The organism is Micromonospora sp. CPCC 206060, assembly GCF_036906895.1.
Lineage (GTDB): Bacteria > Actinomycetota > Actinomycetes > Mycobacteriales > Micromonosporaceae > Micromonospora.
Map to the genome: position 1 here is coordinate 1 of NZ_JBAKHU010000024.1, position 57,671 is coordinate 57,671.

The following is a 57,671-nucleotide window of genomic DNA, read 5'->3' on the forward strand; positions in this document are numbered from 1 at the left end:
ACCAGCACCGACGCCGTCACCCGGTACACCTCCACCAGCAGCGGGCGACCCGACACCGGATCGTCGGCATGGGCACGCTGCGCGGCGGCCAGCAGACCGGGCAGGAACGTGACCAACTGCGGGTAACGGGCATGCTGGAAAGTGATCCAGGCATGCTGAACGCTGTTGCTCAACTGGTCGACGGGCAGCGCTTGCATGCGGAGAGGCCGACCCAGGGCGATGTCGTACGCCGACAACGCCGCCCCGACCATGTCCACACCCTCGATCCGGCCGGTCACCTCGGCAGGTGGGGTGTCCCGACCCAGCAACACCGCCGCGTCGATCCGCAGCACCGCCGCGATTTCCTCGATCGTGGACACCCGATCCAACGACCGCACACCCCGCTCGACCTTGTCCACCCAGCTCTTCGACTTCCCCAACCGGTCGGCGAGCACCTGCTGCGACAACCTCCGCCGACCACGCCAGTACGCCACCCGCCGACCAATCGGCAACAGATCAGCGTCCACGACGCCACCGCCGCTCCGGCACCGCTCGGGTCGTCTCCTCCACCGGTACCCGATCCGCCTCGGCCTGATCGAGCAGCCGCCGCTTCGCCGCCTCCCGCTCCGCCTGCTCGACCTGCTCACCCTGGCGCACTGCCGGTTCGTCGCCATGACCCTGCATCCCCACCTCCGTAGACAGGGGCGCGACACCGTACCTGTGGAAGATCGAGAGTCACCGCGCCCGACACCAGTGGCCTGCCACAAAAGGAAACAGCAGGTCACCGTACCGATACAGATTGGTGTTACCGGGGGTGTGATTCCAGGTGCGGGCAGTGCGACAGACGCATCCGACCGGAGCCAGTCGGACCGCATGTACCAGTCAGCGCGAACAGCCCATCAGATCAGCCAGCTTTGCCAGCTCGTCCGTCATCGCTCGGCGGCGCCCTGCCGCGATCCGGTCCACGATGTCCCGCGCGTACCGCTGCTGCCGCAGCCAGGTAGGCGCCATGTCCCGCAACTGCGTCAGCACCACCGTCGCCTTCCCGTACCGCCGGAGGTCCGCATACGCCCATGCCACGTCCAGACGGTGCCGTCGCCATGCCGACCTGCTTGTAGTGGGGGCAGGCGGCACCAGCTCCGACAGCTTTAGCACGCGGCCGGCGTCGCCGGCCACAGCCGCCGCCTCCACCCGCTGCATCTGCACCTTGGCGGTGTCGAACCCTCCAACCAGCATCAGGCGATCGGAATCAGGCACGCGTTCACCGATCCGGACCGCAGCGGAGGCCGCAGCGTCAACCAGGTCGCCTACCGCGTCTGGCCGGTTGTCCCTGGCGTACGAGGCGGCGGCGCCCAGTAGCAGCCAGCCCCATGCGGCGAGTTCAGAGGCCGTTGCCCGGGAAAACCGTGGCTCGACCTCGTCAGCGGTGGTCACTGCCAACTCGGCCGCTTCGGAAATCCGGCCCTGGCGCATCAGCAGCCAGCACATCGTCTGGACGACCGTCGCCGCCACCACCTTGTCGTCGGACCGCTGTGCGGCGTCCAGAGCCCCGGACAGCGCCGTCTGCGCCAGGTCATCGGCCCGCAACTGGATCAGCAGCCCTCCGGTCAGGCGCTGGGTGCGGGCGAACAGGTCGTACGCCTCCGCCCGTCTCTCATCGCTGGCGAGACTGACGGCAGCGCGCGCATTCAGCAGCAACGGAGGTAAATCCCTCAATGAGGCCGCGTAGTCCCCGGCGTTGTAGACCCGGTCAGCGGCGTACAGGTTGGCACGCAACGTATCGAGACTGGGAGGTTCGTCAGGCGGAGCGAGCATCGGAACGTTATTGAGCCCCCGTACCGGGACAACCGCCCGGCGGATCTCGGCCAATGACAGCGATTGGTGGTCCGGCTCCACCCGAGCAGCGGCCTGCGACGCATCACCAAGCAGTGCAGTGGTCTGTACGCGGAGGGCGCGAGCGAGTGCGTGCAAGGTGTCGAGACGGGCAGTACCCCGGCTGCCCTGCTCCAGCTTGCGGATGACCTCGACGCTGACCCCGGATCGCTCGGCGAGTTGCTCCTGCGTCAGCCTGGATTCACGACGGATCGCCGCAAGGCGATCACCGACGGTGGACTTCGTCATGCCGTCTCCCGTTGAGGACTGGGCCGCGACCCGCCGACCTCCACCTCGGCGAGCTGCCACTACGGACGGTACACCCGTGCCCTGCTCTCAGCAGGTGTAGTGACGCGCCCAAGCAGTAACGCGGCCGGAAGCCGGAGAGCCGAGCACCGCAGGCGGGGATGGGGTGCGATCGACAGCATGTCGTGACCCCGGAGGACGGGAGTGAACCGGTGACGCTGGTACCGGAAGAGACCGACACCTTCGTCGCGGCCACGTCGCGACTGAGCGCCGATGCACTGGACACGGTACGACGTGCGGTCGCGGCAGCGACGGCCGCCGGCAGGCGCGGTGCCGGCGCTGCGAAACTGCCGGCTGCCCACTTCAGAGCACCGGCTCCCGGTCAGCCACCGAGTCCGGCGTCACGGGCCCGCGCGATGGCCTGGCTGCGGCTGCTCACCTGCAACTTGACCAGGATGTTCGACAGGTTGTTGCGTACCGTCTTCGGGCTGAGCCCGAGCCGGTGGGCGATCGCCGCGTTCTCCAGCCCCCGGGCCACCAGCGTCAGGACCTCCCGTTCCCGGTCGGTCAACTGGGGGAACGGGTGGGTCGGAGCGGTACGCGCACCGGACAGCAGGGCGGTGGCCTGCGCGGCGACGGCGGAGCCGAGGATCATCTCGCCGTTGGCGATGGACCGGATGCTGCGTTCCACCTCCGCCGGACTGGCCCCCTTGAGCAGGTACCCCCGGGCGCCGGCCCGCAGCGCGGCGAACAGCGACTCGTCGTCGTCGAGCATGGTGATGACGAGCACCCCGACCTGCGGGGTACGCCGGGCGATGATCGCGGTGGCCTCGATCCCGGAGCGCTCCGCGAAGTGCAGGTCCATCAGCACCACGTCGGGCAGTTCCGCCTCGACGACGGCCAGCGCGGTGTCCACGTCCGCGGCTTCGCCGACGCACCGCACCCCGTCCAGGGTGGACAGCAGCGCGGTCATGCCGAGCCGGAACACCGGGTGGTCGTCGACCACCACGACCCGGATGGATTCGGTCATTCGTGTCGTCTCCGGGTCGGAATGGTGAGGGTGACCGTCGTACCGCGCGGTGGTCCGACGGTGGAGGCCGGACCGATGGTCAGCGTGCCGCCGACCCCGGTCGCACGTTCCCGCATCGACTGCAGTCCCACCCCGCCACCAGCGGCGGTGGGTGGTCCGCCGCCGTGGTCGGCGATGGTGATCTGGATGCGGTCCGGCTGGTTACTGACCGCCACCGTGCAACTGTCCACCCCGGCGTGCCGGTGGACGTTGCGTACCGCCTCGGTGACCACGCCGTAGACGGCGGTCGCCACGTTGTCCGGCAGGGCGTCGAGCTGGCCGGGCGTCTGCACCCGGACGTCCAGTCCGGCAACGGCGTACCGGTCGCGCAGGGTGTGCAGGGCCGGGATCAGTTCCCCGTCGGACAGGACCGGCGGCAGCAGGTCGCGGGCCAGGTCACGTACCTCGTCGGCGCGCTGGGTCAGCTCCACGATGAGCCGGTCGAGCAGCTCCCCGGCGGCCGCCGCGTCGCGGTGCAGCAGATTGCGGGTGGCGGCCAGGCCCAGCCCGATACCGCTGAGCGCCGGTCCCAGACCGTCGTGCAGGTCCCGGCGCAACGCGCGGCGTTCCTCGTCGCGGGCCTCGGCGAGGCGGGCCCGGGAGCGGCTGAGCGCCTCGTTGGTGGCGGCCAGGTCGACCACTGCGGCGACCACGGGGGACAGGTCGGCCAGGGCCGAGACCGCCCGGATGTCGAGCCGTTCCCCGGGACGCGGCCAGGCGATCAGCTGACCCACCCGGCGCTGCCCGCTGACCAGGTCGATGGTGGTGAAGGCCGGGCTGGTCGGGCCGGGCTCCCGGTCCCAGTCCCGGTGGCGGTGGGCCCCGTCCCCGTGGGGCCGGTCGTCGCCGGTGTCGGGAGCGTGCCCCCCGACGTGGGCGGTACTGGTGAAGACCGTCGGTGGTCGGGCCTGGTCGGACGGGTCGGGGGTGTCGACGATGATGCCCACCCGGGCCAGCCGAAGTGAGGTGGCGATCGCGGTGGCCACTGTCTCGATCATCCGTTCCCCCTTTTCGGCGGTGCGCAGCCGGTGCGCCAGGTGCCGCATCGACGGCTCGGTGCCGTCACCGTGGATGAGCCGGTCGATCCGTCGTTGCACCCACTCGCGTACCGGTTGGAAGGCGGCGGCCAGCAGCGCCGTCACCACGATCTTCGGGGCGAACGAACCGGCCGGCAGCATCCGGTCGAGCAGAGTCACCGCGCCGATGTAGGTGGCGATCACCCCGGCGGTCATCAGCAGCCAGACCAGGGTGCGTCGGACCGCGAGGTCGATGCCCCAGAGCTGCTGCCGCAGCACCACGGCCAGTACGGCGGCCGGGAAGAACGCCTGCGAGGCCAGCATCAGCAGCGGTGCGGCCCGATCCGGCAGGAAGGCGGCCCAGTCCGGCGGCGAGATCATCACGAACGCCACGCAGAGCAGGACGCTACCGACGGTCAGCCAGCCCATCCCGTGCCGCTGCCGGACCGGCCCGGTGCGCCACCGCCAGGCCGCTCCGGCGGCGGCGACCAGCCCGAACGGCACCAGCAGCGGCCCGACCACCGGGAACAGTGCGCGGTGCAGTGCCCGCAGGGCGGGATCGTCCAACGGGAAGAGTCCGTACGGCGCCGGGAAGGTCAGCACCAGCCACTGGTTGACGACCAGGTAGGCGGTGCCGACGGCCAGCGCGGTACGGCTGAACCAGCCCAGCGGCCGGTCCGGTAGCAGCCACGGCAGCAGCACCATCAACGCGTAGAGGCCGGGTACCCAGACCCAGCGGTGGGCCCCGGTGAGCACGGTCGGTGCCCACAGCGGCGGGTGCTGCGCGGCCAGCAGCTCCCACTGGCGGGAGAACGCGGCCAGCGACCCACCGACGGCGACCGCCGCGGCGATCCAGCCGGCCGGGTGTGCCCGCCGGCTCAGGACGACCCAGGCGACGCCGCCGTAGATGATCCCGTCCATCAGGTCGACCAGCGAGTAGAGCTGGTCGGTGGTCATCGGTGGCAGGACCAGGAACCAGCAGGTCATGGCGGCGGCGGACAGGACGCCGCTGACCACGGGTACGGCCCAGGCGACGACCCGACGCGCCGGGCCGGACCTCGGCCGGGACACGGCGATGCGGGCCGTCGGGACCGGCGCCGACCGGCTGGTGCCGATGCGGTACGGGAAGGACACACGGGGATTCTTCCCCCGCCGGTCCAACGACCGGAAGGGCCGCCGTCCCAACGGGTCACCGGTGTCGGCCGTCCGGTCAGCGACGCTGTCCCGTCCACCCGGGACCGCCGTCCCTGGTGCCCGGGTTCCGGTCCCGCCCAGACTGCCCGGCGTGCGGCCCGCAGTGGCGCACGACGCGGGAAGGAACCCATCACCATGGACAGTGCAACCACGGCGCCGCACGTTCTCTGCGGTCCGATGGTGCGCCGGGTCGACCCGGGCAGCGTGACGGTCTTCGTCGCGGTCCGCTCCACCGGCACGGTCACCCTGACCGTGTTCGAGGCGGGCGCGGCACCGACGTACGACCGGGGTGTGCAGGTGGCGACCGGCAGCCGGACCACCGTGACGCTCGGCCGTAACCTGCACGTGGTCGCGGTGACCGCGACCGGGGCCGGTCTGCTGCCCGGCCGGCTCTACGGCTACGACCTGGCCTTCGACGGCGGGGCAGACGCGTGGCCGAGCCTCTTCTCCGACGGTGCGGTGGCCGTCGACGGCGCCACCGCCCAGGGCCTGCTGACCTACGCAGGTGACCCCCGCTCGGTCGGCGGGGCGCCGGCCTACCCGACCTTCGCCACGCCCCCGGCCGACCCGGGCCGGCTGCGTCTCTTCCACGGGTCCTGCCGCCGGCCACACGGTCTCGGCCGGGACGCGCTGGTCACCCTGGACCCGGTCATCGCAGCCGTGGCCGGGGACCCGGACCGCCGCCCGCACCAGTTGGTGCTCACCGGTGACCAGATCTACGCCGACAACGTCGCCGACCCGCTGCTGTCCATGGTGCTCGGTCACGACCGGGTACCCGCCCGCGAGGGCGAGCCGGAGATTCCCGCCCGCGCCGGTATCGCCGACGACCTCGGCATGTCGCCGGAGCCGCTGCCCGACGGTTCGACCACGACGCCACCACTGGACCGGCAGTTCCGGCCCGGCACCCGGGCGGTCACCCTGTCCCGGACTGCGAAGTTCACCTCCGGCGAGGCGGACAGCCACCTGATGTCGCTGCGCGAGTGGGTTTGCATGTACCTGCTGGCCTGGTCGGACCAGCTCTGGCCGGTGACCTTCCCCCGGTTCGAGGAGGTCTTCCCGGCCGAGACCCGGATCATGAAGGAGGAGCGGGGCCCGGACGGCAGCGTCTACGACCGGATGCGCGCCGGCCGCCACTACGTCCTCACCGCGCAGCAGAAGCCGATCGTGGACCGCTACCTGCGCTGGCAGCAGCAGGCGATCCAGCTCAAGGCGTTCCAGGCCGGCCTGGTCGCGGTACGCCGGGCACTGGCCAACGTGCCCAGTTACCTCATCGCCGACGACCACGAGGTCACCGACGACTGGAACATGACCCGGGAGTTCGTCACCGGCGCGGTGATCGGCTCGGAACTGGGCCGGCGGATCGTCCGCAACGGGATGGCCGCGTACGCGATCTTCCAGGTCTGGGGCAACGACCCGCAGCGTTTCGCCGCGCAGGGCGCCGCCGGCGAGCCCGGTCGGGAGCTGCTCGCCGGCACCGCCGCCTGGCTGGCCGCGCCGTCAACCGCCGACGACGAACGGATGCGCACCCGGCTGGGCCTGCCCACCGAGATCGACCGGTACGGTGTCCCGGTCCGCCCGGCCGGGGCGTTGACCTACCACTTCTCCGTCACCTGGCCCCGCTACCAGCTTCTCGCCCTGGACACCCGCACCTGGCGGCAGTACCCGGCCGGGGACGGACACCCCGGCGGGCTGCTGCTGGCCGACGCGCCGCTGGACGAGATGGTCCGCGGCGGCGGGGTGCTCGGCGACGACGCGGTCACCGTGGTGGCGCAGCCGATCGCGCTGTTCGGCATGCCGGCGGTGGAGCAGCTGGTCCAGCCGGTACTCGCCGCCTTCGCCCGGTACGACGCCGACTACCAGGACACCTGGGCGCACAGTGACGCGGCCACCCACAAGCTCCTCGGGCGGCTGTTCTCCGCCGCCCCACCCGCCCCGGACGGGGTACGCCGCCGCCGGATCGTGATGCTCGGCGGGGACATCCACTTCGGCTTCGCCGAACGGATCCGCTACTCGGCGACGCTGCCGTACGCCTGCGGCCCGGATCCGGCCCACCCGTTCCAGGGGGTCAACCGTACCGAGGGGGTGATCGCCGGGTTCGTCTCCAGCGCGTTGCGCAACGAGTCCGACGAGACCCACTGGCTGCACGACCTCGGGTACGTGCCGCTGCTGGACCTGATGCCCGGCCTGGACCTGGTCGGCTGGGCCAACGAGGCGGTCGCCCCGGCCGGACAGCGGTTCCAGGCCGGGAAGCAGGTCAGCGTCGCCGCCGACGCGGTCTCCGGCTGGTGGGTGTCCGGCCGGCCGGCGGTCAGCGACTACGACGGTCTGAAGCTGCTGTCCCGATCCCCGGAGTGGCACGTCCAGGTGCGCTACGTCCACCACGACGAGGCCGACCCGCAGGTCGACCGGGGCGGCACCGCGCAGCCGGTGCTCGATCCGACCGGACTGCCCCGCGAGCAGGCCCTGGCGCAGTACCTGGCCGCCGCCCGCAACCTCGACGGCTACCTCGGGAAATGGGGCAACGGTAAGGAGATCGTCGGCTACAACAACCTCGGCGAGATCACCTTCGACTGGCCGGCGGGGGAGGGCAAGTCGGCCACCCAGCGGCTCTGGTGGCACCTGCCCGGCGAGGAACGGGCGGCCCCGCTGACCGCGTACCGGGTGGACCTGTCGTTCGGCTGCTCGTTGACCCTGACCCCGCCCTACGGCGGTTACCTGCTGCGCTACGACGATCACGACGCCACCGCAGGTGGGAAGGCCCGCTACGACGGGGCGGAACGACCGGCCGCGGTGGTCACCGACACCTGGGTGGCCCGGTTGCAGGCCGACCTGGCCACCCTCGGCTTCGGTCCGGCGAAGACCCCGGGCCGCTACGACGCGGCAACCTGGTGGGCCGTCCGGGAGTTCCAGACCTACGCCCGCCGGGAGCGGGTCGCCCACGAGCCGGCCGACGCCACCGCCACCCGGTACTCCGACCGGCTGGTACCCGTCGACGTGCCGGAGGCCGAGCGCTACCTGGGCCCGGTCAGCGGGGTGGCCGACCTGGCCACCCAGGTGGCCATCCGGCACTGGCGGGACCGGCGCTGGCGCTGCCCGGTGGTGGTGGAGGCGTGGCAGGTCGCCGGTTCCGCCCCGCAACGGCTGGTCGCGCCGAACGTGTGGCGCGCCGACGAGGCGGTCCCCGCCGACCAGCGGCTCTACTCCCGGGTGGTGACCGGGCGTCCGGCCGGGGCCGGCCCGGCCCCGGCCGGGCACCCCGACCTGATCCCGCTGGGCGGCTGGACCGCCGTCCCGGACCTGCCCCAGTGGGCCGGCCCGCTGGTCGAACCGACCGCCGAACTGCTTCCCGAGGCACTGCTGCCGCCGGCGGCCGGGCAGAGTACCGGCCCGTCGCTCGCCGGTCTGGTCACCGCCACCGGCAGCGCCGACGCCGAGGTCGCCGAACGGGCCCGCCGTCAACTGTCCACCTTCAAGGTGCTCCGGGCGGTCGCCGAGAACAGCCGGCCCGGCTCCGCCGGTGCCTGGTTCGACGTGCTGGTCGGCGCTGACGAGGCGATCCTGCGACTCGGTCCGTTCGCCTGGCCCGCGCACGGACCGGCCACCGCCCTGGTTAACCTGCCGCTCCCGGTCGACATGCGGGCCGAACCCGGTGTGCTCTGGGCCTGGCTGGCGGCGCTGCGCGCCACTGACCGGGACGCGTACGAGGCGCTGGGCGGGTCGGCCGGGCTGACTGCCGTCCCCGGGTTCGGCCGGGACGGCGCCGGCCTGCTCTTCCCCGAGCTGCGCCTCAGCCGGGCCCGGGCAGCGATGAGCGACTCCACCGGTGGTGCCGGCGAGCCGGTCGTGAACCTTCTCGAACTGCGGGAGCTGCGCGGCTGGCACTGGGTGCACCGGTTCGTGCTCGCCCTGCGCGGCCACCCAGGGGTGCGGCGCAGCATCTGGTTGTTCGCCCGGCAGGGGCTGCACGACCTGCTCCGCACTCCCTGGGACCCGCCCGCCGGCACGCCCAGCGTGCCGGACGTGCCCGGCGCGGACGGCAATCCCCGTCGGGTCCGCATCGGTGACCTGTTCACCTCCGAACGCGCGGTGGCCCTGCTCGCCTGTTGGCAGGCGTACCGGGCGCACCAGCTGGTCGGTTTCGGGGTGCCGAACACCGGCGAGCCCGACGCGGAGCGGCTCCAGCCCCGGGCCGCTGCCGAACTGCGCGACGTGCTGACCCGCGCCCGCGCCGCCGGGCCGGATTTCACCGGGCCGCCGACCGGGTGGACCGACGCCCACGAGACCGCGCTGCTCACCGCGATCGACCAGGTGACCGGTACCGACCCCGGCCTGTCCGCCGCACTCGGTGCGGTGGCCGCCTGGCCGACCTGGCCCGGTGGGACGGCGTACCAACTGCCCGTGCCGGTTCTACCGGCGGACGAGCGGACCCTGTCGCCGGCCCGGGGCTCGCTGCGCCTGGACCTCAGCGACCTGCCCCGGGTGACCCCGTGAACCCCGGCCGCCCGGACCACACCGCCCCGGACCACACCGCCCCGGGCCGGCCCGGCCCGCAGCGGAGCGAAGGAGAACCGCAGCCGTGAGCGACGCACAACCGTCCCGCAACCTGCTGGCCGTGGCCTGGGGTGAGGTCCTGACCCTGGTCGAGCCGGTCCTCGCCAGCGCCGACCCGTGGCGCCGTGCCCGGCTGATGCGGGCGCTCGGCTGGGACCTGGAGGCGATCAGCGGCGTCGACGCGCACACCTTCGAGGAGTGGGTCGACACGATCCGCCCGGCGCTGGAGGCGCTGGGCCGCGCCCTCGACGAGTCGAAGTGGGACTCCCTGGGCGCCATCTCGGACACCGGTTCGGCGGTGGGCAAGGCCATCGGCCGGGTCGGCGCCCTGCCACCCGCGCTGAACGACGGCAACCTGCCCGACGTACCCGGCCTGCCGGCAGCCCTGGCCGACGACCTGATCGACCATCTCGTCCTCACCTACCTGCAACGTCGGGTGGCCTGGGCGGTACCCCTGCTGGTCCTGCTCGGGCTGGTCACCCCCACCGCGGAGGCCGCGCCCAGCCCGCCGATGCCGGCCGGTGACGCGCCGGTCCGGCTACCCCGACGGCGGGCCGCCCTGCACCTGGACCGGCTCGTCGACGTGGTCGCCGACCCCGGCGGCTACCTGCGCGGCCTGTACGCCCCGGACGGGCTGGACACCCCGGAGAAGGTCGACGCGATGAGCGCCCGGCTGCTGCCCCGGCTGGCCGCGCTGTTGCAGGCGTTCGGGGTGGACGCCGCGCACGGCGTGCGGCCCGGGATCGGCCCGGATCTCGGCGAGGCCGGGCTGCGGCTGGCCGACAACCTGCTGCGGGTGCGGTTCGGCCGGCCCGACGGATCGACCCCCGACGGTTCGGCTCCCGCCCTCACCGGCGACCCGGCCCCGGCATCCGCCCCGGCAGTGGCGGCGGACCTGCCGTACCGGCTCGGCCTGACGCTCGCCCTCACCAGCTGGGACGGCCGCCTCACCGCCATTGTGGCGCCCACCGGCGAGACCCGGCTGGCCGGCTCCTTCGGCAACTGGAACGTCACCACCGCCCTGACCGGGGCCGGTGCGGCGGTCGCGGTCAACTCGGCCGGGGTGACGGTGACCGACGGCGGACCGGAGGTACGGTTCGACGCCGAGATCGCCCGGATCGCCCCGGCGGACGAGGCAGGGTGGCTGATCGGCGCGCCCAGCGGCACCCACCTGGCCATCGGACAACTGGTGCTGCGGGGGCGGGGCGCCCTGGGCACCGGGCGCGACGACATCGACCTCACCGTGCACGCCGGACGGGCCGAGCTGGTGATCGCACCCGGCGACGGCGATGGACTGCTGGCCCGGCTGCTGCCCGCCGGTGGCCTGCGGATCGGGTTCGACCTCGGCCTCGGCTGGTCGTCACGGACCGGTGTGCACCTGGCGGGTGCTGCCGCGCTCAGTGCCGACTACCCGCTGCACCTGCCGTTGCCCGGCGGCAGCCTGGAAGGGCTGCGGCTGGCCCTGACCGCCGACACCTCGACCCGTACGGTCAGCCTGACCGCCGCCACCACCCTCAACCTCGCCATCGGTCCGCTGCGGGCGGTGGTCACCAACACCGGGGTACGCCTCGACCTGTCCTTCCCGGCCCCCGCGCCGCCCGGCACCGCAGAGCCGACCGCCGGCAACCTGGGCGGCGCGGACCTGGTACCCCGGTTCAAGTCGCCGGACGGGGTGGGCCTGTCGGTCAGCAACGGCATCGTCAGCGGAGGCGGCTACCTCTTCGTCGACGAGACCCGGGGCCGGTACGCGGGTGTCCTGGCGCTCAGCCTGTCCACCAAGGACGGCCTGGCCCCGGCCCGTGGCATCGCGCTCCAGGCCACCGCGATCCTGGACACCCGCCAGCCGGACGGCAGCCGGTTCACCGACACCGACGGCAACTCCACCTTCTCGCTGCTGATGGTCGGCACCTTCCAGTGGTACCCCGGACTGCCGCTGTTCTGGGGCATCACGATGACCGGCCTCGGCCTGGTGGTCGGCCACAACCGGCGCAGCAACCCCGAGGAGATCGGCAACGCCGCCCGCGCGGGCACCCTGGACAGCCTGCTCTTCCCGACCGACGTGGTCGGCCGGGCACCGGCGATCGTCGCGGCACTGAGCCGGATCTTCCCGGCTGACCCCACCGGCACCGTCATCGGGGCGATGGTGCGGCTGGAGATGCTGTCCGGGCAGATCGTCGCGGACCTGGCGGTCGTGGTCGAGTTCCCCGACCCGGTGCGGATCTCCGTACTCGGCCGGCTGGTGATCGACTTCAAGGTCGCCGGGCGGCTCCGGCTCGACGCGGCCGGTGTGGTCGACCTCAGCCGCAAACAGGTCGATCTGCACGCGGGTCTGGTCGACTCCCGGCTGTTCGGGCGCCCGGCCTCCGGCCAGATGCTGGTGCACGCCAGTTGGGGTGGGCAGAAGTCGTTCGTGGCCACCATCGGCGGCTACCACCCCCGCTACATTCCACCGGTGAACCTGCCGGTGCCCAGCCGGTTCACCATCCAACTGCTCAAGAGCACCCAGGGCATCACCCTCAAGGCGTACCTGGCCGTCACCAGCAACAGCGCTCAGTTCGGTGGCGAGGTGCTGGTGAAGTTCGCCGGCGGCGGCTTCGTCATCGACGGGCGGGCCACCCTCGACGCCCTGTTCCAGTTCAAGCCGTTCTGGTTCGACGTGGCGCTCACCGCCCGGGTGTCGCTCACCTTCAAGGGCACCGATCTGCTGGTGATCGACCTGGCCATCGCGCTCAGCGGCCCGGGGCTGTGGCACGGCCGGGGGCACGCCAAGATCAAATTCCTGTGGTGGGAGACGTCGGCGAGTTTCGACTGGCGGCACGGTGACAAGCCGGTCGAGCGGGACCCGAGCAACGTCAACGTGGCCGGGCTGCTGGGGGAGGCACTGTCCGCAGCGTCGGCGTGGGAAGCCGGACCGGGCCTGCCCGGGCCGGAGGCGGTCACCCTGCGCAGCGTCACCGACGCCGGGGACGCGCTGCTGCTCGCCCCCGGCGCCACCCTCGCGGTACGGCAGAACCTCATCCCGCTCGACGTCGAGCTGACCCGGTTCGGCACCTCCCGGATCACCGGACCCAACCGGTTCACCATCAGCGAGGTCCGGGCCGGCACCGGCGACGGCGTTGTCAGCGGCACCCTGGGCCAGACGATCATGGACGACTTCGCACCCGGTCAGTTCCAGGACCTCAGCCCGGAACAGCAGTGGATGATGCCGGGCTTCGAGCGGCAGGCCGCCGGCCGGCACGTGGCCCTACCCGACCGCACGGCGCTGCCGGATGGCCCGCTCACCGTCTTCGTCGGGCTGGACGGCGACGACGCGTACGACCGGGCGATCATCGACGATCCGGCGGCGGCCGGTCGGGAGATGCCGGCGACGGTGACCGCGCCGACCGCCCGGTGGGTCGACCCGGCCACGGCGGACGGGGCCCTGCTGGCCGCCCCGGCCCCGCCCACCGGAAACCTGCTGGCCCGGTTCGCGGCCAACGGCCCGGCCGCCCGTGCCCGTACGGCCGGCGCCGCCCGGTTCGGCGGGGCCGGTCTCGACCTGGTCGACCGTGGCCCCGCCTGGCTTCCCGTGCGGAACCGGTCCGGTAACCGCCGACCGGTCGGCACCGGCACCGTGGCCGGCCGGTCGGCCGTTACCGGCACGGCTGCCGCCCCGGTGGCGACCGCGACCCGGGCCGCCGAACTCGCCTCCGGCGGTGACCGCTCCCGGCTGATCCGGCGGGCCAGCGTCACCGTCGGCACGCCGACCATCGCCCCCGTCCACCACGAGAAGGTGTCCTGACCATGGGTGGTCTCCGTTTCCTGCCCTGGGTACGCGACGGCGTCGCCCGCCTGATCGCCGCACCCGACCCGCTCTCCGGGGCGCTGCCGCACCACCGTCCCGAGGTGTCCCTCTCGGTGACCGCCCGGGGCACCGGGCCCGACCAGGACCAGCCGGTGGACGTCGTCGGTACCGCCACCGCCCTGCTGCACGGACCCGGCGACGTGACCGGCCTGGCCGGGCAGCAGGTGATCCGCAGCCACCCGGCCCCCGGCACGGACAACGCCGACAGCACGCTCTTCGCCGCCGTCGAGTTCGACCGGCCCGACCTGCCCTGGCTGCACACCCCGGCCGGCCCGGACGACCAGGGCCGCCTGCGGCCCTGGCTGGTGCTGGTGGTCGTGCCGGCCGGTCCCCGGGGTCGGCTGGAGCAGGTACCCGGTGAACCGCTGCCCCGGCTGCACACCGTGGTCGGTGAACTACCCGACCTCGCCGAGTCGTGGGCCTGGGCGCACGCCCAGGTGCTGGTCACCGAGGAGACCGAGGACGTCGCCGAGGTGATCGCCCACGCGCCGGAACGCACCCTGTCCCGCCTCATCTGTCCCCGGCGGCTGGCCCCGACGCCCGATCACCCGGCCACCGATTTCCTGGCCGCCGTCGTGCCGGCCTTCGACGCGGGCGTCCGGACCGGGCTCGGCCTGCCGGTCGACGCCGGCCCGCTGGTACCCGCGTGGGGCCCCGGATCACCCGCAGTCGATCCGCAGACGCCGCTGGTCCTGCCCGTCTACCACCACTGGACGTTCCGTACCGGCCCGGACAGCGACTTCGAGTCGCTGGCCCGCCGGCTGCGGGCCCGTCCGCTGCCGGCGGACGTGGGCCGGCGCCCGGTGGACATCGGTGCCGCCGGCGGTGGTCTGCCCGCCATCGAGCCACCCGGCGTCGAGGGCCGCTCGGTACTCGGCTTCGAAGGGGCGCTCGCGTCACCGGCGATGACCCCGACCGTCTGGCAGCCGACCGTCGCCGGGCCGTGGCAGGCGCGGATGGCCGAGCTGCTGGAACACGTCGGGGACCGGCTCACCCCGCCGCTGTACGGGGAGATCCACACCCAGGAGGGGCACGTGCCGCCGGACGGTGCGGAGCCCCGCTGGCTGGCCGGGCTGAACCTCGACCCGCGCTACCGGGCGGCGGCCGCGCTGGGTACCCAGGTGATCCAGAAACACCAGGAGGACCTGGCCGCCGCCGCGTGGGCCCGGGCGGCCGAACTGCGTGCGGTCAACGAGCGGCTGCGCCGGGGACAGGCCAGCCGGGACAGCGCGGAGGCGCTGTTCACCCGGCGGATCGACCCCGACGCACCCGGACGGGCCCTCGCCGACCACGAACTGGTCGCGTTGACCCGCCCGGTGCACGACCTGGCGCAGACCCCACCGCCCGCCGCGCTGACCGGTACCGCCACCGCAACGACCGGTACCGCCACCGGGACGCTGGACGGACTGCTGGACGGCAACGAGGGGGCACGGGCCGCCACGACCGCACCGTTCCGCCGGCTGGCCCGGCCACGCGGTCCACTGGCCCGCCGGCTGCGGACCGCATCGGCACCGTCGGCCGCGCTGCGGCGACTGGCCGACGGGACGAGCCCGGTACCGCCCGCCCGGATCCCGGCCGGTGGCACGGTCTTCAACGCGCTGGTACCGACCGGACAGGGCATCGGCCAGCTGACCCGGACCGTGATCGAGGCAGCCGAACCGTGGTGGCGCACCACCACCCCGATGGCACCCGTCGCCCTGGCCGCCCTGGCGGCAGCGGCCGACGATCCGGTGACCACCATGGCCAGCAACGGCGGTGACCTGCTCGGCGCCGACCGGTTCTTCGTGGCCGCCGGTGACGGGCGGCTCTTCGAACGCCGCCGGCTCGACGGCGGGTGGGTCTGGCGGGACCACGGTGCCCCGCCCGGCACCACGGTGGCCACCTCCGGGGCCGCCGTCGCCCCCGACCGGGTGTACGTACGCACCCACGACAGTCGGCTGTACGAACGCCGCTGGGACGGTGACCGCTGGGTGTGGCGGGACTGCGGCGGCCCATCCGGCGGTACGGCCAGCCGGCCCACCGCCCGGGGCACCGACATCTTCGTGCTCGGCGCCTCCGGTGACCTGTACCGGTACGACACCGGCACCGCGGCGTGGTCGTCGCTGGGCCGCCCCGGGCTGGAGGCGGGGGAGCGGCTGTGGGGCTCACCCCGACCGACCGGAGACGGCGTCTTCGTGGCCACCTCCACCGGCCGGCTCTTCGTGCACACCGGCCAGTGGGCACCGGCCAACCCGGCCGGTGCGCCGCCGGTCTGGGGTTCCCCAGCCGCTCTGCCGCACCCGTCCGCCTCGGGGTACGGCGGCTTCTCGTACCTGACGCCGACCGGTGCGCTGGTCAACCGGTTCACCGGCACCATGGGGGTCTCGGTCCGGGACCACGGCCGGGTCAGCATCACCGGTGGGGCCCAGAACCTGTCGATCGTCTCGCTGGGCCAGCAGGTGGCCCCCTTCGGACTCGACGAGTCAGCGGTGATCCTCGTCCTCGCCCGACCCGACGCTGATCCGGCGGACCTGCGGCTGTACGGGCGGTACCAGTGGCACAACGACGGAACCGGTGTCATCGACCGGTGGTGGGGCGAGATCGGCCGGCCGGACGGCGGCCTCGCCCCCAACCGGCCCGGTCCGGTGGTCGGCGACGAACGCGACGGCGAGGTCTTCCTGCGGACCACCGACGGACGGCTGGTCTCCCACGGCTGGGGCAACCGGGGCCCGGGGTGGGTCGACCACGGGCACCCGGCCGACCGGCGGGGTGCCGGACCGGACAGCGCCCCCGCCCCGGCGGACCTGCGCTTCGCACCCCGGATCGGGCTGCTCTCGTCGCTGCTGGTCAGCCACACCGTCGACGAGGGGACCGGCAGCCGGTTCCGCTTCCAGGCCGTCCACCACCTCGATGAGGAGGGCCGGCTGCGGGAGACCACCCCCACCGCACCGGTGGCCGGCCCGCTCACCGGCGTACCGGCCATCGCCACCACCGTCACCGCCCGGATGTCCACCAGTGGGCAACCGTCCCACCTGTTCGCGGTGGCGCTGCTGCCCGGAGACACCCCGGGTACCCGGCGGCTGGCCTACTGGGTGGGCACCGGGATCGCGGCCGACGGCACCGCCGCCGGCGGCTGGACCGGCCCCCATCCGCTACCCGACCCGGTCAGCGGCAACGCGGTCGCGCTCGCCGCCACCGTCGCCGACCTCGACGGCGACGGGCTGCCCGAGCTGATCGTCGGGTATACCCGTACCGAACCGGGGACGACGGCCCGCCAGGTCTGCTACCGCATCGGCTGGGAGCTGGACACCACCGGCCGGGTCACCCGGGGCTGGACCGACTCGCGGCCCGTCCCGGGGAGCTTCGGTACGGTCGGCTCACTCAGCCTCGACGTGGTCGACATGACCGGTGACCTCACCCCGGACCTGCTGGTCTTCGTCGCCGGCACCGACCCCGCCGGGACCCCGGTGGCTCGCTACCGCACCGGCCGGGGCATCAACCGGCGCGGCCGGATCCCGGACACCGGGTGGACCGCCCCCCGGCCGGTCCCCGACGAGGCGGCGGTGGCTGCCGGCACCGGTGCCGCGGTGGCGGTCGCCGACATCACCGGCACCCGCCGGCCGGACCTGGTGGTGGCCCACCGGTCCCGGCAGGGCACCCTCACCAGCCGGGTCGGCTTCGACCTGGACCCCGAGGGCCGGCCGGTGATCTGGAGCCCGGCGCAGGTCATCTCCGGCATGGCCGACGCCGCCGCCGGACGCGGCTGCGCGCTGCTCATCGCCGACCTGCGTGCCGACCTGGTGGCCGACCGGGCACTGATGGGGGACACCTTCCTCGACGCCGCCGCCAACCACCAGGACCGCCTGGCACCGGCCCAGGCGCTCGCCACCGACCCGCGTCCAACCCGGGTACCACTGGCCGTGGCGGCCGCCGCGGTCCGGCAGACCGTCCGGCCGGAGACCGCCGTACCCGGCGAGGTGCTGGCCGGGCTGACGGTCGGCGACACGCCGCTGGCGGCGGCCCTGCCGGACACCGGTGACCCGCTGCGGCGGCTGCTCGCCGGGCTCACCTTCGACGTGCCCGCCTACGAGCTGCTGCGCGACCTGTCGCAGGAGCACATCGTGCCGAACCTGCCCGCCGTGGCCCCGGAGACGATGACCGCCCTCGCCGTGAACCCCCGGTTCATCGAGGCGTACCTGGTCGGACTGAACCACGAGATGAGCCGGGAGATGCTCTGGCGGGGCTTCCCGACCGACCCCCGGCACACCTGGTTCCGCCGGTTCTGGGACGTACGCGGGGCCGGCGGCACACCGTCGGCCGACATCCCGCCGCTGACCGACCCGGCCTGGCGCCGCGGGCCGCTCGGCAGTCACCTGACCGGCGTCGACAACCCCGACGAGGAGAATCTGGTCCTGGTGATGCGGGGCGAGGTGCTGCGCCGGTTCCCGTCCACCGTGGTCACCATGCGACGGGCCCGCTGGATCGGCCCGACCCTGCGGGAACCCACCGGCGGGGACATCCTGCCGACCTTCCACGCCGAACTCTCCCCGGACCTGCTGCTGTTCGGGTTCCCGTTCACCGCCGACAAGGCCCGGGGCGCAGCGGACCACAGCGGCGACCCCGGCTGGTTCTTCATCATGCGGGAACAGCCCACCGCACCCCGGTTCGGCCTGGACGCCGAGCCGGACGGCTGGACCCCACCGCCGACCCCGCCGCCCTGGACCGGCCCGCACTGGGACGACCTGCACTGGGGGCTGCTGCCCGCCGGGGCGACCCGGCTGTCCCCGTACGCCCCGAACCTGGTCGACGTCACCCTCGACGGCGCCCGGTTCGGCCGCAACGCCGCCGACATGGCCCGGGTGGCGCTCCAGCGGCCCGTCATGCTCGCCCGCCACGCCAGTGACCTGCTGCCCCCGCCGGAGACCCCAAAATGACCCCGCCAGCACCCCTGTCCACCGCGCTGACCGACCAACCGTGGAGCCTGTCCACCGGATACCCGGTGGCGCTGCTGCCGGTCCGCCTGGAGACCCGGTTCGCCGGTACCACGCTGCACATCCGGGTGTACCCCGACCAGATCCACATCGACAGCCACGAACCCGAGCTGACCGAAGCGGAGCGGGCCGCCGGCCACGCCTACTGGTGCGGACCGACCGGTACCACCCCCCGGACGCTGCCGGCCGAGACGGACTGGAACGCCCTGGTCCGGCAGTTCGGCGAGGCCCGGGCCGGCTGGATCGCCCGGGTGATGGAACCCGACCCGGCCACCGGGACCGTCCCCGACCCGCTGGAACGACCGGCGCCCTGGTGCCGGCCGGCCCGGGTCCGGCTGCTGCCGACCCGCTGGTACGCGGTCGGGCGCACCGCCGACGGCACCCTGTTCACCGGCACGTCCACGCCGGTCACCCGGGACCTGGCCGCCGGACCCGACCCGTCCGCCACCGGGGCCGCCGCACCACCGACCGGTGACCCCGAGGCGATCCCGGTCGACGCGGGAATGCGCTGGATGGTGGACCACCCGACCGCCACCACCGCCGGGATGGCCTTCACCGTGCCGGTACCCGCCGACGCCGACGGGCGTCCCCGGCCGGTGCAGCGGTTGCTGGTCTTCGGCGTCGACGCCGACCGGGCACCCGAGGTCGCGGCGGCGGACCTGGCCCGGCTGCTGGAGGCGCACGCCGCCACCGACGGGCTGGCCTTCCTGCCCCCGGGTACCCCGACCAACAACACCGAGACCGTCACCGTCGCCACCCGGGCCCCGGTCGCCCCGGTCACCGGCGTCGACGTCGTACCCGGCGGCACCGGGCCGACCGTGACCACCGCCGCCGCGCTGACCAGCCGAGCGCTCGGCGTACCCCTGGTCGCGGCGGCCGGCGACCTGTTGGCCACCACCCGGCGGCGCCCGGTCCGCACCGACACCCCGACCGCGCTGGCCCGCGCCGCCGACGCCGACCGGGACGAACGCCGGCTGACCCGGCTGGTCCGCCGGGCGCTCTGGCCGGCCGGACCGGGCAGCATGCTGCGGCACCTGCTGCCGGTGGCCACTCCGGCCGAGCAGCGGCACCTGCGTGACCACTTCGTGGACCACGTGCACCCCGAGGGACCACTGCCGACCCTGCGCATCGGCGCCCAGCCCTACGGCCTGCTACCGGTCGCCGCGCTGCGCGACTGGCAGCCCACCGGCCCCGGCGAACAACGCGCGGTCACCGTCCTGCGCAACCTGTGGCAGCAGGTCTGGCTCGCCGCCCCGGCCCCGCGCATCAGCCCCGGCCTGGCCGACCCGGAACGGACCATGCTGGAGATTCTGGCCACCGACGCCCGGGTACTGGAGGTCCGGGCCCGCAGCATGCTCGGCAACGAGTACGTCAGCTGGCTGTGGCGGTTCGCCCGGCTCGACCTCGGCCCCGCCTGGCGCCAGCAGGTCGTCGAACCGGGCCGGGCCCTGCTGGCCGCGCTCGGCCTGGGCGGTCCGGTCGATCCCCGGCTGTCCCTGGCGGTCTTCGCCCGGGAGGCGTTCGCCCTGGCCACCCCGCTGCTGGCCGAAGCCGGCCCGGCGCAGGCCACCCGGATCCGCGCCTACCTCGACGCGCTGGCCGCCGTCGGCCTGCGCGGCGACCGGATACCGGACCGGCCGGAACCGGACGGCCCGGTACCGCTGTTCCACCGGCTGCTGCGGGCGGCCCTGCTCGCCGAGCACTCCGCCGCCGCCGACCTGCTCGCCGGGACCGTCGGGTTGCCGGCCGCCGCCGAGATCCCCGAGCCCGAACTGATCGACGTCCGCCCGCACGAGGTGAGCACCACGCTGCGCCGCCGACTGGCGGCCACCGTGCCCGGTGCCGGCCGCACCGTCGCCGACTACCTTGCCGGTGATCCCGGCACCGACCCGGTACGCCAGCAGGTCACCGCCGACCTGCGGGAGTTCCGGGCCGCGTTGACCGACCTGTCCACCGCGCTCGCCGGCACGGACCGGCTCGACCCGGCCGACCTGGATCGGTACGTCCGTGGCACGCTCGGGCTGACCGCCCACCGGCTGGACGCCTGGATCACCTCGCTGGCCACGAAGCGGCTGGAACAGCTCACCGCCGCCCGGCCCGCCGACGTACCCGACGGCGTGCACGTGGGCGCCTACGGCTGGGTCACCGACCTGCGTCCGGCACCACCGCCGACCCTGGTCGACCGGCCCGCGCACGTACCGTCCACCGTGGCCCCGGCGCAGGTGGTCGCGGCGCCCGCCGACGCCGGGCACGTGCACGCCCCGTCCCCGGCCCAGGCGGTCACCGCCGCCGTGCTGCGCAGCGCCTGGCGGTCCCACGGCGGCGGCGACGACAACCCGGCAGCGGTGGACCTGTCGTCGCGGCGGGTCCGGCTCGCCGGGCAGCTCCTCGCCGGCATGCGCAACGGCCAGGCCCTCGGTGAGCTGCTCGGCTACCGCTTCGAACGGGGCCTGCACGACCACCCGCAGGGGCCGCTGGACCATTACGTACCGGCGTTCCGGACCGTCGCCCCGGTCCGCGCCCACCGGGTCGACCCGGCCGCCGACGGCACGGTGACCATCGCGCCCGTCGAGGAGTCCACCGCGGTGACCGACGGGCTGGAGCTGCACCGGCTGTACCGGGCCGGCGCGCTCGCCGACCTGCTCGACACCCTGCCCGGTGCGGACCGGCCCGCCCTGGAGCAGGTACTCGCCGACCTGGCCGACCTGGTCGACGCGGTCGCCGACGTGCTGCTCGCCGAGGGTGTCCACCAGTTGGCCGCCGGGGACACCAACCGGGCCGCCGCCGCGATGGACGTCCTCTCCGGCGCGGCAGGCAGCCCACCCGAGCTGCACGTCACCCGCACCCCGGCGGGTGGTATCACGGTCACCCACCGGGTCGCCCTGCTGTTCAACATGGACAGCCGGTTCACTTCCCGCCGCACCGACTGGCCGGTGGCGCGGGAACAGCAGCCCCGGATCATCCCGGCGGCGGTCGACGCGCTGACCGCCGCACTGCTGCCGTCGGCGGGGCGGGTGTGGTGGCGGGCACGTTGGCACGCGCCGGACGGCACCGGCAGCACCGGCTGGGTGGCCGGCAGCCTGGACCGGCTCCAGGCGGCGGCCGTGGACCACGTCGCCGCCCCGCCGCACCCGGGACGGCCCGACCAGGCCGACCTGGACCGGCGGATCGGGGAGGCCAGCTGGACCGCGCTGGCCCCGGCCGCGGTGACCGCCGACTGGCGGCTGGAACTGGACTACGACCGGGACCCGGGCTGGCCGGCCGACCGGATCAGCCTCGGCGAGTTCCTCGCCGCCGTCGCCGCGCTGCGTGACCTGTTCGGCCGGGGACGGGAACTGCTCGCCGCCGACCTCGGCGTCGACCCGGAGGCGCCGGTGCAGGTCGACACCACCACCCGGGAGCAGGCCACCGAGCTGTGGCAGCTCGCCCGGACCGCCGCCACCGGACTCGACGCGACCGACCCGGAGGCTCCCGGCGGGGGCGGGGACACGGTACGGAACCTGCTGCGCACCGCCGCCGGGTTCGGCGTGATCGGGGTGTACCCGCCGCCGGGACCGGATGCCGGGACGACGCTGGCCGAGGCCGTCGGCTACGCCGCCGGGGAGCTGCACCGCCGGATCGCCGCGCACTGCCGGCTGGTGGCCGAACTGCACGGCCGCACGCCCTGCGCCGAGGGCGCCTGCACCTGCGTACCGGCCAGCGACTTCGACGATCCGGCCGCGTCGCCGGAGCGCCGCCGGGAGCTGCACACCGCCCGGGTCCGGGCGCTGCTCGGGCCGGACCTGCCGGTGCTGTCGCAGACCCGGGCCCCGGACCCGGCCGCCCTGGCCACCGCCGTGGCCGCCAGCGACAGCCTCCAGGGTGGCTCACCGCATCCGGTACGCCGCTGGCTGGCCCGGTACGGCCGGGTCCGCCCGGCGGTCGGCCGCCTGCAGGAGGTGCTCACCTTCGCCGACGCCCTCGGCGCCGGTGGCGCGGTGCAGGTCCCGCCCCGGATCCGGGTCGCCCAACTGCCGTACCGACCGGACGACCGGTGGGTGGGGGAGGCGGCGCCGGCCGCCGACACCCAGCCGGTCTCCCTGGCCCTGGTCGGTCTCGGCGACGTCGACCCGCACCAGCCGGTGCACGGCCTGCTCGTCGACGAGTGGACCGAGGTGGTCCCCGACGGCCGGGTACGCACCGGACTGACCTTCGAGTACGACGCTCCGGCCGCCGCCGCCCCGCAGGCGGTGCTGCTCGGGGTCAGCGCCGACGGGGCCGCCACCTGGCAGCCGGCCGGACTGGCCCAGGTGCTCGAGGAGGCCCTGGACCTGGCCGTGGCCCGGGTCACCGACCTGGACTCGCTCGGTGCCGGCGGCCAGTTCCTGCCGGCGCTCTACCTGCCCACCAACGTCGCCGAGCCGGAGACCACCACCGACTTCGTACCCGACGCGGCACCCGCCCCGTCCGCCTTCGAGGAGACCCGATGAGCCAGACCGTCGACGTCAGCACGGCTGCGACCGTCGACGTCCCCCCGTCCTCGGCGGTGACCGGACCGGACACCGTGCCGTCGGTGACCACCTGGACCCGGTTGGAACCCCGGACCCGCCGGGCCGACCTGAGCCCGGCCCTGGAGGCCCGGACCGCCGATCCACTGTGGCTGCTGGCCCGGCAGTGGCAGCTCGGCGAGTTCACCGGGGAGGACGCCGGGTCACCGGTGCTGGCCCGGGTGCAGGCGGAGGTGGCCCCGCTGACCCGCTACCGTCCGGGAACGGCCTTCGCCAGCGCGGTCGACCTGCCGCCCGCGACGCCGCTGGAGGCACTGGTCGAGCGGGAGGGCATCGACACCACCGACGACCTGCGCTTCTCCGCCGAGACCGGGCAGCAGTTCCTGCGCCTGCTCACCGAGACCGGGGCCGGGGACCTGGGCCCGGCGGTCACCGCCCGGTACCCGATCCCGGCGGTCCCGGCGGACACCCCCTCGGCCGCCGATCCCGCCACCGTCGGCTACCTGCGGATCGTCGCCGGCCGGGTACCGCACGGCGACCGGCTGCTGCGGGCCTGCGCCGCCGGCACCCTGGAGGGTGACCTGTCGGTGCCGGCCGATCGGCTCACCGCACTGCGTGCCGCCGTGGCCGCCTGGCTCACCTGGCTGGGCGTGCCAACCCGCCCGGTCGGCCCGCCCGACGGTTATCTGCTCCAACTGCCCGCAGTGATCTCCCCCGGGGTGGACCCCCGGCCGGCAACCCCGCCCTGGCCGCCGGCGGACTTCCATCCGCTGGCCAGCACCGCCGGACTGACCGGCAGCGCCTGGCAGCGGGAACGGATGGAGTACGACTTCGCGGTGGCCGCCGCCGGGGTCGACGGCGAGACCGTGCTCACCGCCCACGAGTACGACGGCGACCGGCTCGACTGGTACCACTTCGACCACGATCCGGGCGCGACGTTGCAGGCCAAGCGGGCCAGTAGCGACCTGGTCCGGGTCACCCTGCCCACCCCGGTCAGCTACGCCGGCATGCCGTCCACCCGGTTCTGGGAGATGGAGGACTCCCGGGTCAACCTTGCTCAGGTCGGGGCGGGCGCCACCGACCTGGCGCGGATGTTCCTGCTGGAATACGGACTGGTCTATGCCAACGACCACTTCCTGGTCCCGCTGGACCTGCCGGTCGGCTCGGTCACCCGGATCCGGTCGCTGATCGTCACCGACACGTTCGGGGTGCGGACCCTGGTGCCGGCTGCGTCGGGCGGGCGGGGCTGGGCCCTGTTCCGGCCGTCCACCCCGGCCGGGGAACCCAGCGAGGTGCTGGTACTGCCGGCCACCGCCGCGGACACCGTCGACTCCGAGCCGGTGGAGGCGGTCCGCTTCGGCCGGGACGAGATGGCGAACCTGGCCTGGGCCATCGAGGAAACGGTCACCGGTGCCACCGGGCGGGGCATCGACCGCACCGCGCAGGTCGACCGGGCGGCGGTGCCGGCCCGTCCACCGGTGCCCGACCCGCCGCCGGTCGACCCGGCGACCGGGCTGCCGGTGACCGTGCCCGAGCTGTCCTACGCCTTCGCCACCACGGTGCCGGAGAACTGGGTGCCGCTGATCCCCACGGCCGTGCCGGAGCGCCCCGGCGCGGTACGACTGCGCCGGGTCCCTCTCCAGCAGCCGAACCGGGACGGCCCGCCGGTCGCGGTGACCGGCCACAGCCGGCTGCTCGACTGGCGGACCCGGCCGGACGGCACCGGCCCGGTCGACCTGGCCGTACCCGAGGAGGAGATCAGCCGCGCCGGGATGCGGGTGCTGCGGCACTGGCAGGCGGCCCGCTGGGTGGACGGGTCGGTGCACCTGTGGCTGGGCCGTACCCGCCGCCCCGTCGGCGGTGACCTGGCCAGCGGCCTGCGCTACGACGTCGTGGAGCCACGCTGACCGGCCGCCCCGCACCCACCCGTACCCACCGACAGCCGAGCGGCCCGCCCGCCGTACCACGAGGAATCCGATGACGATCACCTGGAAGAACAACCAGCCGCTGCCGATGGCGCGGCCCCGCTACTACGACCACCAGTACCTGCGTGCCAGCGACCTGTCCCAGGCGGTGGACTACCTGCTGTCCCGCCAGCACCTGTTCGCCCGGCTGCACCATCCGGTCGGGGTGGTCAGCGGTCTGGAGATCACTCCCACCGGCAGCGACATCACGGTCGCCGAGGGCACGGCCGTCGACGCCGACGGGACACTCGTCGTCCTGCCGGCGGCCCGCCGGGTCACCCTCCCCGGCGACGGCACCTTCCACGTCACCCTGCGCCACGTGGAGACCCTGACCGACCGGCGCGACGAGGGTGGGGTGGCCGCCGAGACCCGCTGGACCGAGGAGGGGCGGGTGGAGGTCAGCGCCACCGCGCCGGCTGACCCTGGCCGGTCGGTTCCGCTCGGCCGGGTGGTCCGCAGCCAGGGTGTGGTGACCGTACACACCGATAACCGGTTGGTCGCCGGACTCCGGCTGCCGGTCGGGGCGATCGTGCCCGCCGTCGGCAACACCCGGCAGTCCGGCATCCAGTTCCCCGCCGACCCGGCCGGTGGGATCGGCGACGAGGCGTTCATCCGGTACTTCCCGACCGTCGGCGAGAACATGATGCTGCGGTTCGGCATCAACAACGACCCGGACGACGTGATCGCGTTCCACCAGGGCGGCGCGGACCGGTTGCGGATCGGTCAGGGCATGCTGCACCTGGGCAGCCTCGACGGTGTACCGGTGACCGCCGGCCAGGTGGTCGCCGCGCTCGGCTTCTGGGGGCACGGTGTCCAGCACGGCCAGCTCTCCTTCCGCCCCGGTCGGGGCTTCGAGATGGTGGACCGCAGTGCCGACACCCCGGCCCTGACCTACCCGCCGGCCGGTCCGACGTACGCCGACCTGGAGGTGGCGGAGCTGCGGGCGGCCCGGGTACGCGGCCGGGGTGGCCTGAGCGTGGTCAGCGACGGTGGGGTCGCGGTCCGCGCCGCCACCGGGTTGACCGTGGTCAAGGAGACCGGCGCCAGCGGCGACCTGACCGTGCAGGGCCGGGTCAACCTGGCCGCCGGTGCGACCGTGGCCGGTGCCGGCCGGCTGCACCTCGACGGTACGGAACGGCTGTACCTGCTCAACACGAAGGGCGTGTACGTCGGGTACGGCGGCAACACCGACCCGGAGGCGGGTTCCCTCTGGGTGGAGAAACGTGGCCACGTCGGTGGCAACATGCAGGTCAACGGCAACCTCGGGGTCAAGGTGAGCCCCACCTCGCTGCCCGACTGGAGCGGCGGCGGCATCGGCACCTTCGACCTGTTCGTCTCCGGAGCGGTGTATGCCGGACCGCCGGGCGGCCCGTACCAGATCTCGCTGGAGGCGTCCACCGGCCGGATCTCGGGCACCACGAAGCAGTTCGTCATCCCGCACCCGTTGGACGATCCGGAGACCCCGGACCGGCGGCTGCTGGTACACGCCGCGCTGGAGGGGCCGGAGAACGGCGTCTACTACCGGGGTGAGGGGCGGCTGGTCGACGGTACGGCCACGGTGACCCTGCCCGACTACTTCGAGGCGCTGACCCTGCCGGAGGGGCGGACGGTCCAGCTCACCCCGCTGTTCGACGACGACGAGCCGGTATGCGCGCTCGCCGCGTCCCGGGTCCGCGACGGGGCGTTCCGGGTCCGCACGGCGGACGGGTCACCGGCCGGGCACGCGTTCTGCTGGCAGGTGTCCGCCGTCCGGGCCGACGTGGAGCCCCTGGTGACCGAGATACCCGCCACCGCCGCAGCCGGCCGGGCCGCCCCGCCGACGGCGGACGTCGACCCGTCGGCAGAGACCACCGCGCCGGAGCAACACATCGGCGAGCCGGTCGACTACGACCTGCACGCCGACGAGGAGGAGCCGACCGGGGACACCACGGTCGGCCTGGCCGGCTACCACCTGGCCCCGGTACTCCGGGTACTGCGGGACGAGATCGACCGGCGCTGGCCGCACCGGGACCGTGCCTCGGACGGCTGGATCGGCGACGCCGCCCACCAGGCCCGGCCCTCCGACCACAACCCGGACGCGGACAACCGCTCGGTCAACGCGCTCGACATCGACGCCGACGGCATCGACCCCATGCTGGTGGTCCGTCGCTGCATCGCGCACCCGTCGACGCAGTACGTCATCTTCGACCGGACGATCTGGAGCCGGTCACGCGGGTTCGCCCCGGCCCGCTACACCGGCAGCAACCCGCACGAGGGGCACCTGCACGTCAGCGTCAGCCACACCCCGGCACTGGAACGCAGCCAACGCGGCTGGGGCATCGCCGCAGCGCCGGTACCGAAGCTCGGTGACCGGGTGCTGCGGGTCGGCAGCGAGGGCAGCGACGTACGGGAGTTGCAGACCATCGCCAACCGGCTCGGTGGCAGGCTCACCGTCGACGGTGACTTCGGCCCGAAGACCGAGGCGTGGGTACGGAGTTTCCAGCAGGCCCGGAAGCTGACAGTCGACGGGATCGTCGGCCTGCGTACCGTCGCGGCCCTGCACGAGGCGCTCCGGCCGACGCCGCAGCCACCCCGGACCGCCGCCGGCTCCCGTACCCTGCGGGCGGGCATGACCGGCGACGACGTGGCGTTCGTCCAACGGTTCATCGGTGAGCGGTACTGCGGCCCGGCGACCGGCACGTTCGACGACCGCACCGGGGCGGGGGTGCGCTGGTACCAGGAGATGCGCAAGATCACAGTGGATGGTGTGGTGGGCCGCCAGACCTGGCGCCAGATGGGCGTGACCGTCACGTACTGACCCCCGCGACCCCGTTCCACCTGCGGATGTGGGCCGGACGGGACGGTAGCTGCGCCCCACGCGCTGCCGCCCCGTCCGGGCCCGGCGGGTCCCGGTCGGGGTGCGCCGTCAGGGCACCATGGGGAACGATGATGGTGACTAGCCGGGGGCCGACGTCCGTGTCTGATGATCGATGCTGAAGCTCACCTACGGGCTGCGTTCCTTGTTCGGTACCGCCCGCGGTCTCCGACTGCTCGCCACGAACGTGCTGGCGGCCTTCGGTCTGATCTCCGCAGTGGTGCAACTCGGCGCGCAACTGGTCCCCACCGTCATGCCGGACACCACCGTGGTGATCATCGCGGCGGTGTCGTCGTGCCTGGTGTGGGGCATGGTGCGGGCCTACCCCCGACGCCGGCTGCAGTACGAGTTCACCCACCCCGCGATGAGCATCACCGTCGAGGTCGGTGACCTGTTCGACCAGGAGGTGGACCTGGTCGTCGGCTTTTCCGACACGTTCGACACCGCCACTGACGACCGCGAGCTGATCAGCAGCGACAGCGTGCAGGGGCAGCTGGTGCAGCGGCTCTACGGCGGTGACGCGAAGCGGCTGGACCGTGACCTGCGCGCCGCGCTCGCCGGGGTCAGCCCGACCGGCCGGGAGACCCGCCGGGCCAAACCCAAGGGCAACCTGCTGCGGTACCCGCTGGGCACGGTCGCGGTGCTGCACCGCTCCGGCCGGCGGATCTTCGCGGTCGCCTACAGCCGGATGGGCACCGACTACGTCGCCCGTTCCAGCGTGGACAACCTGTGGCTGAGTCTCAACGGGCTCTGGGACGCGGTCTACCGGCACGGCCAGCGGGGGCAGTTGGCCATCCCGTTGCTGGGTTCGGGGCTGGCCCGCATCGACGCTCTCGACCGGGAGAGCCTGCTCAAGATGATCCTGCTGTCGTTCGTCGCCCGGTCCCGGGAGGCGCAACTCTGTCGCGAGTTCCGGGTCCTCATCCACCCCGACGACGTCGACCGGATCAACCTGCTGGAGGTGGCGGCCTTCATCCGTACCCTCTGACGGCGGTCCCGGCGCCACCACGGCTGACCGGAGCCGGAAGCGGCACGACCGATACGATCGCGGAGGAGAGCGCGCTGATCACCGCCAGGTACCGGCGCTGCGGTGACGGCGGCGGAGGTGGACGGCGGTTGTCCGGCGAGGCGAGCATCCCGGCGGTACCCCGGTCGGTGCCGCTGCGACGTCTGCTGGAGGTCAGCGCGCAGGCGGTCGCCGACAACGATCTCATCGCCTCCCGGGGCGGCAGCTCCGACGTACGGCTCAGTCGCGGCGCCTACGTTCCCCGCACCGTCGAGACGACCCTGCTCGAACGGCTGACCTCGCCGTCGGTCACCGCGCTGATCGGTGAGGCCGGGCACGGCAAGACCGTCCTGCTGTGGCGGCTGCACCAACGGCTGACCGCCATCGGCCGCTTCCCGCTGGTGGTCCCGGCGTCCGCGCTGGTCGACGAGGCCGGCACGCCGGCAACGGTCACGGTCGACGCGATCGACGAGGCGTTGACCGACTGCCAGGCGGCCGGTCTGCCGGTCGTGCTGCTGGTCGACACGTTGGATCTGCTCCTCCAGCACCGGCAGACCCGGGGCCGGGTGAACGCCCTGCTCTCCGCCGCCGCCACCCGGCGGGTACCCACCCTGGTGACCAGCCGGCCCGTCGAGGCACGCCAGCTCGACATCGACTACGCCGGTGAGGGAGACCGGCCGGGTACCGGTGGCTCCCTCACCGGGATCCGCCTCGGGCCGTACGACCGCGACGAGCAGTCGGCGGCGATCGCGGCGTACGCCCGGGTGTTCTACGCCGCCGACCGGGCGCCGAACGTGATCCGGTCGGTCCACGACGCGTCGCTGCGCGGGTTGCCGCTGCGCGAGGTGTGCCGGATCCCACTGGCCATGCGGCTGCTGTTCGAGCTGTACGCCCCGGACGAGGATCCACCCACCGATGTCGACACCATCGGGCTCTACGAACGGTTCTGGTGGCGCCGGATCGAGGAGGACCACCGGGGCCCGGCGGATCCGCAGCGCGGACCGGACCTGACCCGGGAGGCCGAGGCCGTCGGCCTGGCGCTGCTGACCGCCGGCCTGGTCGAGTCGGACACGACCTGGCTGGTGGAGCGGGCCCGCCAGCTCGCGCGGCTGTCCGGCGCGCAGGCCGGGGCGGCGATCGGGAAACTACACGAACGCGGCGTGCTGGTGCTGCCGGCCGACAGCCAACGCCTGCGCTTCTTCCACCAGACCTTCTTCGAGCACGCCGCCGCGCGCGGCGTGGCCGCCGCCGGGCCCCGGGTTCTGGCCGGGCTGGCCGCCCAGGTCGCCGCCGACCCCCTCGACCTGTTCTACGGGGAGGTCGCCGCGCAGACCCTGCTACTGGCGGGGCGGGACCACCGGGTGTCGTCCGGGCAGAGCGAGGAGATCCTCGCCGGCTGGCTGACCGGCGACGCGAACCTGGTCACACTGGCGATGCGGACCTACGCCCGGATGACCGACCCGGGCCCCACGCTGCGGGAGCCGGCCCGCACCGCGCTGCGCACCGGCCACCTCGACGCGGTGCGGGACTACCTGCGCCTGCTGCCGTCGGTCCGGCACACCGACTTCGAACGGGTCGCCGACGAACTGGCGATCTGCTGGGAACGGGCCCGGGGGCCCGGCGGGACCCTGGCCTTCGAGGTGCTGGCCGCCGTCGCCCGGTTCTGTGCCAGCCATCCGGAGCGGGCCCGCCGGTTCCTGCTCGACCACGACTGCCTGGAGTGGTTGCTGCGCCAGCGCCCGGACGAGTGGCGCCGACGTTTCGACATCCACCTCCAACTGTTCGAACCGCTGTCCGCCCACGAACCAGGCTGGTGTGCGCGGGAACTCGCCCGGTTCTTCGACGGCTTCGCCGCGACCCGCAACATCGACGGGATGGCGGACATCCTCGCCCTGCTGCGCCGGATCACCGTCGACGTCCCACTGCCGGCCGAGGTGCTGACCGTGGTCGAGGAGCAGGTCCGCTGCGTGCACAGCACACACAGCACGGAGCGGTTGGAGCGGGAGTACGCCGTACTGCGGGCCGAACGCCTCGCCGTGCTGTCCGGGGTGGAGCTGCTGGTGCACATCTGCGCGGTGCTCGGCCCGCCCGCGCGGCGCGACGCCGGTGGCCGGCGTGACGCCTGGGGCGACCAACGGGATGCCCGGGGCGGCAACCGGGCCGACCGGCAATCCGGACAGCCGGCGGCGGGGTCGACGTGGAGCAGGGCGGGCCGCCGGGCCGAGCTGCGGGCCTGCGCCGGGGCGGCCGCCACCCTCGGTCCGCAGGAGGCGGAGGCCTTGCTGGACGTGCTGCTGCGGGAACCGGACGTGTCCCGGCAGGACGGGGTGTGCACCCTGCTGGGCGAGGCGCTCGCCGACCCGGACCCCGTGGTCACCCCGCTGACCGGGTACGCGCGGCGGCGGTGCCGTACGGAACTGACCCGGTTGCCGGCCGGCCGGGACCGTGGCGGGGGACGCCCGGTGCCGATGCTGTTCGGGTTCGCGTTGCACAACACCGACGTGGCCGACGACCACCTGCTCGCGGCACTGCCCACGGACGTGCCGGCCGACCACTGGTACGACCGGGACGCGCTGCTGCCGCTGCTGGTCCCGGCCGCGTTGGCCGGCCGGGCGGACGCGGCCGACGCGCTCCGCTCGATCCTCTCCGGTACCGGCCGGCAGGTGCCGCAGGAGGTCCGGGGGAGTCTGGTCCTGGCCCGCCTCCAGTACGCCGCCAGGGCCGGCTCGCGGGCCGCCTTCGAGTACCTCGTCGAGGCCGGCGCCTCGGTCGCCGTGGGTCACCTGTTCGCCGTACTGCGGGGAATGGACATGGTGACCGCGCAGCTGCTCACCGAATACCACGGCGAGTTGCGGTCGCTGCGGTCGCGCCTGGTGGAATCGGACGACCATGAGGACCGCCGCCAGGGATACATCCTGTGGCGGTTGCTGCTGGAGCGTGGTGTCGAGCGGGCCCCCGGGCCGGATGAGCTGGCACCGCTGCTGGGCGGGCAGGCGGGGCCCGGTCTGACGATCAACGTTCTCGAGCTGGTCCTGGCGGCCCTGCGGTCACCGGACTGGGTCGCGGTCGATCCCAACCCGCTGCTGGAACCGTTACGGGCCGTCGTCGCCGAGGGCGTACCGGCCCGAAGACAGCTGGCCGACCCGGGCGGACCGCGTGACCGGAGCGCCGAACAGTTACGGACCCGGGAGATGCTGGCCCGCCAGGCACTCGTCGCCACCCATGCCCGACTCGTCCCGCTGCCGACGACCCCGGTCCGGCTGCGGTCGTTCACCCGGGCTGTCTTCGCGCTGGTCCGCGACGCCGGCTACCGGCTGACGGTGACCGCCGAACGGACCGCGTTCACCGCCTGCTTCACCGAGTTGGGTTACCTGGTCAAGCGGGTCGGCGGCCCGATGGCGCTCGACCTGATCACCGAGGCGGCCCGACTGCTGCACGCCATCGCGCCGGAGGCCACCCGGTGGCGGGAGAACCTGTCGTACTCCTGGTCGGGCGCCATCACGGCGGCGGTCCGGGTGGCGTCGGCAGCGGAATGCCAGCGGTTCGTGACCGTCCTGCTCGACCACGACGTGGACCTGGCCGGGATGGCGGTGCGGGCGTGCGCCGACACCATGCGCCCGATCCCCGACTGGCTACGCGACCTGGAGCCACGGATGGCGCCGGAGGTCCGCGAGCACTTCCAGGCGGCGCTGCGCCGGCAGGCCCGGGAGGGCAGCACCCGGGCGGCACCGGACCTCTTCGCGTCGGCCCTCGGCCACGAACCGGTCGACGGATCGGCGCCCGCCCCAGCCACCGGCGGTGCCGGGCGGACCGCCCGCAGCCCCGACCCACGGGACGTGTTCGTCATCCACGGTCGGGACGAGCAGGCACGGAAGGTGTGGTGGGGCTTCCTGCAGGCGTTGGACCTGCACCCGGTCGACCGGGAGGAGAGCATCCGGCGTACGGGCAGTGCCAGCCCGTACCGCGGGGAGGTCATCGCCGGTGCGTTCCCGCACGTCCAGGCGACCGTCGTACTGCTCACCCCGGACGACGTGGTGCGCCTGCACCCGCACCTCGGGGACAGCGACGACCCGGAGTACGAGGCCCGGCCCACCGGTCAGGCGCGCCCGGACGTGCTGTTCGAGGCGGGTATGGCGTTCGCCCTGCACCCGGACCGCACTGTCGTCATCGGGATCGGTCACCTGCGGCCCTTCCCCGACATCGAGGGCCGCGACGTGATCCGCTTCGACGGCAGTGCCCGGACGCTCAAGCGGATCGCCGAGCGGCTCCGGACGGCCGGTTGCGCGGTGCGCGACGACGGGGACGACTGGCTGGACACCGGGCGGTTCGCCGGGCTGGGCGCCCGTACTCGTCGTCCCTGACGCCGCTGCCGACCCCCCTCGATCCACTCCGTTTTCAGGAAAACGGGCTGTCGGATCGGGGCTGACACCGCGACTACCAGGAAATCGAGTGGATCACAGAGCGGTGGTCGACACCGGTCAGGCCCGCAGTGGGTGGCCGGTGTCAGGTCGGCGGGACAGTCGGCCCTGGTGTGCTGGCGCAGACGGTGCAGCTCGACAGGCGGCGAGTCGGAGGTCTGCTGCGGCTGTCGACCAGGGACGTCCCCTCGGGGCAGGAACGGTGCACCGCCCTGCCCCGAGGGATCGTCAGGCCGCCCGGATCAGCGTGAACACCCCGGCGGCGACCAGTACGCCCGCCCAGAGCCGGTCGACGTTGAACCAGGCGGTACGCAGCACGCCGACCCCGACCACCTCGTACACCAGAACCGCGATGACGAGCGCGGTGCCGAACATGGCCAGGGTGTGCACGCCGGCCGCGGTCAACCCGAGCAGCGCGCCGACCGGCGCCGCTTCCAGGTGGCCGGCGTGCCCGCCGGCCGCCCCGGTCGGCGCGGCGACCAGCACCGGCAGCAGCATCAGGCCGGCCCCATGGGCGGAGGACATCAGGAACGACCAGCCGGCGAGCTGGGCCGCCGACAGGCGCATACCCGCCCAGCGGAAGTGGCGTTCGGAGAGCAGCCGCCACAGCCCGAACCCGACCAGCAGCACCCCGCCGACGACGGCCAGCGCGGTGCTGGCGGTGACCGACCGGGTCGCGGTGACCAGGGCGGCCACGATGCCGACCGAGGCGAGGTGACCGAGCGCGATCGGTGGCAGGGCGCGCAGCATCGCCCCCCGGTCGCGTTCCTGTAGGCCACGGGCGACGGCAAAGAGCCAGCCCATCGCCGGGTTCAGGCCGTGGAACGCGCCGAGGGTGAGCAGCGCCACCCAGGTCGCACCGGTCACGGGAAGCAGTAGGAGTCGGAGGAAGCGTCCCCGCCCTGCAACCGGACCTGGTGCACCCGCAGGCCCCGGAACTCCTCGCCGCGCGGGAAGAACCGCTGGTCCGGGGTGAGTCCGCCGCTGCCGTCGACGTCCACGTCGAGCTTGGCCAGCCAGGCCCCGACCCCGTCGGGGTAGAACTGGTCGTCCCAGGCGCCGTAGAGGGAGTTGCTGACGTACACCCGACGGCCGTCCCGGCTGACCTCCACCATCTGCGGTCCGCCAGCCAGCGGCTCGTCCGGGGCGGCCGGGTGCGCGGTGCGCCGGACGATTCCGCCGAGCCGTACCGAGCCGGTCTGCACCGGGTGGAACGGGTCGCTCACGTCGTACTGGCGCAGCTCGCCGGTGCCCCAGCAGGAGACGTAGAGGAACCGGTCGTCGACTGACAGGTCGATGTCGGTGACCAGGGGCGGTACCGCGCCGAACGGTTTGAGCAGATCCGGCAGGTCGGCCGGGTCCGCCGGCTCGGCCGGCTCGGCCGGGATGTCGATCACCTTGGTGACCGCCCAGGTGTCGCCGTCGCGGTGCCACAGCCAGACCGAGGCGGAGAGGTCCTCGACGCTGATCACGACGCCGACGAAGCCGTACGTCTTCGTCGGATCGTGGGCCGGGCGCAGCTCCAGCGGCATCTGGTACTGGTCGCCCAGGTCGACCCGCTGCACGTGCCGGCGTTTGGCCAGGTCCCAGAAGTGCAGGGCGTGCCCGTACTTGCGGCCGAGCAGGAGTTCACCGACGATCCCGTCCTCGATCATCGACGGGGTGCCCCACTCGCTGGTCACCAGGACGTCGTGGTTGATGTGCCACCAGAAGTCGTAGGCGAGGTACTGCGGTCCCCGGTCGGCCTCCCACGCCCCGCGTACCTCGAAGGTGGTGTGGTCGAGGATGGCGATACCGCCCGGCCCTTCCTCGCCGTCGGCGCCGCCCAACGCCGAGAGGTAGAGGCCGTCGGGCCCGCAGTGCACGGTGTGCGGGCGGGAGTAGCCGGCGCGCTTGGCCAGCTCCTCCGGCCCGATCACCTTGACCACGGTGGGCTGGCGCGGATCCGGTTGGGTGTCGATGACGTGGATCCGCGAGGAGCGCAGGCCCGGCACGATCAGGTAGCGCCGCTCGACGTGCGGGTGCGGCGCGGTGGGGCAGAGGGCGCTGCTGCATGCGTTCCACCCGAAGTGGTGCAGCTCGTCGCCGACGTACGGCAGGTCGGTCCAGCCGACCACCTTCCCGTAGTCGGGGGAGTCCGGGTCGGTGTCCAGGACGGCGATCGCGTCGGGGCGGCTGGCGCTGCGGTCGAAGGCGGCGACGTACGCCAGCTTCTCCGCCGGGGCGTTCGCCGCCTCGCGCGGCGAGGGGTAGAAGGTCGGATCGGGGGTCCAGCGGCTCATCGCTTCTCCGGTCGTTGTCGGTGGTGGGGAACGCCGAGTCGGTCAGCAGGCGGTGGTGCGGGGGCTGGAGTTCGGATCACCCGTTCAATCGATTTATGTCCACGTCGGGGATCAGATTACTCATCCGATGGGCCGGCGGGGTAGGCCGTGAACGGCGACGGGTACCGTCCACGGCCACCTTCCGTCCGCTGTGGACAGGCCCTTCAGGAGTGTCCCGCCCCGGCCGGACCGGACCGCACACCCAGGGCGGGCAGTACCGTCTCGGCCACCCGGTACGCCTCCTCCAGCAGCGGGTTGCCGGAGAGGATGAAGGTGTCCACCCCGAGGGCCTGGAATTCCTGGAGCCGGTCGATCACCTGCCGGGTACTGCCCACCACCGCCGTACCCGGGCCGGGGCGGAACAGCCCCATCCCGGGCCACAGGTTGGGGTAGGTCTCCAGTTCCCGGGCGCGGGCCGGTACCCGTCCGCCGTGCTGGCGGAACTGCCGCTGCCAGCCCACCCCGTCGTCGGCGCCGTGCGCGGCCAACTGCCGGGCGTAGGTCTCCCGGCTGGTGACGTCGAGCAGGTGGTCGGCGGCGGCCCACGCCTCGTCCTCGGTGTCCCGCACGATCAGGTGCAGCCGCAGGCCCAGCCGCAGGGTACGGCCGTACGCCTTGGCCCGCTCGCGTACCCGGTCCAGCTTCTCGGCCAGCAGGTCCGGCGGTTCACCCCAGGTGAGGTAGACGTCGACGTGCTCGGCGGCCATCTCGATGCCGGCCGCCGACGAGCCACCGAACCACAGCGGAATGCCCCCTTCCTGCACCGGGGGCAGGTCCCGCAGGTCCGCCCCGGCATCGCGCAGGTCGTAGTAGGTCCCCTGGTGGTCGAAGACCTCACCGGAGGTGAGTCGCCGCACGATCTGCCAGTACTCGGCGCTGAGCCGGTAGCGCTCCTCGGGTTCCAGGTGCAGCCCGTAGCGGCGCAGCGTGTCGGTCGACCCGTTGACCACGTTGAACCGCAGCCGGGGCCCGAACAGGTGGTCGAAGGTGAGCGCGGACTTGGCCAGCAGGGTCGGCGAGATCAGGCCCGGGTGCACCGCGAGCAGCGGCTTGAACCGGGGGCTGGTCGCCGCCGCCAGGGCGCTGCCCAGCGGCCACACGTCGTACCGGTCGGTGGCGAGCAGCGCACCGGTGTAGCCGAGCCGGTCCACCGCGCCGGCCAGGTGTTGCAGGTAGCCCAGGTCGACCGGGCGGCGGCCGGCCGGTTCCCAGGGGTACCGGCCCTCGCGCGGGATGATGTACCACAGCACCTCGGTGCCCATGTCAGTTCACCGTCCCCGTCCGGCCGGGACCGGTGTCACTGTGGCGAGCGCGGCGTCGACCAGTGGGGCCAGCGCGGTGACCTCGGCGTCGGCGACGGTGATCGGGTGGTCCAGGTAGCCGGCCCGGGCGAGGATGTCCGCCGCCTCCTGCTGTTCGGCGATGAAGCCGGCGGGTACGCTCTGCAACCGCCAGGGCAGTCCACCCAGCGCGGTGTGCCAGTCGGACTCGTTCCCGCCGATGTCGGCGGCGGCCCGGGCAGCGGCCTCGGTGAGGTGGTCGGCGACCCAGTTGTCCGCCTGCTGGAGCGTGCCGACCAGAGTGGCCACCACGTCCGGGCGCTGCTCGGCCACGTCGCGGCGGGTGAAGAAGACCGACCGGTCGGAGATGACCGAGCCGGTGTCGACCAGGGTACGGACGCCGCCGCGCCGCCGTGCCGCGGCGAGTTCCGCCTCCTGGGCGACCCAGCCGGCGATCTCCCCGGCGAGCAGCCGGGCCAGCGGCGGGACCGGTGACTCGGTGGGGCGTTGCGCGACGATGTCCTGGTACGACAGTCCCGCGTCGTGCAGCGCCTTGGCCAGCAGGTGGGTCTGCCAGGAACCGACGCCGAAGACCACCGTGCCGCCCGTGAGGTCGGCCACCGTCCGCACCGGACCGTTCTCGGCGACCAGCAGCGCGCCGTGGTCCGGCCGGGGTGCGGAGACGGCGACGTAGACGATGTCGTACCCCTGTGCCTGGCCGGTCAGCGGTGGCGTGGACCCGGTGCCGCCGAAGTCGATGACACCCTCGACGAGCAGCCGTGCGGTGGCGGTGCCGTCGGCGTACTCGTGCCACGCCACCGTCTCCCCGAACGGCGCCAGTGCCTGCTCGGCCAGGCCGAGGCGGGCCAAATGGTAGAGCGACGGGTTGCTGCGGTGCACACCGATGGTGATGGTCATGGGGTTCTCCTCAGGGATGGTTCGGCCGGGGTGGCGTCGGCGGTGACGGGTTCCGGTTCGGGACGGCGGACGCCGAGGTCGACGAGCAGCCGGTCGCGCAGGGCACGGAAGGCGGATGTGGTGGCGTCGCGGGGGCGTGCTGCGGTGACGCGTTCGTCGCGGACCAGCACCCCGTCGCGGAGTACGGCGACCCGGTCGGCGAGCCGGATCGCCTCGTCGACGTCGTGGGTGACCAGCAGGACCGCCGGGCGGTGCCGGGCGCACAGTTCCCCGACCAGGTCCTGCATGCGCAGCCGGGTCAGCGCGTCGAGTGCGGCGAAGGGTTCGTCGAGCAGCAGCAGTTCCGGCTCGCGGACCAGCGCGCGGGCCAGCGCCACCCGCTGTGCCTCGCCGCCGGACAGGGTGGCCGGCCAGGCGTCGGCGTGGCTGTCCAGGCCGACCTCGGCCAGGGCGCGTAGCCCGGTCTGGCGGGTGGCCCGGTCGCGGGGCATCGCGATGGTGACGTTGCCCAGGACGCGTTTGTTCGGTACCAGCCGGGGTTCCTGGAACACGATGGTCCGGCGGCGCGGCACGAGCACGGTGCCGGCGTCGGGGCGGTCCAGCGCGCCGAGGATGCGCAGCAGGGTGGTCTTGCCGGTGCCGCTGGCGCCGAGCAGGGCGAGGAACTCGCCCCTCGGCACGTCCAGGTCCAGCCCGTCGAGCACGGCGCGTTCGCCGAACACCCGGCGTAGGCCACGGACGTGGATCGCCGGTGGGGCGTGCACCGTGGCGGTGCCCTCCGCGCCGCTCACCGGCGTCTCCCGGTCCGGCGCCACGGCATCAGCGACCATTCCAGGGCGCGTACCAGCGCGTCGGCGATGAGCCCCAGCAGGCCGTAGATGATGATGCAGAGGGCGAGGATGTCGGTACGCGCGTAGTTCTGTGCCTGGGTCATCAGGTGGCCGATGCCGGCGGTCGCGTTGATCTCCTCGGCGGCGATCAGGGCGATCACGCTGAGGGTCATCGACAGCCGGAGCCCGACCAGCAGCGCGGGCAGCGCGCCGGGCAGGACGACCTCCCGGATGAGCCGCCACCGGCCCATCCCGAACGACTGCATCGCCTCGATCGTCTTCGGGTCGACGGTGCGGACCCCGCTGGCCGCGTTGACGTACATGGGGAACGTGGTGGCCACCGCGATCAGGATGATCTTGGCGCTCTCGGTGATGCCGAACCAGACCATGAACAGCGGTACCAGGGCGAGGAACGGCACCGTGCGCAGTACCTGCATGGTCGAGTCGACCAGCTCGTCGCCGAGCCGGCTCAGGCCGGTGGTCACGCCGAGCACCAGCCCGGCCGTGAGACCGCAGGCCAGCCCGAGCGCCGAGCGGGTCAGCGAGGTGGTCAGCGCGTCGGGGAGCTGACCGTTGCCCCACAGTTCGCCGACCGCGCCGACCACCTGACCGGGTGAGGCGAGCAGCGCCGGCCGCAGCAGGCCGGTCGCCGAGCTGACGTACCAGAGCAGCAGCAGGGTGACCGGGCCGAGGGTGCGCAGGGCTGTGGTGACCCAGCGGGGACGGCCCGGCCGGTACCGGACCGGCGGTGCGATCAGACCGGCGGCCCGCGCCGCCCGGGTGGCGTCCGGGTGGGCCGGCGCGGGCGGTTCCGACCGCGACGGCTGCACGGGTGCGGTGGCCACGCTCACGGTCGGCTCCCCGGCAGGGTCGCCACGTCGAGGACGTGCGCCCCGACGTCCACCTTCTGCTTCGTCACCCCGGCGTCGACGAAGAACTGGGCCACCGCGTCGAACCGGCGCAGCAGGTCGGGGCCGATCGGCTCCACCGGGGAGCCCTGGCGGGCGAAGTCGAGGGTGATCTCCTTCGCCCGGCCGTTGACCGACTGCGGTCCGGCGTCGGTGAAGACGTTGACGTACGGTTCCGGGTTCTGCCGGTACGCCACGCTGCTGTCGTGCAGGTAGGTGTAGAGCGCCCGGACCACCTCGGGGTGTTCCCTGGCGAAGGCGGACCGTACCGCCCAGACGGTGGCGTTGTCCGAGCCGAGGGTACGGCCGTCGACCAGCATCCGGGCGCCGCCGGCGAGCGCCGAGACCACGTAGGTGCTCCAGCTCGCCCAGGCGTCGACCTGGCCGGAGTCGAAGGCCGGTGCCGACTGGTCCGGGCGCAGGTAGACCCGCTGTACCCGGTCGGCGGGTACCCCGGCGGTGGCGAGCGCCCGCAGCAGCAGGTACTCCCCGGTGCCGCCCTGGTTGACCGCCACCTTTCGGCCGGCCAGGTCAGCGACGCCGCGGATCGGGGAGTCGGCCCTGACCAGGATGCCCTCGCCGACCGGGTCGGGTTGGGCGGCGGCGAAGAGGGTGAAGCCGGGGCTGGTGGCGAGGGCGCCGACGGCGGAGGTGATCGAGCCGAGCGCCACGTCCAGCTGGTTGGCGTTGATCGCCTGGGCGGCGGGCGCGAAGGGCCCGGCGCTACCGGTCCACGCCACCCGGGCGCCCACGGTGGACAGTGCCGTGTCGAGGCTGCCGTCCTTCTTGCCCCGGGCCAGCACACCCTCGTTGCCGGGGTCGGGGATGCGGAGCGTGACGGTCCCACCGTCCCGGCCGTCGGTCGACGCTTGCGACGATCCGCAGCCGGCCGTCCCGGCCAGTACGGCGATCAGCGCGGCGGCGCCGACCAGGGCGCGTAGTGGACGACGGGTACCGCGGAATGTCTGGTCTGAGCTGCTCATATCAATCTCCTGTGCGGTCCCCCGGCGTCGCCGGAGGAGGTACCGGCGTCGCCGGTGTCTGCCGCCGACGGGTGACCAACTCGTGGGCACGCCGCAGCGGTTCGGGATCGGCCCAGCCGCGTACGTCCACGGACGCGGCGAGGAAGCCGTGGTCACGCAGGAAGCGCTCCTGCTCGGCGAGGAGCGTGCGGCGCTCCGGCGAGAGATCGGGGTGCAGGGTGCGGTGCTGGCCGGCGCGGTAGGCCCCGGCCACGCCGGTGGTACCGGCGCCGGTCTCGGCGGACAGGATCCGGGCGACCTCGGTCGGGTGCCCGGCGGCCCAGTCCGCCGCCTCGATCAGCACGGCGAGGAACCGGTCGACCAGGTCGGGTCGCTCGTCGAGCAGCCACCCGGCCACGGTGATCGGCCGGGGCGTGCCGTTGTTGATCCGGCTGCGCGGATCCGGCAGGTCGTCGAGTTCGATGCCGACCGCGACACCGTGGCGGCGCGCGGATTCGACGGCGAGGGCGCCCTTGACGTAGACGGCGTCGACCTTGCCCCGGGCGAGTGCGGCCAGTTCCGTCTCCCACTGCCCGCGGTGCCGCCCGTCGGCCGGTACGTCCACCGGGTGGGCGTCGGTCAGGTCCAGACCGGCGGCGGCGAGGGCTCCGGCGAACCCCTTGAGGGCCATCGCCCGCCAGAAGTCGATCGGGACCGGGTGCCGGGGTATGGCGAGGCGTTGCCCGCGTAGCTGTTCGGGGGTGGTCGGACCGTCGCCGGCGCGGACCAGGATGGCCTGGCGTTCCTCGATCCAGGTCAGGCCGATCAGACGGGTGTCCGCTCCTGTCGACCGGGCCCAGAGCGCCGGAACGTTGCCGCCTTCCCGGATCAGCGTCCGGTGCGCGTGGGTGAAGTGTTCCTCGCGGTAGCCGTTCGCCGGCCGGTCCTGGAAGGAGCGGACCTGGATCCCGTCGCCGGAGAATTCCGCGTCGAAGGCGCCCCGGTCGGCGGCGATGCCGGTCGCGGTGGGCACCGGGCACCGGGTGAACCACAGTTCGTGCAGTGGGACGAGGGTCGGCGGGTGGGGCATGTCTGGTCTCCGGTTCTGCGATGGGGTGCTGCCGGTGGGCGCGGGATGTCCGCCCGGATGGGCTGCTACCGCGACGGCGGATGTCCGGTGCGTGGGCTGGGACGCGTGCCCGGTACGGCGAGGTGACCACGGGTCCACCGGGTACGTCAGGTACGGGGTGCGGCCGACCCGGTTCCGTCCGGGTCCGTCCGGTGGGCTAGCGGCAGCGACAGCGACAACTGCTGAACCGGCCGTGGTCGAGGTACCGACGGGCGGTCAGGGCCGGACCGGAGAAGGCGGTGGCGGAGGCGATCACCGCCGGGAAGCTGGTCATCATGGGCGCACCTCCTCCAGGTTCCTACTAAACCTACTTGTCCGATAGGAATTACCGACAGGGAGCCTGGCATGTGTCGGCCTGGAAGGCAAGTGGCATCCAGGATGCGGAAGGGCCCCGATCCACCCGGCGCTGCCGTCGTGGGGGGTAGAGTCAAGAATTCTTGACATGATGTCGGCTCTGATTTACCTTGACCCTGTCAAGAATTCTTTACATGAGGAGGTGGGTATGGCCTTCGAGGAGAAACGCGCCTGGACGATGGCGCTGGTCACGATCGGCGCCTACCTGACGTACGTCGTCCTGGTTCTCGACCGCGCCGCCGGCATCCCGCTGGTCGAGGCGCCCTACCGGGCCGCGCTGCTGGGCACCGTCGTCGGCTCCATCGTGGTCTCGATCGTGCTGCACATCGCCATCTCGGTCGTCGCACCCGAGGGCGCCAACCAGAAGGACCAGCGGGACCGCGAGATCAACCGGCTCGGTGAGTACATCGGCCAGTCGTTCGTCATCGTCGGCGGTGTCGCGGCGCTCGGCATGGCGCTGGTCGAGTGGGACCACTTCTGGATCGCCAACGTGCTCTACCTGTGCTTCGTGCTCTCCGCCGTGGTCGGGTCGGTCGCGAAGATCGTCGCCTACCGCCGGGGCTTCCAGTCATGGTGAAGCCGACCCGGATCACCAACACCATCCGCGCCCTGCGATTCGCCCACGGCGAGATGACCCAGGCGGAACTGGCCCGCCGTATCGGTGTGACCCGGCAGACCGTCATCGCCATCGAGCAGGGCCGCTACTCGCCGTCGCTGGAGATGGCGTTCCAGATCGCCGAGGTCTTCGGTGTCCCCCTCACCGAGGTCTTCCAGTACCCGACCGACCAGGAGGAGCCGCAGTGAAAGCGATCGTGCAGGACAGGTACGGACCGCCCGACGTACTGGAAGTGGCCGACACCGACGTACCCGCCCCCGGCGCCGGGGAAGTGCTCGTCCAGGTGCGGGCCGCCGCCGTCGACCCCGGCGTCTGGCACCTGACGGCGGGCCTGCCGTACCTGGTGCGCCTCGCCTCCGGGTTGCGCCGGCCCCGTAACCGGGTGCCAGGGCTGGACCTGGCCGGGGTCGTCGCGGCGGTCGGGCCGGACGTCACCGCGTTCGCGCCCGGTGACGAGGTCTTCGGTGCCGGTCGGGGCAGCTTCGCCGAGTACGCGGTGGCCCCGGTGGGCAAGATCGCACGCAGACCCGGCAACCTCACCTTCGAGCAGGCCGCCGCCGTGCCGGTCTCCGGCCAGACCGCACTCAAGGCGGTACGCGGGGCAGGGCAGGTGCAGGCGGGACAGCAGGTACTGGTCATCGGCGCGGGCGGCGGGGTGGGTTCGTTCGCCGTGCAGCTCGCCCGGCACGCCGGTGCCCGGGTGACCGGCGTGTGCAGCACGTCGAAGGTCGACCTGGTCCGCTCGCTGGGTGCGCACGACGTCATCGACTACACCCGGGCCGACATCACCGACCGGGGCCGGCGGTACGACGTCGTCATCGACACCGCCGGCAACCGCCCGCTGGCGCACCTGCGACGGGCCATGCGGCCGAAGGGCACCCTGGTCCTGGTCGGTGGGGAGGCCAGCGACGGCCGTTGGTTGCAGGGCTTCGACCGCCAACTGCGGGCGATGCTGCTGTCGCCGTTCGTCAGCGGCCGGCTAGTGCCGCTGGTGGTGGGGGAGAACGCGGCCGACCTCGAGGTGCTGACGCAGCTCATCGAGGCCGGCGAGCTCATCCCGGAGATCGGACGGAGCTATCCGCTGGTGGAGGTGGCCGACGCGATCCGGCACATCAGGGCCGGCCACGCCCGGGGCAAGGTCGTCGTCACGATCTGACGACCCGGGCACCCCACACCGGCGTGCGGCGTCAGCCGGTGGGCGAGAGTTCGGCGAGCAGCTTCTCCACCCGTACCCGGATCTCGTCGCGGATCGGGCGGACCGCCTCGACGCCCTTGCCGGCCGGGTCGTCGAGTTTCCAGTCCTCGTACCGCTTGCCGTGGTCACGGTGATGCCTTGTCAACGGTGGAAGAAGCGGCGGCGGGCCCACAGGGAGACGTAGACCAGGGCGACGAGCACGGGTACCTCGATGAGCGGGCCGACGACGCCGGCGAGGGCCTGGCCGGAGGTGACCCCGAAGGTGCCGATGGCCACCGCGATGGCGAGTTCGAAGTTGTTGCCGGCGGCGGTGAACGCCAGCGTGGTGGTGCGTTCGTAGCCGAGGCCGATCGCCCTGCCGAGCAGGTAGGAACCGGCCCACATGACGGCGAAGTAGACCAGCAGGGGCAGGGCGATCAGGGCCACGTCCAGTGGCCGGTTGGTGATGGCGTCGCCCTGGAGGGCGAAGAGGATGACGATGGTGAACAGCAGGCCGTAGAGGGCGGCGGGACCGATCCTCGGCAGGAGCTGCTGCTCGTACCAGTCCCGGCCCCGGGCGCGCTCCCCGAGGCGCCGGGTGAGGTAGCCGGCGAGCAGCGGGACGCCGAGGAAGACGAGTACGTTGCCGGCGATGTCCCAGCCGGATACCTCCAGTTCGGCGCCGGGCAGGCCCAGCCAGTCGGGAAGCACCGCCAGGTAGAACCAGCCGAGCAGGCCGAAGGCGAGCACCTGGAACACGGAGTTGAGGGCGACCAGGACGGCGGCGGCCTCCCGGTCGCCGCAGGCGAGGTCGTTCCAGATGATCACCATGGCGATGCACCGGGCGAGGCCGACGATGATCAGCCCGGTGCGGTACTCGGGCTGGTCGGCGAGGAAGATCCAGGCGAGGGCGAACATCAGCGCCGGGCCGACGATCCAGTTGAGCAGCAGCGAGGAGAGCAGCAGCCGCCGGTCGTCGGTGACGGTGTGCAGGCGGTCGTAGCGGACCTTGGCCAGTACCGGGTACATCATGATCAGCAGGCCGAGGGCGATGGGCAGGGAGATCCCGCCGATCTGCACCGCGTCGAGCGCGTCGTCCAGGCCCGGGACGCTCCGGCCGAGCAGCAGCCCGACGGCCATGGCCAGGCCGATCCAGACCGGCAGGAACCGGTCGAGCCGGGACAGCCGGGTGACCACGGCGGTCTCGGCGGGGTCGTGGCGGGCGGTGGCGGTCACGGGCACTCCCGGGGAGTGCCGGCGTTGGTCCGGGCCCGCTCGGCCAGCTCCCTCAGGTGCCCGGCGACGCCGTCGAGGGCGTCGGGCACGAGCCGGTAGTAGGTGAAACGGCCGCGTGGTTCGGCGGTGACCAGGCCCGCATCGCGGAGCGCGCGCAGATGGTTGGAGATGTTGGGCTGCTTCGCGCCGGTGTCCTCCACCAGGTGGCAGGTGCAGGCGGGCCCGTCGGCGAGTAGGTCGATGATCCGGGCCCGCATCGGGTCCGCCAGCAACCTGATTACATCACTCGTACCTGATATCAGCACGCGATGATGCTAGCAGTCGTGGCGCGTCGGCCGGTGGGGGCGGTCGTGGGGTGCCGCCGGGTGCGCGGTCCGGGTGGTGATGCATTCAGCGCCAGGCAGCGATATCATCACGCTATGGCGATCAATGATCCGGAGTGTCTGTCCGCCGCGGTGGCCGCCGGCGTCACACCGGCGGTGGCGTTGTTCCGGTCGCTGGGTGATGAGACCCGGTTGCGGATCGTGGCGCGGCTGGCCGCCGGTGAGGCCCGGGTGGTCGATCTGACCGGTGAGCTGGGTCTGGCCCAGTCGACGGTGTCCAAACACCTCGCCTGCCTGCGGGACTGCGGGCTGGTCGACTACCGGGTGCAGGGCCGCCAGTCGTTCTACGCGCTGACCCGGCCGGAGTTGATGGACCTGCTCGCTGCGGCCGAGGGGCTGCTGGCCGCGACCGGTGCGGCGGTCATCCTGCGCCCGGATCCGCTCGCCCCGGCGGTACCGGCATGACCGCCGTGCCGCTGACGGCGGACCGCCGCCGCCGGTTGCACCGGCGCAGCCTGCATCTGGCGTACGCGACGGCCGGTTACAACCTGGTCGAGGGGGTTGTCGCGGTGGCGGCCGGTGCGGCGGCGTCCTCCACCGCGCTGCTCGGCTTCGGGCTGGACTCCTTCATCGAGGTCTCCAGCGCCCTGGTGGTGATCTGGCAGTTCCGGTCCCGGCTGCCCGAGGCACGGGAGCGACTGGCGCTGCGTCTGATCGCGGTGTCGTTCTTCGCGCTGGCCGTCTGGGTGGGCGTGGGTGCGGTGCGCGCGTTGCTGGGCGTCGGCGAGGCGCAGCCGTCGACGGTGGGCATCGGCATCGCGGCGGCGTCCGTGGTGGTCATGCCGGCGCTCGTGTGGGCCAAACGGCGTACCGGTCGCGAGCTGGGCTCGGCGACCGTGCTGGCCGACTCGGTGCAGACCATGCTGTGCACCTACCTGTCGGTGATCGTGCTCGTCGGTCTGCTGCTCAACGCCACTGTCGGCTGGTCCTGGGCGGACCCGGTCGCGGCCCTGGTCGTCGCCGCCGTCGCGGCGCGGGAGGGGGTCCAGGCCTGGCGGGGTGAGCAGTGCGACGACTGCGCCGTACCGGCGGGTACCGCCCCCGACGTCGCCGGGCACGGTTGCGGGTGCGGACCGGACTGCACCGACCGGTGCTGTGCCAGCGCAGCGACGGCCGGCTGACCGGCCCGGTGCCTCCGGGTCGGTCAACGACCCCGCCGGTTGGCCGGGGCGCGCCGCTCAGTCTCCGCTGGTCGGGGGAGGGGCGACGGTGAGCAGGGCCGCGAGCTGGCGGAGGACGGCCGGGCGGGCGCGGTAGTAGACCCAGGTGCCCCGCCGCTCGGCGTCGACCAGGCCGGCCTCGCGCAACGTCTTGAGGTGGTGCGAGATCGTCGGGCCGCTGAGCGAGAAGGCCGGTGTCAGGTCGCAGACGCACGCCTCGCCGCCCTCGGCCGAGGCGATCATCGACATCAGTTGCAACCGCACCGGGTCGCCGAGGGCCTTGAACGCCGGAGCGAGCACGGCGGCGGTCTCGGCGGGTACGCGGCGCTGCGCCAGGGGCGGGCAGCAGGGGGCTCCGGCGGTCGGGTCGGTGAGGTGGAGCAGGTCCGTCTGCTTCGACATGCCTCTAGGTTGACGGCTATCTAATCAGTGTGCAACTGTTTGATTTGACATTCGTCGAGACAGCCTCGTCGGCTCAGGTGCTGCCACGGCGTGTCGGGTGCTGGTCGGGGTCGGTACGATTCGATCGTCAATCGGCGATAGGCGATCAAAGGGGTTGTCGGGATGGACGAGCTACTGGATCGGGCGACGGCGCGGCGGTACGCGTCGTGGTTCCGGGCCCTGGCCGACCCGAGTCGGGTGCAGATCGTGGAGTACCTGGCCCGCCAAGCCCGACCGATGAGCGTCGGCGAGATCGTCTCGGCGGTCGGGCTGGCGCAGTCCACCGTCTCCCAGCACCTGAAGATCCTCACCGAGGTCCGGTTCGTGCTCGTGGAGCCGGTCGGCACCGCCCGCCACTACCGGATCAACGAGGCCTGTGTCGGCTGCTTCCCGTCCGCCGCCGACGTTGTCATGGGCCGCCCCGCCCCCAGCCCGAACGGAGCCTGCTGATGTCCGGGATCACCGTCCGACCGATGCGCACCGACGACGCCGGCCGGGTCCTGGCCATCTACCAGGCCGGACTCGACAGCGGCAACGCCAGCTTCGAGAGCACGGCTCCGGACTGGGCCGCATTCGACGCCGGCCGGCTGCCCGGGTACCGCTTCGTCGCCGTCGACACCGACGACACCGTGCTCGGCTGGATCGCAGTCTCGCCCACCTCGGCCCGCGCCGCCTACGCCGGGGTGGTGGAGCACTCGGTCTACGTCGATCCGGCCGTCCGGCGGCGCGGTGTGGCCCGCCTGCTGCTGGACGCCCTGATCACGGACACCGAGGCTGCCGGGATCTGGACCATCCAGTCCGGGATCTTCCCGGAGAACACCGCCAGTCTGGCTCTACACGAACGAGTCGGTTTCCGGGTCATCGGGGTCCGCGAGCGAATCGGTCGGCACCACGGCCGCTGGCGCGATGTCGTGCTGCTGGAACGGCGCAGCCCGGTCGTCGGCTGACCCGTCCGGCTCCGTGCACCGGAGCCGTTCCACACCATTCTGATTCGATATCCATCAATCCAGAGGAGTTCCGATGAGTGTCCGGGAAGAACTACCGGTCGTGGTGATCGGCGCCGGCCCGGTGGGCCTGGCCGCCGCCGCCCACCTGCACGAGCGCGGCCTGCCCTGCATCGTGCTGGAGGCGGGGGACGGTCCCGGCGCGGCCGTACGTCACTGGGGGCACGTGCGGCTGTTCTCCCCGTGGCGGTACAACATCGACGCCGCCGCCCGGCGGCTGCTCGACGAGGCGGGCTGGGTGGCCCCGGACCTCGACGTCCTGCCCACCGGGGCCGGACTCGTCGCCGACTACCTCCGGCCCCTGGCCGAGTTGCCGCAGCTCAAGCCCGCCGTGCGATACGACTCCCGGGTCGTGGCGATCAGCCGCCTCGGCCTGGACCGGCTGCGCACCGCCGGCCGCGAACAGGCGCCGCTCCTGGTCCGCCTCGCCGATTCCGAGGAGATCCTCGCCCGGGCCGTCATCGACGCCTCCGGCACCTGGGGCACCCCCAACGTGCTCGGCGCCTCCGGCCTGCCCGCCCGGGGCGAGGCCGACGCCGGCCCGTACCTGGAGCAGGCCCTGCCGGACGTGCTCGGCGCCGACCGGGACCGCTTTGCCGGCCGGCACACCCTGGTCGTCGGTGCCGGGCATTCCGCCGCCAACACCCTGCTCTCCCTGGCGGAGTTGGCCGCCGAGGAGCCGGGTACCGAGGTGACCTGGGCGATCCGCTCAGCCAGCCCGGTCCGCACCTACGGCGGTGGGGACGCCGACGCCCTCCCGGCCCGGGGCGCCCTCGGGTCCCGGCTGCGCGCGCACGTCGACGCCGGTCGGATCCGGCTGCTCACCGGATTCTCCGTGCACGCCCTCACCCCGGCCGACAGCCGCGTCCGGGTCGTCGTACGACAGGCCGACGGCAGCGAGGAGTCGGTCACCGTGGACCGGATCGTCGCCGCGACCGGCTTCCGTCCCGACCACTCCATCGCCGCCGAGCTGCGACTGGACCTCGACCCGGTGCTGGGCGCCACCCGCGCCCTCGCCCCGCTGATCGACCCGAACGAGCACTCCTGCGGTACCGTGCCGCCGCACGGGGTCGACGAACTGTCCCACCCGGAGCCGGGTTACTACGCCGTCGGGATGAAGAGCTACGGCCGCGCGCCGACCTTCCTGATGGCCACCGGCTACGAGCAGGTGCGCTCGATCGCCGCCGCCCTCGCCGGGGACTGGGTCGCCGCCCGCGACGTGCAGCTCGACCTGCCGGAGACCGGCGTGTGCAACAGCAACCCCGACGAGTCCGTCACCGGTGACAACTGCTGCGGGCCCGCGCCTGCCGCCGTACCCGCCGGCCGGGGGCTCACCACCGGCATCTCCGGCGGACTGCTGGCCACCCCGCTGAGCCTGGTCACCCTCGACGTGGCCGGCGACGGCCAGGCCGGCGGTTGCTGCGGCAGCTGATGCCCACCAACGCCACGACGGTGCCCGCCGGCCCTCTGGCCGGCGGGCACCGCGCCGCCCACGGCCGCCGGATGGTCGCCACACTGGCCGTCACCCAGACCATCGGGTACGGCACCCTCTACTACGCCTACCCGGTCCTGCTGGCGGCGACCTCAGACCAGCACGACCTGCAGACGGCGCGGGCCGTGCACCCCCTCCACCCGGTCGAGTTCGAGGTCGCTGGTGGCGGAGGGACCTGAGATCCAGGTCAGCGGCGCCCGCGCGTCGAGACGGGCGAACGCCTCCGGTACCAGACCGACGATCTGGTCGGCGCGGACCACGCAGATGTGCCGGTCGGGTACGAGCGTCAGGGCGTGCCGTCGGCCCGGTGTGTCCTGCGGGCCTACGGGTTGTCGCGTAGACGGTTTCCGCTGTCGCGGGCTTCCTCACGGATGTGTCGGGCCGCCTGGGTGCTGTGGTCGCGTACCTCGGCCGCGCCCCGCGTCGCGGTGCTCTTGACCGCTTCGGTCGCCTGCTGCGCGGGCCCGCGTAGGTTGTCCTGTGCCTGGTGGGCGAGGTCCGCAGCCTGTTGCTTGACCGTGCCGGAGTGTGCCTGAGCCTGCCGTTTGAGGCGCTCGGCGACCTGCTGTTCGGTGTTGCTCGGCGGGATCAGGGATGAGGCGAGCAGCCCCACCCCGAAGGCGATCAGGCCGGCGGCGAGGGGACTGCCCTGCGTCTGCTCCCTCGACACTTCCGGTAGGGCTCGGGCGCGCTGCCCGGCCGACGACAGGGCGTCGGTGGTCTGGTGGGCCGCCCCTGCGGCATGCCGGCTGCTGGCTTCGCGGGCGTGCTGCGCCGTACCCATGACCTTGTCGACGGCGCGGGCGAGTCGCCCGCGGGCCCGGTTGACCGGTGCCGTCACCGCGCGTCGCGGGCTGGCCTTGTAGGTGAGGGCGTCGACGTTGGCGCTCAGGTCGGTTCTGGTGGCCTCGATCTCGGCGCGGATCTGGTCGGGATCGCTGGACATGCCGGTTCACCTCGTTCCGGTTTCTAGCGGCCCCGGAGGGCGTCGGGTATCTTCTGCGCTGTCTGCTTCGTTCGCGGCAGGGTGCGGATCGCGCTCAGTTGCCGTCGCGCCCGGGCAGCGAGGACGCCGCCGCCGATGCCCCACAGCACGGCGACGATCAGTGCCGCCCACCCCTGGTCCATGACGTTGGACAGGCCCCACCACAACGCCTGGGACAGGAACAGCAGGGTCAGCAGCCCGGCGATCGCAGCCGCAGCGACCATGGCCGCGACGGTGCCTGCGGTGCGGGCTTCCTGCCGAAGCTCGGCTTTGGCCAGTTGGACCTCTTGGCGCAGCAGGGTGGACAGGTCACGGCTGGCGTCGGCGAGGAGCTGGCCGATCGAGTGCTGTGCCTTGTCGTCGCCGTCGCCCCGGAGCGGTGGCGCGCTCATGGACCCACCTCGCTGCCGGTCGGTCCATGCCGCACGGGAGCCCTTCCGCTCGTGGGCGGCGGAACGTGCAGACCGTCGGGATGCTGCTCGGGCCGGCCGGACGCGTGGTCGCCCAAGCCGGTTGGGCCGCCCTGACCGGCGGAGAGGGCGCGGCCCAGCCGGCCGGCGAGCAGTCCGGCGATCGCGGCACCGGCGAGGAAGGTCCCGGGGTGGCGGCGGCCGTAGTCGCGGACCTCGTCGAGCAGCTCGCCGGGCTCGCGGTTCTCCAGCCAGCCCGCCGCCTGCTGGGCGACATCAGCACCCCGGCGTACCAGTTCGGCGGCGACACCCTCCTGGTCCCCGCCGTCGGCCATCGACCGCAACTGGGTGCCGAGGGTGCGCAGACCGTCGGCGGCACGCCTCTGCTGCTGTTCTGCCTGCAGCCGCGCCTGAGCGGAGGTCTCCTCGACGAGTTTGCGCGCCTGTCTGCGGGTCTCGGCGGTCACCTCCCTGCCCTGTGCCATGGCCTGGTGCGACACCTCGCCGCCAGCTCGCGCCGCATCGTGTCCGACGCCTGCGGCTGCGTCGCGGGCCTGACCTGCCTTCTCGCCCGGCCCGCCTGGTTGGTGTTGCGATCCGCTCGTCATCCGGTCTCCCCCCATCGGTCAGGTCCCTGAAGCGGGCACGGGCGTCTACCCCCGCCAACTGACTCCATGCCTCGCCGAACCCGTCTCAGTCGCGTTCCGGCGTAATCAGTCCAATCCACCCTGCCCGGACCGGCCAGCGGGCGAGACTGACAGTGAAGGGCACCGGAGTGAGCCGGTGCAGTCGGCCAGGAGGGAGACCACGGTGACGTCGGGATCGATGAGCCAACGGATCAAGGGCCTGCTCAACAGCCCCCGAGGGCGGGACGTGCTGCGGCGTGGCCGCCGCCAGGCGGCCAAACCCGGTACGCAGCAGAAGCTCCAACAGCTCATGGCCCGCTTGACCGGCTGGTCGAGCCGGCGCCGCTGAGCAACCGGCGGACGACCAGCAAAGGCAGCTATCGTGACCGACACCAGTCTGGGCGCCAACCGCCACCGGGGCAGCGACTACGCCGACCTGTCCCGGCAGGTCCGCGCAGCGGGTCTACTCGAACGGCGACGAGGCCACTACGCGGTGCGTATTGGCCTCGTCGCCGCTTCCTTCGCCGGGCTGTGGGCCCTGTTTGTCCGGTTGGGTGAATCGTGGTGCCAGCTGGCTGTCGCGGTGGCCCTCGCGGTGGTCTTCGCGCAGGCCGGGTTCATCGGCCACGACGCCGGGCACCGGCAGATAGCCCGCTCGCACCGGGCCAACGATCTGATCGGCATCGTGCTCGGCAACCTCCTGACCGGGTTCAGCTACGGCTGGTGGGTGGACAAGCACAACCGGCACCACGCCCACCCGAACACCGAGGGCAAGGACCCCGACATCACCGTGGCGCCCCTGTCCTTCACCACCGGCCAGGCCCGGCGGCAGCGCGGCCCCGGCGCACTGGTCGTGCGCTACCAGGCGTACCTGTTTTTCCCGTTGCTCCTGCTGGAGGGCCTGCACCTGCACGTCAACAGCGTCCGGGCCGTTTTCGGCCCCCGTCGCATGGCGCGTCGACCGGCCGAAGCCGGACTGCTGGGCCTGCACCTGGGCGGCTACCTCGCCGCTGTGTTACTGGTCCTGAGCCCGGCGCAGGCGGTTGCGTTCATCGTGGTCAACCAGGCCGTGTTGGGTCTCTATCTGGGCTGCTCCTTCGCCCCGAACCACAAGGGCATGCCGATCCTCGGTGCCGAGGACAACCTCGACTACCTGCGGCGGCAGGTCCTCACCTCCCGCAACGTCCGGGGCGGGGCGTTCCTCGACATCGTGCTCGGCGGCCTGAACTATCAGATCGAACATCATCTGTTCCCGAGCATGCCCTGCCCCAACCTGCGCCACGCCCGGCCGTTGGTCCGGCGGTTCTGCACCGAGCACGACATCGACTACCACGAAACCAGCCTGGGCCGCTCCTGGGCTGAGGCACTGCGCCACCTGCACCACATCGGATCCCACGAACGGCGGGCCGACGTCGCAGAGCGCTGACTTCGCGCACCGCGCCACACGTCGGGCACCTCCCGGCCATGCGGGCCGGTCAGGGCCGGCGGCGTGCCACCAGGACCGCGTCACGGATGGTGATCTCCCGGCCCTCGGGGTCGGTCACCGCGCGGGGCCGGGTCTCGGCCACCACCACCCGCCAGTCCGTGGGGTCGAGCGAGGCGGCGACCTCCTCGGCGGTGAACATCATGTCCGGGAAGTGCATCCGGTGCGCGCTGGTCCGCAGGTCGGCGGGGTGGTGCCCGACGATCAGCAGGGTGCCGCCCGCAGCTACGGCCGCGGCCAGCCGGGCGAACAGTTCCCGCCGTGCGTTCCCGGGAAGGTGCATGAACTGCGCGGACACCAGGTCGTAGCCGCCGGGAGCGGGGGGCTTCTCGCGCAGGTCGGCGTGGGTGAAGGTGATCCGGTCGGCGAGCCCGGCGTCGGCGGCGTGGGCGGCGGCCCGTTCCAGGGCGGTGGTGGAGATGTCGACCGCGTCGACCTGCCACCCCTGCCGGGCGAGCCAGGCCGCGTCCGCGCCCTCGCCGCAGCCGACGTCCAGGGCCCGGCCGGGGGTCAGGTCGTGTGCCTCGGTGACGAGTTGCGGGTTGGGCCGCCCGCTCCAGATCGACGACTTCGCCTGGTAGCGCTGCTCCCAGCCGGCCTCGTCGAACATGGTGTCGATCTGCTGCCGGTAGGCGTCGACGGCGTGCCGGGTGTCCTCCTCGACGAGGTCGGCGTTGATCGCCGCCCCTGCGGTCAGCCCGCCAGCGGCGGCCACGATCACCTGAGCGCGTACGTCGGCCACGTTGCCGGCCACCCACACCCCGGGTACGGCGGTGGCGCCGTTGGCGTCGGCGGGGACCTGGCTGCCAACCACGTGTCCACCGAACTCCACGTCGACCGGGGCCAACCCGAGCGAGGCGAGCATTCCGGCGCGGGCGGTGGCCCGGGACGCGACGACCAGGACGTCCAACTCGACGAGCTCTCCCGAGGCCAGCCGTGCCCCGCGCAGCGCGTCCCCGGTCACCTCCAGCCCGGCGACCTGGCCGTCCACGACGGTGATCCCCCGGGCGGCGAGCCGCTCCGCCTCGGTGACGTCCGGGGCGGTGGTGTCGTGCAGCAGGAGCAGCACGTGCGGGCTCCACTGCCGCCACAGGTGCACCTGGTGCAGCGCCAACGGGCCGGTGGCGAGTACGCCGATGCGCCGGTCCCGGGCCTCCCAGCCGTGGCAGTACGGGCAGTGCAGCACGTCCCGTCCCCACCGGTCGGCCAGGCCGGGCAGGTCGGGCAGTTCGTCGACCAGTCCGGTGGTCGCCAGCAGCCGCCGGGCCCGCACGCTGTGCCCGCGGTCGAGTCGGACCAGGAAGCCGTCGGCATCCCGGGTCGCGGTCTCGACGCGCCCGTCGACGATCTCACCGCCGTACCGGGTCACCTCCGCGCGTCCGTCGGCCAGCAGGTCGGCGGGCGGGGTGCCCTCCCGGCCCAGGTAGTTGTGCATGTGCCCGGCCGGGGCGTTGCGGGGCTCACCCGCGTCGACCACCAGGACCGACCGGCGGGCCCGGGCCAGGGCCAGCGCGCCGGCCAGTCCGGCCGCACCGCCACCGACCACCACCACGTCGTACGTCTCCACCGTGTGCTCCTCTGCGCTCGTGTCCTGGCCCACCGTGCGAGACGATCGCAGATTCGACAACTAATCTTGCCGACATGGCAAACAGTGAGGACGCGGCGCTGGCCTCGGTGGGGCCCCGGCTACGGGCGCTGCGCAAGCAGCGTGGCACCACCCTGGCCCAGCTCGCCGAGATCACCGGCATCTCGGTGAGCACCCTGTCCCGGCTGGAGTCGGGTGGCCGCCGGCCCACCCTGGAGCTGCTGCTGCCGCTGGCCCGCGCCTACCAGGTACCGCTGGACGAGCTGGTCGACGCCCCGCCCACCGGCGATCCCCGGGTCCATCCCCGGCCGATCGTCCGGGGCCGGGCCACGTTCCTGCCGCTGACCCGCCGGCCGGGCGGGGTCCAGGCGTTCAAGCAGATCCTCCCGCCGGATCCGCCCGGCGTTGAGCGGGAACCGCAGACCCACGAGGGGTACGAGTGGCTGTACGTCCTCTCCGGCCGGGTCCGTCTGCTGCTCGGTGACCACGACCTGGTCCTGCACCCGGGCGAGGTCGCCGAGTTCGACACCCGGGTGCCGCACTGCGTGACCAACCCGGGTCCCGATCCGGCGGAACTCCTCAACCTGTTCGGGCCGCAGGGTGAGCGGATCCACGTCCGGGCCCGTCCCCGACGCTGAGATCGACTGACCGGCGATGGGTGGCCGGGCAGGGTGAAGGAGAAGGGCACCGCCTTCGACCCCGGCAGCTTCTACTCGTACACCCTCGACCCGGCACCCGCGGTTGCGCGTCCTGGCGGGGCGCGGGTCACCAGCCCTGCCGCGAACGTCCGGACGCCGGCGCCGACATGCTCCACCGGATGCTCGGCGCCGTGACACGGGGCCGGTACGCGCCGCGACCCATCCGCACCGGGTCGGAAGCGGGCCCACGGGTGATGCGAGATACTCGAAGGCGGTTTTGGGCCGTCCGACACCGAGTCGCTGTGCGAGGAGCCTGTATGACAGCACCTTCGGAACGGCCGCGTCACGCTCTCCTGCCGGACCGTGAGCGTTCCCATGCGGTGCTCGTCGGCTCCAGCGCCGGCCTGCGCCATTGGATTTTCCTGCGGCAGGCAGAGGAGGTAGCCAGCCAATTGGCGAGCGCGCTCGCCTCCCCTGGTCCCGGTGGCGCGTTCCACTGGAGAAACACCACGCTGGTGTTGGGCCCGCAGCGCCCAGCCGACATCCTCGACGCCGTCCGGCACGCCGCCGAGGCGGCGTCGGACGTGCTGCTGTTCTACTACGCCGGGGGCGGCTACCAGCACGACGGGGAGTTCGCCTTCGGTGTGACGGACACCGATCGGCAGCACCTGGCCGACACCGGCGTCAGCCCGAGCACGGTTGCCGGGATCATGAGCACCAGCCAGGCGACCCGGCCCGTCGTCATCCTCGACTGTTACCCCGCGGTCGTGGCCCCGTTCACCAGCTTGACCCCCACCCCGACCGTGTTGACCGCCAGCACGTCGAGCTTCCAGCCCATGGGAGATCCCTTCAGCGAGACACTCGTGGCCGGGTTGACCAGGGGTGTTCAGGAGGGTCCGGAGGTGCTGGACCTGGTGACGCTCCAGAACGCGATCGAGGCCGCCTATACCCAGATCCGCTACGACGTGGAGAACGAGTACATCGGGGGACCGTCTCATGTGGTGTTGCACGGTAGCCACGAGCTGGCCCTGGGCATCAACCCGGCCTTCGGCCGCCCCAACGGCTTCGGCGCGCTGCCACCGAATGCGGCCTTCGTCGACGAGCGGGAGGCGTGGTGACACCGTGGGGGTTCAGTAGCAGGAGCGCGCCACCGCATTGATGCGGCAGGTTTCGGCGTACGCCCACCAGGGTGGGCACGTTGCCGTCGCCGGGGCCACCCCGAGGGGCGCGGTCGGCGCGTCGCCCGCACTGCGGTCCGACCCGGCACGCGGGCGGGTACGTCCGCGACGGGTCACTCGAAGCGGGACGGGTCGCCGGCGCCCCGGCGGACGATCTCCGGCTCGTCCTGCGAAAAATCGATGACGGTGGTGGGTTCGGTGCCGCACTCGCCGGAATCGATCACGGCGTCGATGACGTGGTCGAGCCGTTCCTTGATCTCCCAGCCCTGGGTGAGCGGCTCGGTTTCGTCCGGTAGCAGCAGGGTGCTGGACAGCAGTGGCTCGCCGAGTTCGGTCAGGATCGCCTGGGCGACGGTGTGGTCGGGGATGCGGACGCCGACGGTCTTCTTCTTCGGGTGCAGCAGGCGGCGGGGTACCTCCCGGGTGGCCGGCAGGATGAACGTGTAGCTGCCCGGGGTCGCCGCCTTGATCGCCCGGAACAGTGCGTTGTTGATCTGGACGAACTGGCCGAGCTGTGCGAAGTCCCGGCAAACCAGGGTGAAGTGGTGGTTGCTCCCCAGGTGCCGGATCTCCCGGATCCGGTCGAGGCCGTCCTTGTTGCCCAGGGCGCAGCCGAGGGCGAAGCACGAGTCGGTGGGGTAGGCGACCAGTCCGCCGGACCGGATCAGGTCGACCACCTGGCCGATCGTCCGGGTCTGCGGGTTGTCCGGGTGCACGTCGAAATACTTCGCCACGGTCCTGAGCCTAGGCGTGGGTGGTGCGGTGCCCTGATCCGGGCGGCGACAGGGCGGGTCTCGCTGGTCCTTGGCCTTGGGGGCTACTCCGGCATCATGGCTGGGGAAGCGCCGGGCGGACGGTGGCCGGCGGGATGACGTGTCGTCGTTGCGATGGATCGTCGATTGATTGACGGTGCGGTCGTGGTGCGCGTTAGCTGTCGCGGCGATCCGGTCTGCGGGTGGGCGCTCGCCGGGTTGCCGAATGGTGGATCGGGCAGGCAAAGCCTCGATCCGCATCATTGCGCCGATGTTTCCCAGCCTTCAATTGACTGTTTCGTTGATGCATCGGTCCTGCTTGGAGGGGTAAGAAAA

General features: G+C 73.1%; 42 protein-coding genes and 1 pseudogene. 20 read left to right on the forward strand and 23 right to left on the reverse strand.

The genetic code is table 11. The features are described 5' to 3' along the window. From V6U90_RS16785 to V6U90_RS16805, 5 genes are all read right to left on the reverse strand, one after another. On the reverse strand, nucleotides 1-506 hold a 506-nt coding region (locus V6U90_RS16785), incomplete at its 3' end, for a helix-turn-helix domain-containing protein (RefSeq protein WP_334436946.1). Further along, entirely contained in the window at nucleotides 496-663 is a 168-nt protein-coding gene (locus tag V6U90_RS16790; RefSeq protein ID WP_334436948.1) for a hypothetical protein, read from the reverse strand. The genes V6U90_RS16790 and V6U90_RS16785, both read right to left, overlap by 11 nt. A 198-nt stretch (nucleotides 664-861) precedes the next feature. Further along, nucleotides 862-2,100, reverse strand: coding sequence for a helix-turn-helix domain-containing protein (locus V6U90_RS16795; protein ID WP_334436950.1), 1,239 nt, complete (start codon nucleotides 2,098-2,100; stop codon nucleotides 862-864). A gap of 379 nt (nucleotides 2,101-2,479) precedes the next feature. After that, nucleotides 2,480-3,127, reverse strand: a complete 648-nt coding sequence (locus V6U90_RS16800) for a response regulator transcription factor (protein WP_334436952.1) — start codon at nucleotides 3,125-3,127, stop codon at nucleotides 2,480-2,482. Continuing rightward, complete coding sequence (locus tag V6U90_RS16805; protein ID WP_334436954.1) at nucleotides 3,124-5,316, reverse strand: histidine kinase; 2,193 nt, start codon at nucleotides 5,314-5,316, stop codon at nucleotides 3,124-3,126. The genes V6U90_RS16800 and V6U90_RS16805 overlap by 4 nt, the downstream gene beginning before the upstream one ends. 195 nt (nucleotides 5,317-5,511) lie before the next feature. On the opposite strand from V6U90_RS16805, the gene V6U90_RS16810 reads away from it, so the two are divergent. From V6U90_RS16810 to V6U90_RS16845, 8 genes are all read left to right on the forward strand, one after another. Next, the gene (locus V6U90_RS16810) at nucleotides 5,512-9,867 is read left to right on the forward strand and encodes a peptidoglycan-binding domain-containing protein (protein WP_334436957.1); all 4,356 of its coding nucleotides are present in this window, start codon (nucleotides 5,512-5,514) and stop codon (nucleotides 9,865-9,867) included. 85 nt (nucleotides 9,868-9,952) lie between these two features. Then, on the forward strand, nucleotides 9,953-13,708 hold the full coding sequence (locus tag V6U90_RS16815; protein ID WP_334436960.1) for a DUF6603 domain-containing protein: 3,756 nt from the start codon (nucleotides 9,953-9,955) through the stop codon (nucleotides 13,706-13,708). 2 nt (nucleotides 13,709-13,710) lie between these two features. Then, entirely contained in the window at nucleotides 13,711-18,684 is a 4,974-nt protein-coding gene (locus V6U90_RS16820; RefSeq protein WP_334436963.1) for a hypothetical protein, read from the forward strand. Next, the gene (locus V6U90_RS16825; protein ID WP_334436965.1) at nucleotides 18,681-23,210 is read left to right on the forward strand and encodes a hypothetical protein; all 4,530 of its coding nucleotides are present in this window, start codon (nucleotides 18,681-18,683) and stop codon (nucleotides 23,208-23,210) included. The genes V6U90_RS16820 and V6U90_RS16825 overlap by 4 nt, the downstream gene beginning before the upstream one ends. Continuing rightward, nucleotides 23,207-25,135 carry a hypothetical protein gene (locus tag V6U90_RS16830; RefSeq protein ID WP_334436968.1) on the forward strand — a complete coding sequence of 643 codons (1,929 nt, stop codon included), beginning with the start codon at nucleotides 23,207-23,209 and terminating at the stop codon, nucleotides 25,133-25,135. Before V6U90_RS16825 ends, V6U90_RS16830 begins: the two co-directional genes overlap by 4 nt. Nucleotides 25,136-25,205: 70 nt before the next feature. Further along, nucleotides 25,206-27,989, forward strand: coding sequence for a peptidoglycan-binding domain-containing protein (locus V6U90_RS16835; RefSeq protein WP_334436971.1), 2,784 nt, complete (start codon nucleotides 25,206-25,208; stop codon nucleotides 27,987-27,989). A gap of 172 nt (nucleotides 27,990-28,161) precedes the next feature. Continuing rightward, nucleotides 28,162-29,034, forward strand: coding sequence for a macro domain-containing protein (locus V6U90_RS16840; protein ID WP_334436974.1), 873 nt, complete (start codon nucleotides 28,162-28,164; stop codon nucleotides 29,032-29,034). Between the two features lie 128 nt (nucleotides 29,035-29,162). Then, nucleotides 29,163-33,413, forward strand: a complete 4,251-nt coding sequence (locus V6U90_RS16845; protein ID WP_334436977.1) for a TIR domain-containing protein — start codon at nucleotides 29,163-29,165, stop codon at nucleotides 33,411-33,413. Nucleotides 33,414-33,698: 285 nt separating this feature from the next. On the opposite strand, the gene V6U90_RS16850 is transcribed toward V6U90_RS16845, so the two are convergent. The 8 genes from V6U90_RS16850 to V6U90_RS16885 all read right to left on the reverse strand — a co-directional run bounded on the left by V6U90_RS16850 (nucleotide 33,699) and on the right by V6U90_RS16885 (nucleotide 41,779). Next, nucleotides 33,699-34,337, reverse strand: coding sequence for a hypothetical protein (locus V6U90_RS16850; protein WP_334436980.1), 639 nt, complete (start codon nucleotides 34,335-34,337; stop codon nucleotides 33,699-33,701). Next, entirely contained in the window at nucleotides 34,334-35,752 is a 1,419-nt protein-coding gene (locus V6U90_RS16855; RefSeq protein WP_334436983.1) for a selenium-binding family protein, read from the reverse strand. The genes V6U90_RS16850 and V6U90_RS16855 overlap by 4 nt, the downstream gene beginning before the upstream one ends. Before the next feature lie 203 nt (nucleotides 35,753-35,955). Further along, the gene (locus tag V6U90_RS16860) at nucleotides 35,956-37,053 is read right to left on the reverse strand and encodes an LLM class flavin-dependent oxidoreductase (RefSeq protein WP_334436985.1); all 1,098 of its coding nucleotides are present in this window, start codon (nucleotides 37,051-37,053) and stop codon (nucleotides 35,956-35,958) included. 6 nt (nucleotides 37,054-37,059) lie between these two features. Continuing rightward, the gene (locus V6U90_RS16865; RefSeq protein ID WP_334436987.1) at nucleotides 37,060-37,989 is read right to left on the reverse strand and encodes an ABC transporter substrate-binding protein; all 930 of its coding nucleotides are present in this window, start codon (nucleotides 37,987-37,989) and stop codon (nucleotides 37,060-37,062) included. Beyond that, entirely contained in the window at nucleotides 37,986-38,780 is a 795-nt protein-coding gene (locus V6U90_RS16870; RefSeq protein ID WP_334436990.1) for an ABC transporter ATP-binding protein, read from the reverse strand. The genes V6U90_RS16865 and V6U90_RS16870 overlap by 4 nt, the downstream gene beginning before the upstream one ends. Beyond that, on the reverse strand, nucleotides 38,777-39,670 hold the full coding sequence (locus tag V6U90_RS16875; RefSeq protein ID WP_334436993.1) for an ABC transporter permease: 894 nt from the start codon (nucleotides 39,668-39,670) through the stop codon (nucleotides 38,777-38,779). The genes V6U90_RS16870 and V6U90_RS16875 overlap by 4 nt, the downstream gene beginning before the upstream one ends. Then, complete coding sequence (locus tag V6U90_RS16880) at nucleotides 39,667-40,710, reverse strand: ABC transporter substrate-binding protein (RefSeq protein WP_334436997.1); 1,044 nt, start codon at nucleotides 40,708-40,710, stop codon at nucleotides 39,667-39,669. The genes V6U90_RS16875 and V6U90_RS16880 overlap by 4 nt, the downstream gene beginning before the upstream one ends. A gap of 1 nt (nucleotide 40,711) precedes the next feature. Further along, nucleotides 40,712-41,779 carry an ABC transporter substrate-binding protein gene (locus tag V6U90_RS16885; protein ID WP_334437000.1) on the reverse strand — a complete coding sequence of 356 codons (1,068 nt, stop codon included), beginning with the start codon at nucleotides 41,777-41,779 and terminating at the stop codon, nucleotides 40,712-40,714. A 541-nt stretch (nucleotides 41,780-42,320) separates the two neighbouring features. Between V6U90_RS16885 and V6U90_RS16890 the strand changes: the two genes are divergently transcribed. From V6U90_RS16890 to V6U90_RS16900, 3 genes are read left to right on the forward strand one after another with little or no spacing between them, the layout of a single operon-like run. Continuing rightward, nucleotides 42,321-42,749, forward strand: coding sequence for a hypothetical protein (locus V6U90_RS16890; protein WP_334437002.1), 429 nt, complete (start codon nucleotides 42,321-42,323; stop codon nucleotides 42,747-42,749). Beyond that, on the forward strand, nucleotides 42,743-42,976 hold the full coding sequence (locus V6U90_RS16895; RefSeq protein WP_334437004.1) for a helix-turn-helix transcriptional regulator: 234 nt from the start codon (nucleotides 42,743-42,745) through the stop codon (nucleotides 42,974-42,976). The genes V6U90_RS16890 and V6U90_RS16895 overlap by 7 nt, the downstream gene beginning before the upstream one ends. Further along, nucleotides 42,973-43,944: an NAD(P)-dependent alcohol dehydrogenase gene (locus V6U90_RS16900; protein ID WP_334437006.1), complete on the forward strand. Its 972-nt coding sequence runs from the start codon at nucleotides 42,973-42,975 to the stop codon at nucleotides 43,942-43,944. The genes V6U90_RS16895 and V6U90_RS16900 overlap by 4 nt, the downstream gene beginning before the upstream one ends. Before the next feature lie 31 nt (nucleotides 43,945-43,975). Here V6U90_RS16900 and V6U90_RS16905 read toward each other — a convergent pair. From V6U90_RS16905 to V6U90_RS16915, 3 genes and pseudogenes are all read right to left on the reverse strand, one after another. Further along, nucleotides 43,976-44,104 (reverse strand): annotated as a pseudogene (locus V6U90_RS16905) (heat-shock protein HtpX); the annotation flags it as partial. 20 nt (nucleotides 44,105-44,124) lie between these two features. Further along, complete coding sequence (arsB, locus tag V6U90_RS16910) at nucleotides 44,125-45,198, reverse strand: ACR3 family arsenite efflux transporter (protein ID WP_334437009.1); 1,074 nt, start codon at nucleotides 45,196-45,198, stop codon at nucleotides 44,125-44,127. Next, nucleotides 45,195-45,503, reverse strand: a complete 309-nt coding sequence (locus tag V6U90_RS16915; protein ID WP_334437012.1) for an ArsR/SmtB family transcription factor — start codon at nucleotides 45,501-45,503, stop codon at nucleotides 45,195-45,197. The genes arsB and V6U90_RS16915 overlap by 4 nt, the downstream gene beginning before the upstream one ends. A 114-nt stretch (nucleotides 45,504-45,617) precedes the next feature. On the opposite strand from V6U90_RS16915, the gene V6U90_RS16920 reads away from it, so the two are divergent. Both V6U90_RS16920 and V6U90_RS16925 read left to right on the forward strand, forming a co-directional pair. After that, entirely contained in the window at nucleotides 45,618-45,986 is a 369-nt protein-coding gene (locus tag V6U90_RS16920; RefSeq protein ID WP_442933602.1) for an ArsR/SmtB family transcription factor, read from the forward strand. Then, the gene (locus V6U90_RS16925; RefSeq protein WP_334437014.1) at nucleotides 45,983-46,702 is read left to right on the forward strand and encodes a cation transporter; all 720 of its coding nucleotides are present in this window, start codon (nucleotides 45,983-45,985) and stop codon (nucleotides 46,700-46,702) included. Before V6U90_RS16920 ends, V6U90_RS16925 begins: the two co-directional genes overlap by 4 nt. A gap of 57 nt (nucleotides 46,703-46,759) precedes the next feature. Here V6U90_RS16925 and V6U90_RS16930 read toward each other — a convergent pair whose 3' ends face one another. Further along, nucleotides 46,760-47,143: an ArsR/SmtB family transcription factor gene (locus V6U90_RS16930; RefSeq protein ID WP_334437016.1), complete on the reverse strand. Its 384-nt coding sequence runs from the start codon at nucleotides 47,141-47,143 to the stop codon at nucleotides 46,760-46,762. A gap of 162 nt (nucleotides 47,144-47,305) precedes the next feature. On the opposite strand from V6U90_RS16930, the gene V6U90_RS16935 reads away from it, so the two are divergent. The 3 genes from V6U90_RS16935 (at nucleotide 47,306) to V6U90_RS16945 (ending at nucleotide 49,618) form a co-directional block, all read left to right on the forward strand. Then, nucleotides 47,306-47,632, forward strand: coding sequence for an ArsR/SmtB family transcription factor (locus V6U90_RS16935; RefSeq protein WP_334437019.1), 327 nt, complete (start codon nucleotides 47,306-47,308; stop codon nucleotides 47,630-47,632). Next, on the forward strand, nucleotides 47,632-48,129 hold the full coding sequence (locus V6U90_RS16940; protein WP_334437022.1) for a GNAT family N-acetyltransferase: 498 nt from the start codon (nucleotides 47,632-47,634) through the stop codon (nucleotides 48,127-48,129). The genes V6U90_RS16935 and V6U90_RS16940 overlap by 1 nt, the downstream gene beginning before the upstream one ends. A 73-nt stretch (nucleotides 48,130-48,202) precedes the next feature. Further along, nucleotides 48,203-49,618 carry an FAD-dependent oxidoreductase gene (locus V6U90_RS16945; RefSeq protein ID WP_334437024.1) on the forward strand — a complete coding sequence of 472 codons (1,416 nt, stop codon included), beginning with the start codon at nucleotides 48,203-48,205 and terminating at the stop codon, nucleotides 49,616-49,618. Nucleotides 49,619-49,770: 152 nt separating this feature from the next. Here the strand turns inward: V6U90_RS16945 and V6U90_RS16950 are convergent, their stop codons facing one another. The 4 genes from V6U90_RS16950 to V6U90_RS16965 all read right to left on the reverse strand — a co-directional run bounded on the left by V6U90_RS16950 (nucleotide 49,771) and on the right by V6U90_RS16965 (nucleotide 51,558). Further along, complete coding sequence (locus V6U90_RS16950; RefSeq protein ID WP_334437026.1) at nucleotides 49,771-49,938, reverse strand: LUD domain-containing protein; 168 nt, start codon at nucleotides 49,936-49,938, stop codon at nucleotides 49,771-49,773. A 62-nt stretch (nucleotides 49,939-50,000) separates the two neighbouring features. Continuing rightward, complete coding sequence (locus tag V6U90_RS16955) at nucleotides 50,001-50,624, reverse strand: DUF3618 domain-containing protein (RefSeq protein ID WP_334437028.1); 624 nt, start codon at nucleotides 50,622-50,624, stop codon at nucleotides 50,001-50,003. Nucleotides 50,625-50,647: 23 nt separating this feature from the next. Beyond that, entirely contained in the window at nucleotides 50,648-51,055 is a 408-nt protein-coding gene (locus tag V6U90_RS16960) for a phage holin family protein (protein WP_334437030.1), read from the reverse strand. Next, a complete protein-coding gene (locus V6U90_RS16965; protein ID WP_334437033.1) occupies nucleotides 51,052-51,558 on the reverse strand; it encodes a hypothetical protein in 507 nt (168 codons plus the stop codon). The genes V6U90_RS16960 and V6U90_RS16965 overlap by 4 nt, the downstream gene beginning before the upstream one ends. Nucleotides 51,559-51,883: 325 nt before the next feature. On the opposite strand from V6U90_RS16965, the gene V6U90_RS16970 reads away from it, so the two are divergent. Together V6U90_RS16970 and V6U90_RS16975 are read left to right on the forward strand one after the other, a co-directional pair. Further along, on the forward strand, nucleotides 51,884-52,048 hold the full coding sequence (locus tag V6U90_RS16970) for a hypothetical protein (RefSeq protein WP_334437036.1): 165 nt from the start codon (nucleotides 51,884-51,886) through the stop codon (nucleotides 52,046-52,048). 30 nt (nucleotides 52,049-52,078) lie between these two features. Next, nucleotides 52,079-53,125, forward strand: coding sequence for a fatty acid desaturase family protein (locus V6U90_RS16975; protein ID WP_442933603.1), 1,047 nt, complete (start codon nucleotides 52,079-52,081; stop codon nucleotides 53,123-53,125). Between the two features lie 49 nt (nucleotides 53,126-53,174). Here the strand turns inward: V6U90_RS16975 and V6U90_RS16980 are convergent, their stop codons facing one another. Beyond that, nucleotides 53,175-54,749 (reverse strand): bifunctional NAD(P)/FAD-dependent oxidoreductase/class I SAM-dependent methyltransferase, encoded by a 1,575-nt coding sequence (locus tag V6U90_RS16980; protein ID WP_334437040.1) that lies wholly within the window; start codon nucleotides 54,747-54,749, stop codon nucleotides 53,175-53,177. Between the two features lie 74 nt (nucleotides 54,750-54,823). On the opposite strand from V6U90_RS16980, the gene V6U90_RS16985 reads away from it, so the two are divergent. Both V6U90_RS16985 and V6U90_RS16990 read left to right on the forward strand, forming a co-directional pair. Next, nucleotides 54,824-55,405 carry a helix-turn-helix domain-containing protein gene (locus tag V6U90_RS16985; protein WP_334437043.1) on the forward strand — a complete coding sequence of 194 codons (582 nt, stop codon included), beginning with the start codon at nucleotides 54,824-54,826 and terminating at the stop codon, nucleotides 55,403-55,405. Nucleotides 55,406-55,722: 317 nt separating this feature from the next. Beyond that, entirely contained in the window at nucleotides 55,723-56,523 is an 801-nt protein-coding gene (locus V6U90_RS16990) for a hypothetical protein (protein WP_334437046.1), read from the forward strand. A gap of 173 nt (nucleotides 56,524-56,696) precedes the next feature. Here the strand turns inward: V6U90_RS16990 and V6U90_RS16995 are convergent, their stop codons facing one another. Then, nucleotides 56,697-57,317 carry an L-threonylcarbamoyladenylate synthase gene (locus tag V6U90_RS16995; protein WP_334437049.1) on the reverse strand — a complete coding sequence of 207 codons (621 nt, stop codon included), beginning with the start codon at nucleotides 57,315-57,317 and terminating at the stop codon, nucleotides 56,697-56,699. Nucleotides 57,318-57,671 lie beyond the last annotated feature (354 nt).

Excerpts from the sequence above, each read along its gene's own strand:
- V6U90_RS16790 (WP_334436948.1), bottom strand. The coding sequence starts at position 663 with ATGCAGGGTCATGGCGACGAACCGGCAGTGCGCCAGGGTGAGCAGGTC.
- V6U90_RS16795 (WP_334436950.1), bottom strand. The coding sequence starts at position 2,100 with ATGACGAAGTCCACCGTCGGTGATCGCCTTGCGGCGATCCGTCGTGAA.
- V6U90_RS16800 (WP_334436952.1), bottom strand. The coding sequence starts at position 3,127 with ATGACCGAATCCATCCGGGTCGTGGTGGTCGACGACCACCCGGTGTTC.
- V6U90_RS16810 (WP_334436957.1), top strand. The coding sequence starts at position 5,512 with ATGGACAGTGCAACCACGGCGCCGCACGTTCTCTGCGGTCCGATGGTG.
- V6U90_RS16820 (WP_334436963.1), top strand. The coding sequence starts at position 13,711 with ATGGGTGGTCTCCGTTTCCTGCCCTGGGTACGCGACGGCGTCGCCCGC.
- V6U90_RS16825 (WP_334436965.1), top strand. The coding sequence starts at position 18,681 with ATGACCCCGCCAGCACCCCTGTCCACCGCGCTGACCGACCAACCGTGG.
- V6U90_RS16830 (WP_334436968.1), top strand. The coding sequence starts at position 23,207 with ATGAGCCAGACCGTCGACGTCAGCACGGCTGCGACCGTCGACGTCCCC.
- V6U90_RS16835 (WP_334436971.1), top strand. The coding sequence starts at position 25,206 with ATGACGATCACCTGGAAGAACAACCAGCCGCTGCCGATGGCGCGGCCC.
- V6U90_RS16840 (WP_334436974.1), top strand. The coding sequence starts at position 28,162 with ATGCTGAAGCTCACCTACGGGCTGCGTTCCTTGTTCGGTACCGCCCGC.
- V6U90_RS16855 (WP_334436983.1), bottom strand. The coding sequence starts at position 35,752 with ATGAGCCGCTGGACCCCCGATCCGACCTTCTACCCCTCGCCGCGCGAG.
- V6U90_RS16860 (WP_334436985.1), bottom strand. The coding sequence starts at position 37,053 with ATGGGCACCGAGGTGCTGTGGTACATCATCCCGCGCGAGGGCCGGTAC.
- V6U90_RS16865 (WP_334436987.1), bottom strand. The coding sequence starts at position 37,989 with ATGACCATCACCATCGGTGTGCACCGCAGCAACCCGTCGCTCTACCAT.
- V6U90_RS16880 (WP_334436997.1), bottom strand. The coding sequence starts at position 40,710 with ATGAGCAGCTCAGACCAGACATTCCGCGGTACCCGTCGTCCACTACGC.
- V6U90_RS16885 (WP_334437000.1), bottom strand. The coding sequence starts at position 41,779 with ATGCCCCACCCGCCGACCCTCGTCCCACTGCACGAACTGTGGTTCACC.
- V6U90_RS16890 (WP_334437002.1), top strand. The coding sequence starts at position 42,321 with ATGGCCTTCGAGGAGAAACGCGCCTGGACGATGGCGCTGGTCACGATC.
- V6U90_RS16895 (WP_334437004.1), top strand. The coding sequence starts at position 42,743 with ATGGTGAAGCCGACCCGGATCACCAACACCATCCGCGCCCTGCGATTC.
- V6U90_RS16920 (WP_442933602.1), top strand. The coding sequence starts at position 45,618 with ATGGCGATCAATGATCCGGAGTGTCTGTCCGCCGCGGTGGCCGCCGGC.
- V6U90_RS16925 (WP_334437014.1), top strand. The coding sequence starts at position 45,983 with ATGACCGCCGTGCCGCTGACGGCGGACCGCCGCCGCCGGTTGCACCGG.
- V6U90_RS16930 (WP_334437016.1), bottom strand. The coding sequence starts at position 47,143 with ATGTCGAAGCAGACGGACCTGCTCCACCTCACCGACCCGACCGCCGGA.
- V6U90_RS16935 (WP_334437019.1), top strand. The coding sequence starts at position 47,306 with ATGGACGAGCTACTGGATCGGGCGACGGCGCGGCGGTACGCGTCGTGG.
- V6U90_RS16940 (WP_334437022.1), top strand. The coding sequence starts at position 47,632 with ATGTCCGGGATCACCGTCCGACCGATGCGCACCGACGACGCCGGCCGG.
- V6U90_RS16945 (WP_334437024.1), top strand. The coding sequence starts at position 48,203 with ATGAGTGTCCGGGAAGAACTACCGGTCGTGGTGATCGGCGCCGGCCCG.
- V6U90_RS16955 (WP_334437028.1), bottom strand. The coding sequence starts at position 50,624 with ATGTCCAGCGATCCCGACCAGATCCGCGCCGAGATCGAGGCCACCAGA.
- V6U90_RS16960 (WP_334437030.1), bottom strand. The coding sequence starts at position 51,055 with ATGAGCGCGCCACCGCTCCGGGGCGACGGCGACGACAAGGCACAGCAC.
- V6U90_RS16965 (WP_334437033.1), bottom strand. The coding sequence starts at position 51,558 with ATGGCACAGGGCAGGGAGGTGACCGCCGAGACCCGCAGACAGGCGCGC.
- V6U90_RS16985 (WP_334437043.1), top strand. The coding sequence starts at position 54,824 with ATGGCAAACAGTGAGGACGCGGCGCTGGCCTCGGTGGGGCCCCGGCTA.
- V6U90_RS16990 (WP_334437046.1), top strand. The coding sequence starts at position 55,723 with ATGACAGCACCTTCGGAACGGCCGCGTCACGCTCTCCTGCCGGACCGT.